Here is a 57671-nt window from a genome sequence, read left to right on the forward strand (position 1 = left end):
TGATTAGTATGAATCATAAGGGTTACCTTTTTACGATTTAGATTTCAGTGATTTCACCCTCTATCTAAATCGGTAACCCTTCCCTTTTTTGAAGAGGGAATTGTCAGATCAGATCTGAACTAATGCACATTAATCAAAGGCAGTAAAATCGCAATTACCGCCTTTTCTTCCGGCGTCCCTGAACCGCTTCACCAACGACTGAACCGTGTCATTCAGTCTTTAAAAGATTCCGGCTTTGAGGTCATTGAAGGAAGCTGCCTGCGCGACAATAGCAAGCATGTCAGTGCCTCACCAGAGCAACGTGCACAGGAACTGATGACCTTCCTGTGCGATGACTCCATTGCCGCCGTTTTTCCTCCATGGGGTGGTGAGTTTGCAATGGATATTCTGCCCCTGCTGGATTATGAACGCTTAAAAACGGCAAAACCAAAATGGATCATCGGGTATTCCGATATCAGTACAGTGTCCACAGCACTGACCATGAAACTTGGCTGGTGTACGGTGCACTCGTCCAATCTGATGGAGCTTCACCCGGAAGAAACCGATCAACTGACGTCCAGCACCCTTCAGTGGCTGACACTGAGAGAAGGAGAACAGTTTACCCAGCACTCATCCAGCCACCACCAGTTGCAGGGACACTCCTATACAGAAAAACCCGATGCAACCCTGAACTGCACTGAGCCAACCCTCTGGAAGGTGGCAGGAGAAAGCCAGAAGATCTGTTTCAGTGGCCGACTGATCGGCGGCTGTTTTGATACCATCACCCACCTGATCAACACGCCCTATTTTGACCTGAACACCTTCTGCCAGCGTTTCCAGACCGATGGCGTTATCCTCTATCTTGAAAACGCTGAAATGTCACCGACTGTTCTGAAACGGGCCCTGCAGAGCCTTAAATATCAGGGTGTCTTTTATAAGATCAACGGATTACTGTTTGGCAGAAATGCCGTGACCGGTAACGGCGGCAAAGACATCAGCTCCCGGGAAGCGTTTATTGCGGTGACCCGGGATCTGGAAATACCCGTGATTTATGATGTGGATATTGGTCATCTGACCCCGAACATGGCCCTTATGAATGGTTCCCATGCTGAAGTCTGCGTTAACAAGGGTGCAGGGACCCTGCTGCAGATTTTGAGTTAAAACAACAGAGACTGGGCTTTCCAGCCTCTGATAATGGAAAGCCTGATCTACTTACCCCCCCCTGCTCTGGCGCACATCTTCTGCAAGCCAGGCTTTAATCAGTGATTGATAGGGGATATCCCGTTTATTAGCTTCCACTTTTATACTCTCTAAAAGTGCTTCAGGAAGTCTCAACGATATCGTTTTGGTAGACGGCTTCAAATTACTGAGGGTAACCTTCTCTGCCTTACTCCAGTCAACGAACTCCGTAGAATCATGCTTCTCCCAGAATTCTCTTTCCTCAGCTTCATTTTTAAATCTTTCAGGCTTGCTCATAAACAGACCTCTCTTTTTTATGCATATCACGGGCCGAAATGACTCGGATCAATGAGTTTTCCGCCCTGAGAGTAAAGGTGATGTGCAGTAATCTGCCTACATCTGTTTTTCCAAGCGCATGAAAACGCAGCTCAGACTGGCTGTGCCTGGAGTCCTCAAGTATCAGAAGCGGTTCATTGAAAAACACCTGCTCAGCCTCAAAAGCGCTAACTTTATGTTTTTCATCGTTTTTTCTTATATTACCCGCATCCCAGTCAAAACCGGTGACTAACTTCCAATCAATCATCCCTGTATATTACCATAATATACAAACACCACAATTTCCTTTCGCTTTCAACTAAAGGCAAATACAGTAGCTGGCTTTCCCTCTCAGCCAGCCCCGTATGGCAAGCATCTCCTAAACCGTCTCAAACCCGCCCGTACCCTGCCAGTCAGGCAGCGCCTTATAGAGCTCCCCAACCGCAGAAGTCATCATCTCCGTCATGGGGAATGAAAAAGCGACAATGGCTGGCTGAATCCCCACAAATTGAACCTCCGGCACAAAGGTCTTCAGTTCGTCGATCACAAAGTTCAACGGCAGCGTATGGGTGGACATGATAAACATGTCCGCAATGGAGTCCGGATCAATGATTCGGATGGAGCCCGCCTCAAGGCCGATCTCCGCCGCATCCACCACCAGCACACGCTCCGGGTTAAGCTCCCGCACCTGATGCACACAGTTTTCCGGGGCTGTTCCAGCATCAATGACCGTCCAGCCGTCCACCGGCTGTTTCATCATCATTTCCGCCAGCAGCGGGCCCGCACCGTCATCACCCATCATGCTGTTGCCCACGGCCAGCACGACATTTCCCGATGCCAGGGCGCTTTTCTGACATTCATCCGAAGGCATACTGTTCAACTCGCTCAATGATCTCTCACTCTTAATGACTTCTTATCATTAAATACATGGTCGGTTCCCGATGGATGGCCGCCAGAATCCGGATGAATTCGGCGGTCAGCCCCTGCTCCCGTAAAGACAGGTGCGATGCGGGGATGGCGTCAAATGCGGCAGCCAGCATCTGAGTGTGTTCCGGAAACACCGTAATCTCACCAAAAGTGAAAAAACCGGCCATTTTTCGTCGGGCCTCACTGCCCTCAGGCAGCTGCCCGATCCATTGCCGGTACTCTTCCCGGCTGCACTGCAGCGACACTTTCAGACAATCGACAATGCCCAGGTGGTGACCAATGGCCAGACTGTAATAGAGCACCTCCCGGGCCTCTTCCGGAACATCGTAATTTTCATCCACGAATTTCCGGTGCAGGGTATAAAACTTGACGTCGTTGGTCAGCGATTCTGTTCTGTCCACGGGTTTGGCTTCAGGGGCCATCACTGATCCCCTCCGGCTGCCAGATCATCAGGCACTGAACGGCCACCCAGTTCCGCCAGGGAGACCCGATATAAATTCTCCACAATCTCACGAAGTCTGGGGTCAGCCCGGTTATCCAGCCAGGCCCTGATTTTCTGATCCACGTCGTCCGGCGTACATTCAACCAGCAGGTTCATAAATTCATCGGCAATGGTCTGCCCCTGACGATAACCGGCCAGACGACGGGCTTCCCGTTCAATGATGACCTTCATCTCCAGAGGGATACCAGTATGCTGAAGGGTGGCCCGCTCCCCTGGCTGCTGATCGTGACTCTTTGCTTTCAGTTTCTGGTCCAGCAGCCCCAGCGCCACCGCCAGGCCATAAATGGTGGCGGCGGGGGTCGGTGGGCAGCCCGGGATATAGACATCCACGGGCACAATTTTATCGGTGCCGCCCCAGACACAGTAGAGGTCGTGAAAAATACCGCCATCACAACCACAGGCCCCGTAAGACACCACAATTTTCGGGTCGGGAGCCGCTTCATAGGCACGCAGTGCCGGCATTCTCATGGCCCGGGTTACCGCCCCCGTAAACAGAAGAATATCCGCATGCCGTGGTGAGGCCACCACCTTGATGCCAAACCGCTCCGCATCAAAGACCGGTGTTGTCGCTGCAAAAATCTCAATTTCGCAGGCGTTGCAGCCCCCACAGTCCACCCGATAGACATAGGCAGAGCGCCTGATGTCCTCAACCAGAATGGACTTCATTTTGATCAGGTGCTCATCCTGCTCCACCGGAACCGCTGCCGTGTGATCTTTACCTGACAGTTCCCGGATACCTTTCATTTCACAATTCTCTTCCATCATGGCATCCCCCGTCATTTGCCCTGCTCCCGGTGCCCGTCCGGCGCCTCAGTCGCCTTCAGGTGCCTGCCGCGGAATGTCATTCCATGAAAAGCCTGATCATTGTCCAGCATGGTCTGCTTTCTCCGGCATTCCGGGCAGCTTTCAAGCTGTTGCCGACTGGCTTCCACCTGAGACTCCGACATTCCGGACTGAACCAGCAGATCCTGGGCATATTGAACCGCCTTGAGCGGCGCAAAAGGTGTTTGACACACACGACAGTTCGCCAAAGAAAAGTGCGCTTCTTCGTACAGGTCTTTTTTATTGGTAACGGCCAGTTCAAACTCTTTTGATAGCTTGATGGCACCGGTGGGGCAGACTTCTTCACAGCGGCCACAGAAGATACACCGGGCCATGGACAGCTCCCAGCGGCGGGCGCCCGCTTCTGTATCCGTTTCCATGATCAGGGCATTGGCCGGACAGGCCCGGGTACAGGCGGCACAGGCAATACACTGGGCGGAGGAATACTCCGGTTTGCCACGAAAATCGTCACACACCTCCAGGGGGGAAAAGGGGTATTTAACCGTGCTTTCACCCGCTCTGGCGATGGTTTTCAGTAACTTGAACATAGTGATCTCTTACTTGCTGGCCTCACTCTTCCCTCATTTAAGAGGCGAGTCCTTCCGTTCGATGCCATAGCGCTCAAACTCTTTGTAAGCAACGGTTTTGCTCTTGCCCCTGCGGGTGTCAACCAGGGTGACCCGGTCGGTACAGGAGTAACAAGGGTCCAGGCTGCCAATAATCAACGGCGCGTCGGAAACCGTATTGCCACGCAGCATATACCGCAGAGGCGGCCAGTTTGCATAAGTGGCCGCCCGGCATCGCCAGCGGAACAATTTCTGGTTATCACCGGTCATGCTCCAGTGCACATTTTCCCCTCGGGGCGCTTCGGTGAAGCCCAGGGCAAACTTATGAGGCTGATAGGTGAAACCTTCCACCAGCAGATCACCGCCGGGCAGGTGATCCAGACCAAATTCCACCATGTTCAGGGAATCCAGCACTTCCTTAACGCGCACCAGTACCCGGGACTGAACATCCCCTCCGTCCAGGGAGTGCAGCTCCATGGGAACACTGCCGTAAGCTTCCAGGGATTCCCCATGAATAACCCGGGCATCACGTTGATGGCCACTGGCACGGATCAGCGGTCCCACCGGACTGAAATCCCTGGCCACTTTATGATCAAGAATCCCCACCCCGGAGATGCGCTGATCCAGATTAGGCGTCGCCATCAGCATATCCACCAGTTCGGTAAACTCCTTGCGCACCTCTTGAACCAGCTTGATGCCCTTGACCCGCTGCTCCTTGAGAATATCCCGACGAACCCCGCCGATGAGGTTGAGGCCATAGGTTTTACGGGCTCCGGTCAGCAGCTCAGCCAGCACCATGGTCTTTTCCCTGAGCCGGAAGAACTGCATAAAGCCGGTATCAAAGCCGACAAAATGGCTGGAGAGACCGATATTCAGTAAATGGCTGTGCAGCCGCTCCACCTCCAGCAGCACGGTCCGGATCATTTTTGCCCTGGGCGGCACGGGAATTCCCAGGGCATTTTCGATGGTGTTGCTATAAGCGACACTGTGCGTAAACCCACAGATACCGCAGACCCGGTCCGCAAGGAAGGCGATCTCGTGGTAACCCATGCGGGTTTCCGCCAGCTTCTCCATGCCCCGGTGCACATAGAACATCCGGTAATCCGCATCCACGATGGTTTCACCATCCACAAACAGACGGAAGTGCCCCGGCTCATCCGAGGTAATGTGCAAAGGCCCTACTGGTACAATGTTATTGCTCTCATCCCCCAACTGGTTATCAAACTGGTAGGTTTCGGTGTCCGTGGTGGGAGCAGGCCGCTGGCGGTAATCCATAGCGTCTTTCTGCAGCGGGTGCAGGTTTTCCGGCCAGTCATCGGGCAGCACCAGACGCCGTTTGTCAGGCAGCCCTTCCGGCCTCAGACCAAACATATCCCGCGCTTCCCGCTCTCCCCAGACCGCTGCCGGAATGGTAGGGGTGATGGAGGGAAATTCCATGGTATTGGGATCGATCAGAATCTTCACAGTCAGCCAGCTTTTGACAATCCCTTCCATGGACAGGGAGTGATAGAGGGCAAAATGGCCATTCAGGCTGCGCTCATCGTTGCCAAAAGAGACCGCCAGCCAGCCTCCCTGGTCGTAATACAGCCACTGCATCACCTCGATCAGCGATGTTTTCTTAACCGTAATGGTTACCTGGTTATCGGTCTGCCACTGCTCATCAATCACCGCGCCGGGAAAACGTTCCCGGACTCCGTTGACGTAACCCTGCCCCAGTTTTCCGCCACTCAGGCCGGAGGTTTCGGTCTTAAATTCACTCATCTTACAAATTCTCTTCTTCGGGCACCGGGTGGTTTACACTGACCAGGGCCGGTTCAGCGTCGCCAGCCTCTGTTGCCGTTTTGGCGGCGGTACTTTCAGTCGGACTGGTAGCCAGGCTATTAAAAGGCAGTGGAAGTTCATTCATGACGGTTGTTTCATTACTGTCGAGCACCACCAGAGCGGCCTGATCGATGCTCCGTGTCACAACATCCGGAACCCGAACCCCCATCACCAGAGCCAGAACCAGGGCAATGGCCACCGGAGCCAGGGTCAGGACCCCCAACCCGCCAGGCTTGATATTTTCCGGGGCTTCCCCGAACACACAGTGGGAAATGACTTTGACAAACCCCGCCAGAACCACGGTCAACAGCAGCATCAGTACCACAAACAACGCAGCATGCCCGGAACCGATGCCTGCGGTGACAATCATGAATTCACTCAAAAAGATGCTGAACGGAGGCACGCCGCTCAGGGCCAGCAGCCCTCCCGCCAGAATCAGGCCCGTCTTGGGCGCCACTTTGATCAGCCCTTTCACCACGCCCATATCCCGGGAACCGTACTTCAGCAATACGTTGCCGGAAGCGCAGAACAGCAGTGCCTTGACCAGACTGTGGTTGATCATATGAAAGAGTCCGGCTACCGCCCCCACGGGCCCAAGTCCTATGGCTAACGTCACCAGCCCCATATTCTCAACACTGCTGTAGGCCAGTTTCCGCTTGATGTCTTTCTGGGTGAGAATGAAAAAGGCAGCAACGGCTACAGACAGAAAACCAAAAGCCAGCATCAGGAACTGGGGAAAGCCGGTGCCCAGCACTTTCACCGTAATGATGTAGTAACGCAGAATCACCAGCAGGGCACAGTTCAGCAGTCCCGCAGACAACAGCGCAGACACCGGGCTGGGTGCTTCAGAGTGAGCATCCGGCAACCAGGCATGCATGGGGAACAGACCGGTCTTGGTTCCAAACCCCACCAGGGCAAAGATAAAGGCCAGCCGCACCAGAGTCGGGTCCAGCAACTGGGCCTGGTCACGGATCACTGTCCATAGAATGGCGTGGGCAGGATCACTGATCACCGCTGCAGCACTGGAATAGGTCAGGATCGAACCGAACAGGCCAAAGGCCACCCCCACCGAACAGATCATGATGTACTTCCAGGCCGCTTCCAGGGAGGAGCGCTTGCCGTAGAACCCCACCAGGAATACCGAGCTGATGGTAGTGGCTTCAATGCCCACCCACATCATAATCACGTTATTAGACGTCACTGACAGAATCATGGTGGCCAGGAAGAGATTAAACAGTCCGTAGTAGGTGGCGACCTTACGGGCGGTCAGCTCCCCTTCCCGGTATTCGTGGCCAATGTAGCCAATGGAGTACAACCCGGTGATCAGCCCCACCAGCCCCAGTATGCCCAGCACCAGGGCAGACAAACCATCCAGATACAGCCAGTGGTCAGCGGCAGTCACCGGCCCCTGCAGTGATACCCGAATTGCCAGCATCAGGGTTAGGGCAAACACCAGCACCGTTCCCAGGGCATGGGCAGTGGTAGAAAACCGATAGGCCGTACTTTCCGAGCGTGCAGAAACAAACGACAGTAGCGCCACAATCAGGGGTAGCGCGATGGCGCCTTCTAGTAAAAAAGGCAGCAAAGCAGATATAGACATGATTGTGTTACCCCTTCAGCTGCATCAGCTGTCTGGCGTCCAGCGTGTGCAGTTTTTTGTAGATATGGCGGGCCAGAACCACCATAAAACCGACAGCGAACACTGCATCGGTGGTTACCCCGATTTCCACCAGGCCTGGCGCTTTGTTGGCCAGCAGCGCCAGGGTCAGGGAGGCACCGTTTTCCATCAGGCAATAACCAAACAGCTGCTTGAGAATATTGCGCTGGGAAATGATGCACAGTACCCCCAACAGGAAGTGCCCCACGGAAACGGCCAGGGCCGGTTTCAGGTGCGCCAGCAGGGGCAGTTCAACGCCTTCCACCGCTTTGAAGCTCACCAGTACCGTGGCAATCCCGGCCAGCAACAGCCAGCCAGCATGTATGCCCGGACCGACATCATCGGCTTCCTGCATTTTGCCAAAAGCCCGGTAAAGCAGCAGTGGCAGAACAATCACTTTGGTCACCAGGGCGGTCATGGCCCATTCATAGAGGGGCTCTGCCTGAACACTGGCGGCAATGGCAATAAACGTCAGTACCAGCACCAGCGACTGCAGTGAATACAGGCAGGCAGCCACTTTCGGCCTGCGGGCGGCAATGATCATCAGCGAGGTGATGATCAACAGCCCGGCCAGATTATTGATAAGAAGTTCTCCAGACATTTTGATTCCTTCAATGTGCTTCTTAAGAGAGCCAGGCTGCCGCCATGGCACTGGAGAACAGCGACATAACGATCAGCACCAACAGCACCGATTTCATGGAACCTGGCAACGGCTGGGCCGACGCACAGGCCTCGGAAGGCTCACCCACCACCGCCTTGCCAAACCAGTAAAGAATCCAGCCAAAACTCAACACCGACTCCACCAGGGCAATCACCAATACCGGCATCAACCAGCTGTGCTCAGTGGTCAGGGCAAACCCGGAGGCAAACAGGGGAAACTTGCTGAAGAAACCGTTAAAAGGAGGAACACCGGTAATAGCCAGCGCCGCCACACAGAAACCAACCCCCAGCAAAGGCTGCGCTTTAATGATGCCCTTCAGCCTGGGCAACATGCGGGTGCCACAGGTGTAACTGAGGGAACCGGCCACCAGGAAAAACAGACTCTTGGCAAACGCGTGGTTAAAGATGTAGGTAATGCCGCTTTCAAACGCCAGGCGTGAGCCCAGGGCCGCCAGAGACAATGCCAGAAAGATATACGACAACTGAGTTATGGTGGAATAGGCCAGCAGCCGTTTCATATCCTTCTGGGGCAGGTACATGACAAAGCCAAAGACCATGGTGATGATGGCGCTGATCACCCCGACAATACCCACAATCTCCGGAATCTGACCTCCGGCCCAGACCGCCCGGGCAAAGATATACACCCCCACTTTCACCATGGAAGCCGCGTGGAGATAAGCACTGACAGGGGTTGGCGCATTCATGGCATCGGGCAGCCAGACATGCAGGGGCCACTGGGCGGATTTACCCCAGGCGGCCAGCAGAATGCCCAGCATGACAATGGTCTTGGTGCTGTCATCCAGCTGAGCCAGAGCACTGACCGCAAAGGAGCCGGTTTCATGGAACAGGAATCCAGCCGCCACAAACAGCCCCAGGGATGCCAGGTGAGTCACCACCAGGGCTTTCAGGGCAGCACGGAAGGATTCCGGCTTCTGGTAGTAGCCGATCAACGACCAGGAGCAGCCACCGGTAATTTCAAAAAACAACAGCTGTCCCAGCACAGTAGACGACAGAACAAGTCCAGCCATGGCACCAATAAACACCAGCAGGAACGCATAGTAACGAGGTGCGCCATCCTGGGGATGTTCACGGTTGCCGGCAGTCATGTAACCCAATGAGTACTGGCAGACGAGAAAACCAAGGGAGACCACCGCCACGGCAATCAGCGTGCTGACTTTATCAATGGTGAAACCAAACAGTTCCACCGGGCCTGCGGACAGCAGCGTGAAATGTACCGGCTCCCCACCATTGCCAAAAAAAGCATAGGCCAGCGCCAGTGTGCCCAGGGTCGCCATCAGCGAACAGAGCTGACTGATCCGCCGGGCCTCCCGGGGCATAAAAATAATCGCTATTGCCCCCACAAACGGGAACAACAGGGTAAACAGGGCAATTAATTCCATAAGGTTGCTTTCCACTCCTTCACAGCCCGGTCAGATAGAAAACAAAACCCAGCACCGCCACACCAAAGCCGGACCAGGTCAGGTGGTGGGTTTTCAGGAACCGTGTTCTGGCCACGCTGTTTTCAATCAGCCCGGCGATCAGAAACACCACAAACAGCTTGAGCAGCATGCTGGCAGTCCCCCCCAGCACCGGCACCAGACTGAAACCGGCCGCCTTCCCGAAAGGCACAAAAATCGACAGGAACAGCATTGCCACCACGATCTGTTTCAGCCCCAGGGCCAGTTTCATCAACGCCAGCCCGGAACCGGCGTATTCCGTCACCGGCCCTTCCTGCAGCTCCTGCTCCGCTTCCGCGCAGTCAAAGGGCAGCTTGCCCATTTCGATGAACACCGCAAAAGCGCAGGCGGCACCGGCCATCAGGGTCGCCATGGGCGCTTCCCAGGACTGGGTGGCCATGGTGGTACTGATCAACCCCAGGTCCGTGGTTCCGGCAATGATGGCCATGACGATAATGGCCAGCATCAGGATGGGTTCCACCAGCACGCCCAGGGTCAGTTCACGACTGGAGCCGATACCCGCAAATATGCTGCCGGAGTCCAGCCCGGACAGGGAGAAAAAGAAACGGAAGATGGCGAACAGGTAAATATCGGTAATGATGTCCCCGGCCACCGGGAAAGGAGAGTGATTGGTCACTGCCGGTAACGCCATTGCCACCAGCAGCATGGAGGCAATCAGCACATAGGGGGTAATCACAAAAATCACCCCGGCATTGGCCGGTGCCACTTCCTGGCGCCGGAGCAGTTTGAAAATATCCCGGTAATCCTGCAGCACCCCCGGCCCTTTACGGGAGTGCATCCTGGCTCGAATCTGTCGGGAAAACCCGGTGGCCAGAGGGGCAAGAGCGAGCATCAGTAACGCCTGGACAACGGCAAGGGCCATCATCCCGGCAGTGGGCATTTCAAGTCCTTGCATCATTTCACTCCCAGGTCATAAGGAACCATCAGCAACACCACCAGTACAATCACCATGTACAGGCAATACACCCGGAAATCACCGTGCTGCAGCCATCGAATGGCTTCACCGGCCCGCTGTATCATTCGTGCTACCGGCAGCAGGACCCGGTTATCCAGAAACGGTTCCGACTGTTCTGCAGCCCGGGTTGTGGTTGCCAGCAGTCGGGACAGGACCGGAGAAGGGTCAAGAAGGCGACGCAGGGTGTACAACGGTTGAAACATACTTCTCAGTGCCTGGGTAAAGCTGCCCGCGGAAATCGCCATCCGCTCTTCATAGGCATACCCACAGGCCCAGGGATCACCCTTATGACGGCGCTGGAGTTTTGGCCCCCGGAACCTGGCAAGCAATGCCACCGGTACCAGCAGCAGAGCCAGCAGGGCAATGGCGATCACCGGAGCCGAAAGGATGGCCTGAGTGGCATCCGCTGGCACCAGAGCCAGTCCCTGGTGGACAGTAACCGGACCGGTCTGGACCAGGCTGGCAGCAATCCCGGAAATAACCGGAGCAATCCAGGGAGAGCCCAGACCCAGCACCACACAGAGAATGGCCAGTACCATGACGCCATAGACCATGGGCTTGGGCACCTCCCGGGCATTGGCGGCCTGATCCGAACGGGGGGCACCACAGAAACAGACACCGTAGACTTTGACAAAACACATGCAGGCCAGGGCACCGGTAATCGCCAGCATGATAATGGCGGCAGGGCCGGCAATGGCCTGGGTCATTGCCGCCCCTTTACTCATCCCCAGCAGGGACTGATAGATAAACCATTCACTGACAAAACCGTTTAAAGGCGGCAGGGCCGAAATGGCCATGGTCCCCACAAGAAAGGCACCTGCCGTATAAGGCATGACTTTGGCCAGCCCACCCATTTTCTCCATGTCCTTGGTATGGAGCCGGTAGATCACTGAGCCCGCCCCCAGGAACAGAAGCCCCTTGAAGACCGCATGGTTGATCAGGTGGTAGAGTCCCCCCAGCAGTCCCAGCACCGCCATCACGGTGTTTCCGGTAGCCATGCCAATCATGCCAACGCCCACCCCCATCAGAATGATGCCGATGTTTTCCACGGTGTGGTAAGCGAGCAGACGTTTGATGTCGTGTTCTGCCAGGGCATACAGCACCCCGAGAACGGAAGAGATCGCCCCTGTGGCCAGCACCAGATACCCCCACCAGAGGACTTTGGCCTGCAGAAACACAATTCCCACCTTGATGATTCCGAACACGCCGATCTTGACCATAACGCCGGACATCAAAGCGGAACCATGGGAAGGAGCCGCAGGGTGAGCCCTGGGCAACCAGCCATGCAGCGCGATGATCCCCGCTTTGGCTCCAAACCCGAGAAAGGCCAGAATAAAGATGACAGAAGCTTCCCAGGCGGGCAGATTCAGGTGGCTGAATTCAGCAAAATTCAAACTGCCAGAGGCCCGGTACAGGAGGTAAAACGCCACCATAATCAGCACTGAACCGGCATGGGCAAACATGAAATACTGCAACCCTGCGGATACGGACTGATCACTCTGCTCAGCCAGCACCAGAAAGTAGGAGGCCAGGGACATCATTTCGAAAAAGACAATGAAATAAAACGCATTGTCCGATACCACCAGGGCCACCATTGAGGCGATAAACAGGTTCATGAAGAACCCCAGAGCCCAGCCCCCCTTGCCTTCATATTCCTTCATATAAGCAAAGGAATAGATAGAAGCGGCAATCACCACAATGGAGATCACCAGCACCATAAACGCCGACAGGGAATCCAGCCGAAGGATAAAATCCGCAAAATAGAAGGGGCTGTACACTGCAGTGGCAAGCGCCTGGGACCCCAGCAATACAGGCACCGACGCAAGCACTCCGAACAGGCCTCCGAGCACCCCAAACGCACCGGAGCAGCGGGAAGCCAGTGAGTCCGAACGATGACACAGAAGTGACGCAGTGGCACCAGCCAGATAGAGCAGAACAGAAACCAGTAAGAAATTGAAAGCCATCATTGTTCTCCCTTTGCCTCCAATCTTTCCTTCACTCGTTCCTCTCCCTGCGAAGAGAGCAGCACCGAAGATACGTCCGTTGCTGTATCCTCAGCACGGCACCGGGCCGCTTCTTTCAGACTCCCCTCTTCCACCAGGACAATGGCTTTAGTCGGACAGACTTCCACACAGGCGGGCCCCTCTTCACGGGTCTGGCAAAGGTCACATTTGACGGCAATGCTTTTCACCCCGGGCTCCCAGGCAAGAATGTCTTTGCCAAACACCACCGGAGATGAGGTAGACGGATTACTTGAGCGAACCGTGGAAGGAATAAAAGTGTCGTAGGAATTGGCATAATCCAGTGGGCGACTGCCATCAAAGGCAATCGCTCCAAACGGGCAGGCAATCGCACACAATGTACAGCCGACACAGACCGTCTCATTCAACTGAACCCGATCGTCTTCCCGGGTGATGGCGTTCACGGGACAGACCCGGGCGCAGGGCGCATCTTCACAGTGGCGGCAGGCTACCGGGGCGGTGGCATTTTCAGACCGCATAACCTTCAGCCTGGGCTGGCTCTGCAACCCGGCCGCCTTATGGGCGGTTGAACAGGCCGACATGCAGGTTCCACACCCAATGCATAACTGTGAATCTGCAATAATAAAGCGGTTCATAGTGCTCCTATTACAGCATTGCAGTTCAAATCGTTCTCTGACGGGAACAGCGCAAAGCAAAAACCAGGCCAAAAAAATAACGCCACTTTATGCGACAGGTATCTTATTGTTTTGAAAGGCTTTTTCGGTAAGAGCCAAAGATTTTAATCAGCACAGAGGGGAGCCACAGAGCCTTATGTCACAAGCGTCGTCACAAAATAGTCACATGTGACGAAGGCCATGACGACAGCAGCGACGTAACTGACGACAGATGTCAATGGAAAAGGGTTGCCTGTCAGAGCGACAGGGTTTCAGAACAGAGCTGCCCGAGAAGGCTGTGGTTATGACTGATGACCAGCACCCCCATTCCCTTCCGGCTCGCAACCGCCTTCAATCCCTGCCAGAGCGCGGCCTGGTTGATGGCATCCAGGCTGGCAGTGATTTCATCGGCAATGAGATAGTCGGGCTCAACCGCCAGGGCCCTGACCAGGGCCAGCCTGGCCAGCTGACCACCGGACAGCTGATGGGGATAGCGGGATAGCCAGTCCGGCTGGATATCAAACAGAGACAGCAGCTCCCCGGAAACCGCAGCGCCTTCATTGATCACCCGGCCTGCCCGCCATAGGGGATTCATGGCCATTTCCGGGTGCTGAAACAACCGCTGTACGGGCGCGGCCTGCCCCGTGGTTATTGATGCTGCCGGTTGACCATGAAGAGTCACAGCCCCCTCTACCGGGCTGGCATAACCGCTCAATAGACTTCCAAGGGTGGTTTTCCCTGAACCGCTGCGCCCCTGAATACCCAGCCACTGCCCTTTTTCCAGGGAGAAACTTAATCCGCGGAACAGCCATTGGCCGGATTGATAAAAATGCCCGATAGAATCCGCGATTAACATAGAGCCTCTGTTTTCAGCCCGTTTTCCGGCAGAGCCTGCCATAAGGCGGAAGTATAAGGGTGTCGTTTACTGTCCAACAGGCCCATTGGCCCGGCATCAAACCGGTCAATGCACTGACCGTGGCGTAACACCGATACCCGGTCGGCCACCTTCAGGGTGGCCGGTAAATCATGACTGATCAGCAACACCCCACAGCCTTCGTCGGCCAGTTGCCGCAACAGGGTCAGGGAGTGCGTGACCGAATCAGGATCCAGTCCGTTAGTGGGTTCATCTGCAATCAGGAAGCGCGGGGAGGCGACAGTGGCCGCAGCCAGTAATACTCTGCGAATCATCCCTCCGGACAGTTGATGGGGGTATTGTCTCCAGGCAGACTCCGGCAGCTGAAACCGTTGCAACGCGGAATGGGCTGCCAGACGGGCTTTACGGCGATGAATTCCTGCCCGCCTGGCCGATCGCTCCACCTGGCTGATAATGGTTCTCAGAGGGTCAAGCCACTCCACTGACTGGGGCACCAGGGACAATTCCCGCCCTGACACCTCAGCAAAGTCGCTCCCCACCAACCCTCGACCGTTCAGTTCAACCCGACCGCTGACCCTGGCCGTTTCAGGAAGGAGCCCCATCACCCCAAGGGCAATCAGACTTTTTCCCCCACCGGACTCACCAATCAACCCGTGGATTTCTCCCGCCTGTACCTGCAGGTTGAGATTATCCAGCACCGTCTGGCCGGTCTCCGGGAAAAAGAGAGAGTACTGCCTTAAGTGGAGCATGGTCAGATATAACCTCCGCCCGGTAACTGACAGCGGGTTTTCAACTGCCTTGCCATACCGTCAATCATCAGCACCAGCCCCACCAACATCACCCCGGGAAACAGCACGCCCCACCAGAAGTCACCGGCCAGATAAGGCATGGCCTCTGCCATCATCGTTCCGATATCCGGCTGTTCCGGTGACAGGCCAAACCCCAGAAAGGTCATGGCAGAGGCGTGAACAATGGCATGGGGAACGATCAGTACCATACCCACCAGAAACTGGGGAACCAGGTGGGGGAAAACATGGTGCCGGCTGATCCACCAGCGACTTCGCCCCATTTTTCTGGATAAATGAATCCAGTCCGCCGTCCGCAGCTGCATCATTTCCGAGCGGAGAAGTCGAAAAAGCCGAGGCCAGTGGGTGAGCGCTACCGCCAGAATAACGCCCTGATGGCCGCCGCCAAACGTCAGTGAAATCATGATCAACAACAGCAGGTGAGGCACTGACACCACCGCGTTCACTAGAGCACTGGCCAATTCATCCACCACCTGGCTGAACTGACAGGACAGCGCCAGTAGCAAAGCCAGTGAGCTGCCCAACACGGCGGAAAGAAACCCCAGCTGAAGGCTGCTGCCAACCCCATACAGGGATCGGCTGAACAGGTCCCGGCCCAGCCAGTCCGTCCCAAACCAGTGCTGACTGGAAGGCGGCTGGAATCTGGCCAGCAGATCCAGCCCTCCTACAGGTTTGACAACCATTCCCATGACCACAAATAACAGACACAAGGCAACCACCCATAGAGTAGGCACCCCGGAAAAATCCCATGCCACCTGCTTTTTCTCACTGCTCTCACTGAAGGCGGCCATTTTAAACTCTGTCCACCCGTTGCAGGAAAGCGTTAATCTCCATACACATATAAACCCATAGCTAAAGAAAGAGCACGAACGCTGTTGCGCTTCGCTGCGCTCAGCGGCAACCTACGGCATTCCAGAACGTCACTTCAAGTAGGTTGCTGCTGAACAACGTAAAACCCAACGTGAAGCGCAACAAAAGGCACTAACCCCCACCCAATAACCTGGAATCAAGAACCCTGTTAAGTACATCAGCCATGCCATTCCCCAAACAAACGACGATAGACGTTGACAGAACAATGGCCATCAACAAGGGAATATCGGAATACAATCCAGCCTGAACCGTTGCCTGCCCCAATCCTGGCCAGGCAAATACCTGCTCAATCAGCACAGCTCCTCCCAGCAGCTCTCCCAGGGCAGCCAGTTGAAACGTCAGAACAGGAATGGCGGCATGGGGCATCCCATGATAGAAGGCAATATCCCAGCACCCTGCTCCCTGGGCCCTGGCATACTGAACAGTTCTGGACAGCATAAGTGATACCACTTTTTCACGGGCATGGAGTATAACGGCAGGCAGAGCCGTCAACGTCAGGGCCGCCACCGGCAAAACCCGATACTTCAAAGCGGTAAGGTTATCCACCGTATATTCCAGTGAGCCGGGAGGTGCCACGCCTCCGGCAGGAAAAAACGACCACCTCAGGGCAAAACAGAGCAGCAGTAACATAGCAACCCAGTAACCGGGCATCGCCGCATGAAACCAGCTTAAAAAACGGATCACCCGGTCCGTCATCCTCCCATGACGCACCCCGGCAGCCACGCCCAGAGCCAACCCCAGCACCGTAGATAAGCACCAGGCGGAAGCGATAAGGGGGAGGGACAGCCTGACCCTTTCAACCACGACTTCAATGACGGGGGAGTTAAACGTCAGAGACCAGCCCCACTTTCCCCGGATAAAACCCGACAACCAGTTAAAAAACCGCAGGTAAAGTGGCTGGTCAAGTTGCCACTGCTGCATAATCAGCAGCTTCTGCTCTTCAGAGACCAGCGTTTTGCCATAACCAAGATAGGCATTGACGGGATCAACCGGGGACAGTGCCAGCAGGCCGAAGCTGATCAACGACACTATCAATAGTGTTACCAGCATCGTTATCAGCAGCCTGATGAAAACGCGATTCATGAATCGCCCTGACAATGGTACCGCCACTCCAGAATATTGGCCGTCAGTGGCCAACCATGTTCATGGGGCTCAATGGGACTCTGGCCAAGATCAAGGCAGGGATTCACACGATACACATGGTCCAGTTTCACCAGCCAGGCCCAGGCAGCATCCCCCTTGAACCCCGGCCCACCATGGCCGTCGTACTGAGCTTTCTGGAACAATGACCAGGCATCGCTTTCTGACCGGGAAGCAATGGCCTTATCCAACCACTGGTCCACCTCCGGGTTCTGATACCAGGCCGCATTATAAAACCCCTTACCGGCATTGCGGCTGTGATACTGCAAATAGAGCTCCATGGGATCATGGCTGCCCCAGCCAAACAGAACCGGCTGGGTCAACATGATCTGTTCAATCCGGTCCCAGCCCGCTGATTTGACCTCTACTTTCATGCCCAGAGGCCGAACGCTATCGGCCACCGCCAGGGCCAGCCCCTGACGAACCGCATCGCCACTGGCATACCAGAGCTCAAATCGGGCAGGCACTCCATCCTTGATTCTGATCTTCTGTTTTTTGTCGTATACCCAACCCGCCTGATCCAACAGCTCTGCAGCCTTAACCGGTTGATTATCCTGAAAGCGGCTGGCTTTCTGGCCCCAGGGCAGGCCATCGGCCAGCCCCCAGGCAGGGTGTCCATAATTGTTCAGAAGCCCGGAAGCCAACAGCTCACGATTGATCACCAGATTGACCGCCTTTCGAATCGCCGGGTCACTGGTCACGGCATTGCCTGCACGTCGATTGTCTTTTGTGATGAATGGAGGGTGGACAGGAAAACTGATACCACGGACATCGACACTGTCGACCACCCGCTCCTCCAGACGGCCAAAAGGGAGTCCCGTCTGGGAAAGCGGCACCGCCACTGCATCGATACCGCCAGCCCGCGCCCTCATTACCAGACTTTCCTGGGGGCCAAACAGAAAGGTAATGCGTTCAAACTCGCTCTGGGGCCCGTAATAATAAGGGTTTGGTTCGACAATCAGCTGCCTCCCACGCTGCCACTCGACCAGCCTGAAAGGTCCAGACCCCACTGGATGCGCCGCATACTGCTCACTGTAAAGGTGCTCCGGAACGATCGCCGCAGTGGCCAGCCGACCCCAGAACAGGCTTGAAGGCTGCTTCAGGGCAAACTCCACCTGGTCTTTACCGATCGCAGACACCGAGGACAGCATGGTCAGGTCATTTCTGCCACCATGGGCCATCATTGTCTGGAAGGTGAACACCACATCCCGGCTGGTAAGGGGCTCACCGTCAGAAAAGCGGACACCTTTTCTCAGGGTGGCACGCCATAACAGTCCATCGTCTGATACAGTGATTTTTTCCGCCAGATCGGGCTGAAGACTCAGCTGGCTATCGCGTTTGAGCAGGGTGCTCTGGAACAGGGGGGCACCATACATTCCCCAGCCGTTCACCGGGTCAAACCCCTGGTCAGGTTCTCCCCCAAGGGCCAGCACCAACGGCCTGGCCATCACCTGGCCGGACAGCATCATGCAAAAGACAATCAACAGATATCGGTAGTTAAACAGCCTCATTATCAAACGGATTCCCTGACCCTGTGTGCCCGGTAATGACAGATGTGAGTCCTCCCCCATTGGCAGTTCAAAAAGGGAGAACGGTTTCTGTCGTCCAGGCAAATCCAGGCAAAATAGAAGAAGAGGAACGGATTTTTCAGGAGAGCTGAGGGAAGATCAATCCTGATTGTCCCTAATATTGATCTCTGTATTTCTTGATGCAGAACAAACCACCACAGGGCTGCTCTCTGGCAGTATATATGTCTTCAAGATCCCTCCGTTTCAGGATGTACCCGTGGCCAATATCAAAGATGTCGCCAGGCTGGCAGGAGTCTCCATTTCCACGGTGTCCCGTGTCGTCAACCACAGTGCCACAGTGGCCGATGACAAGCAGGAAGCCGTCCTCCATGCCATGAAGGAACTGAACTACCAGCCGAACTCCTTCGCCAAGGCGCTGGTTTCGCGCAAGTCGGACACCATCGGCATAGTGGTGGAAAATTTCAGTTCCCCGGCCAATGGCTTGTTGCTGCAAGGCATTGAAACCGTTGCCCACCAGGCGGGCAAACAGATGATTGTCGCCGCTGGCCATGGTGACCCTGAGCGGGAACGGGAAGCCATTCAATCCCTGATCAACCGGCGGTGCGACGCACTGGTGATTCACTCCACAGCACTGACCGACTTTCAGTTGATGGAGTTGCTTAAAGAACATTCTGCGACCACCCTGATTGACCGGACCATTCCCGATATTCCAGAGCAGTGTGTCTCCCTGGACCACCGGGCTCTGGCCAGAGAAGCGGTCAGCTGCCTGCTGGACCACGGTCACCAGACCATTGCCCTGCTGACCTCAAGCCAGGTCTCCTCAAGGAAAGGCTCCAGGGACCAGGGCTACCTTGACGCCCTGGCGGCAAGGGGCATTATTCCGGAACAGACAATCCACAGCGCCAGCACACCCGATATCAGTGGTGGCTACCATGGGACCCTGGAGCTGCTCTCCCGGCCCATTCAGTTTTCAGCCATTTTCGTTGAAAGCAGTGAAATGGCGGTAGGCTGTCTGAAAGCGCTGAGGGAAAAGCGGGTCAAAATCCCCAGTGATCTCTCCATCATCAGCATTGATGATGACGGTACCTGCCCGCTTCTATGCCCTGAACTGGCCCATGTGGTCTACCCTGTTGAAGCCATTGCCCGGCATGCTGCCCTGCTGGCACTAAGCCTGGGTGACGACGATATTGAAAAGCCAGCCCCTTTTCTTCATCAACCGGAGGCAACAGGGGGGTTGTCAATAGCAACGATTCCAGGCCCGAGAAGCACAGGAAATTGACCTGAATCAAACATTCTTCCACGCCCGTCTCTTATTCTCTTAGAGGAATAAACCATAAAAAAACAAAGGAAAGGGATATGTATCTGGATACAGTTGTGATTGCTGGCGTCCTGGTTGTACTGGCCACCCTGGTCGTTATCGGGGGAGTGGCTGGATTTATTATCAGGGATGCCCGCAAAAAGCCCTGATTCTGTTGGGAGGCTATTCATTGGACCTGCATTGTTCAATTGGCTGTTTGTATTAGAATGCAGGCTCATGCACCAGACAGGGTCTCCCATGAGCAAAGCGATTCCCACCAACCTGATCACCGGTTTTCTGGGGACAGGGAAAACCACCGCTATCCTGCATATGCTGGCCAACAAACCCGAGCAGGAAACCTGGGCCGTCCTGGTCAATGAGTTCGGAGAAGTAGGCATTGATGGAGCCCTTCTGGAAGGGGCTGCCGGGAACGGAGTGGTTGTCCGGGAAGTGCCCGGAGGCTGTATGTGCTGTGTGGCCGGGCTGCCCATGCAGATTGGCCTGAACATGCTGATTGCCAGAAGCCAGCCGGACCGCTTATTAATCGAACCCACCGGGCTTGGCCATCCACAGGAAATCATCAACACCCTGACCGGTGAGTATTACTCAGAAGTTCTCGACCTCAAGGCCAGCATCTGTCTGGTCGACCCCAGGCATCTCAGCGATGCGCGCTACCTGGAGAATGATAATTTCAGGGATCAGGTGAACCTGTCAGACGTTCTGGTGGCCAATAAAACCGACCTCTGTTCTGCTGAAGACAAAGCCCAATTTGAACAGTTCTGTCAAAACCTGCCGGACAGGAAAGCTCTGACCGGCTGGGTCCGTCAGGGCCAACTGAAACAGCACTGGCTGGAGCTGCCCCGTACTGAACGATCTGCCGCAAACCCCCATGCCCATTCTCTGCAAAAGAGTCCACACAAAACTCACCACCAGAAGCAACCAGGCATCATGGACCTGGAGTTAAGTGAAGGGGAAACCAGTCTGCGCAAAGAAAACACAGGCCAGGGGCATTTCAGTTGTGGCTGGCTGTTCAGTGAAAACCTTTTGTTTTCCTTTGACCAGCTGTTTTCCCTGATTCATTCAATGGAGGTTCTGCGCCTTAAAGCCGTGATGAAAACGGACCAGGGGGCAAGGGGCTTTAATATGCAGGATGGCGTGGTCAGCATCCTGGAAATGGATGACTGCCCGGACAGCCGACTGGAAGTGATTCATTCAGCGCCTCTGGATTGGGACACCTTTGAAGGCCAGCTGAGGCAAGCTTTGATTGCCACCCCTGATCAAGCGTAAAGCCCTCTCATAACAACCGGGCAGTCACTGTATCAAGGACAGACTGCATCTCTGCCCAGTTTTTCCAGACATCAGGAAACCGTTGTTTTTCACCGGCGAAGTCACCATACAGTTGATCAAGTATCCCCTGCCAGGACTGCAGGTAAGCCCGGCCGTTTTCCTCAATGTTCATACCCCGTGTATGCCGCCTCGACCAGAAGGAAACGCCGTACAGGTTCAACAGCATGGACTCCAGAAGCCCACCCCGGTGAGTCAGTGGACAATGGGCGGTTAAAGGATCTGTCGTAGAAAAATAAACCAGAAACGGTCTGACGGGAGCCATCACCGAAACAAGCGCCCTCTGCTCATCAAGCAGTTGCTGCAACGAAGCATCATGGAAAAAAAAAGGCATAAGGCAGTTCTGCCAGAAAGTGCCCGAAAAAATCATTATCTGTTCCGGAGATGCCACCAACCGGTCAGTCAGCTCAAGCCACTGGCTTGCGGTATACAGGGTTTTGTCATGACGCTGCTTGAGAAATTCTCGGGTTCGGGAATCACAGTCTCCGGATAAATACTGCCTTTGCTCCAGGGGCCCTTTTCGCATCATCTGGATGGACCAGGTGTCTATGGGACACTCATTTTCATACTCATCAAACAGAGAAACCTGCCTGCCCTCTGACTGGAGTCTTTCACACAGCAGCCTGGCAAAGGTTGATTTGCCCGTGCCGTGATTGCCTTCCACCAGAATCAGCTGATAACCCTGTTCTGACGGCCCTTCGGTATGATCAGAAAGTGCCATTGGTATGAAACACATGCCGTGAAGGCAGCATGCTCTTTTCAATAATTTCCGGTGTCACAAAAATCATCAGATCCGCCTTGGTGCTATTACCCGAGTACTTCCCCCCCAGCGCGGTCCCAATCACTTCGTTCTGGGCCAGGCCAGGTAAACCAGCGGTTTTACCCACATGCCGGAGAAAAGACAGTCCACCCAGCATGGCCGTTTCACCATCCTGAATGACCATGGTTGAATTCAACCGGCGTGTCCCCAGCTGAGGGGCAGACGAGCCATTATTGCTCTCCACGGTTTTGGTCATATGGCTGGCTTCCACCTGGATGTTCAGCTGAATGCGGCCATCGTTCTTCATCTGGGCATCAACAACCAGTTTCACTCCGGTATCAATGTAGGACACTCTCTCTGACACAAATCCCGTACTATTGGCAGTACTGGTAATTACAGGGATACGATCCCCCACGTTAATTTCAGCATGACCACCATCCTCTATACGAAGAATGGGTTTCTCAATCAGGTCAACCTCATAGTTCTCCTGCTTGGCAGAAACAGACAACAGCGGATCGGTGCTGACCGCTCTCAAGGTATCAAGAAAGGATTCTGTCCGTAACTGAGTAAGACTGGCGGCATTCAGTCCGCTTTGAGTGTTCCGGGTGAAGTTGGAAAATTCAATATTGATGAAGTCTGGAATTTTAGCCCCCAACTCAGTGACCAGGCTGTGTTGAATCTCAACAATCTCCATGGACAGCTTAATCTGGGTTTTCGGGGAGTCCATGATACTGACGGTGGAAAGTACCCGCAGAATTTCGCCCAGGGACCCCTTAATCCAGACCGTGTTGTTCTTGTTGTCCAGATTATTGATGTTGTTGCCAAAGCCCATGGCCCTCAGGCTGGTAACAATAGAATCCACCGGCTGGTAACTGGATCGAAAACTTAATATTTTTTTCCTTAGGCCCGCCAGGTCAATGGGAATCTCTTCCCCCCTGAAGGCATAAACCCGGTTCTGAAAAAAGACAAAGTTCACCTTTTCCTTCTTTGCCACTTTCGCCAGGGCATCCAGAGGAGTCTCCATCCCCTCAAGGTCTCGGATGATGCCGTTGGACCGGGTCACACTATCAGCAGAAGGGTGAAAGACAATATGCACGCCGGAATCAACAACAGACTCAACCAGGCTGTAAACCGGAATCCGGCTGATTGAACCCGGCTCAATGCCTGCAATCGTCTCTGACTTTAACTTCTGGTACAGCTGATAGCTTTTCTGGGTGGTGCTGGCGGAAAAGTCCAGCATCCCCCGGTTTCCGGAACCGCTGATTCTCGGGTTAAACACTGAAATGGAATTCTGAAAGGAAGAACGGTTGATCACCATACCACTGTGGCTATACGGGGAAAGGCTTGAAGCAATGCTCTGGACCGGGTCTTTTTTATTGGTAATCACCCTCAGAGTGGTTTTTACCCGGCTGTCATCGGGATTGATCGACAGTGCCTCCGTACAAAGGTTGATGGCCAGATCAATTTTATTATTATCAATGGCCTCATCAATCAATTTTTTCAGGGAGATCATTGAAGCACTTTTCCAGTATTGAAGATCAATAAAACTATCAAAATCCCTGGAAGCCTCTGCTTTTTTCTTTTTTTCCTCAACAATGCTCTTGAAATGACCAACGGTTCCGCTTCTGGTCTTTTCAATGGCCTCCATCAGGCTGAAATCCCGGCTCTCCCATTTTTTCTGGGGAGTCGAAGAGCATCCAGCCATCAGCACCACCAGAAAAACAAGCCTGATAACTTGGTTTTTCATTTGAATGTTCATAATGATCCACTCAGTTTATTTTGGTTTCCTTTCCGGAGCCTTATTTTTATGATTCTAAAAACAGGGCATCGTTGTTTTTATTGAATAACTTCCCAGGCAGAGCCCTCAATCACCGATCCCGGTTCTTCATTCAAGGTCCAGAACTTTCGCCGATAGACTTTCCCTTTATGAAAAACTGTCGTCCAGTTATCTGCATCGGAATAGGTGTAATAAGGACTCCAGGGACATAAAGCGTCCTCCGCAAGCAACAACACCCACCCCTGATTAAGACCAGGTTCCTCTCCCGGATTGATTGACCAGCGGCTCTGAAACGTCAGGGTATAGTTTGAGCCATCCAGCAAGTGAGTATGCTTGACCTTGTCATTGAGCACATAATTGCTTTGTGGCTGCCAGAAAGAGAGCCCACCTTCAACCGGGCTATAACAGTTAACGGAAGCACTGCCGGAGGATACACCGCCACTGCTGCCAGAGTCGGAGTCGCCATTTCCTGATGCGACAACCATCTCCCATTTAGCAGACTCACCCGGCAAGTCCCCCCGGGTCCACCCGGTATTCTGGTATATGTTACCCAGGTACGACACCTTCACACCTGCCACCGGGTATGTGTGATTACGAATCCAGGGGTAAATGGTACCGTCATGATCCGAGAGGCTCCAGGAGTCACTCTGCCCGGGCTCTTCATTCCGGTTTTCCCGAACACTTTTATAGTAGCGCTGGTCATGGCGAACCCGTTGATCGATGGTATATTGCTTATCTGAGTTCCAGTCTGCAATGGCGTCAGAAGCGCCTGTCAATGTCCATACAGGAGCGACCCCAGGTTCATCCCCCCGGGTCCAGGATGAATTGACATAGATATTCTCCTTGTGAATTACCCGGTTTCCCGGCACTGGATAGACATGATTCTGCTTCCAATAGTACTGTTTGCCTTCTTCAAAAACGATCACCCAGACATCTGTGCGGCCTGGCACCTGGTTCTGGTTATGCCAGCGACTCCGATAAAGAATGTCTCCATATCGGACCAGGTCACCCGTCCCATAACTCTTGCTGCCATCCCATGGGGTCGCTCCCGCATAATCAGCACTTTCCACCTTATTCCATACCGCCGCTTTCCCTGGCTCATCATTTAATGTCCAGTTGGTGTTTTCATAAAAGTAGCCACTGTGCAACACCTTGAGCCCAGGCACCGGATAGATATGGTCTCTCTGCCATTGATGGTGAATTCCGGGTTCATTGAATATCATCCAGACATCTGTCTTTCCAGGAATCATGGAGCTGTTTGACCACCTGGCCTGGTAAAGCGCCTCCTTGTAGCGGGTTAATTCACCAGCGAGATAAAACACTTTTGCATCCCACTCATCCGCTGCAGAGCGACTTTCCACACCCTCGACTTCTGTCTCCTGGGAGCTTGTATCTGGAATCAAGGGAGAACCCGTATCAATGAGAGCAGGCGACTCCAGCCTGATATCTGGCAGGTCCGGACTCCCGATTTCCTCAGTCACAACCTGCGAGTCTGAAAATACGTCTTCCGAAGGAGGTACAATAACGGCCGGGGGAACCGGAGCACCTGTTTCAATGGCCGTTTCATCTTCAGGGATCTGGTTTTTTCCATTAATTACCGATACTGGCTTCCAGTAATCAGGGTACTGGGCAGGATTCTTGTTTTTGGAAGGCTTGATGGCACGATACTTTATCAGGCTGTCATCGCTGTTATGGGAGACAAGGGAGCCGGCCCGGTAATAGTAGTGGCTTTTCCACAGAGTCACTGCATGAACATCAGGAATCTGGACAAGACAGATAAGGAAAAAACCCACCCACCATGACAAACCGGCTTTATTCATTTTACTGTCGTTCCCATACCGGATTAACTCCAGGTTCATCCCCAGGGTTGGCATACCACTTGTTTTTGTATCGGACTCCCCGGTGAATCACTATGGCGCCTTTCCGGTCGTATGCTTTTCCTGGGGACCAGTTTTGAGGCCCTGAAGATAAGCCACCCTCTTCTACCTCTTCCCAGGTCAAAGAGGTTCCAGGCTCATCCCCCGGGTTCGCATACCATTGATTCCGATATTTGATGCCATTGTGTATGACAACTGTATCGTTCTTATTGTAAGTCTTTGTCGGCGACCAAACCGCTGGCGGACCATTGCCGCTTTCAGGCTCCAGTCCCTCCCAGACAGGGGCACTGCCCGGCTCCTCACCCTGGGTCCACCATTTATTCCTGTACTGTTTTCCCTGGTAGGTAACCACTTCTCCCGGTGTACTGTATATCTTCCCCCGTGACCATACTGAGCCACTGCCCTGGCTGGCACTGTCTTCAGGAACGGAGGGAGCTGCAGGAGAAAGGTCATCCTGAGGCACCGGTTCAGAGGGTGGCAGAACCTCCTGAGGAGGTATTACCTCTTCAGGCTGACCAGTACCTGCACCTGCCGCACGATCATCCTCGGGAAGGCTACCGTCAACATTCCACCCGGCTGAAACCAACTGGCCACTCATGTCCTGCCACTGGGCATTTTCCCACGCAGCCCCCTGACCCGGACATTTGGTGATCCAGCCACTGGCTTTATAGATAGTGCCATTGTCAACGAACAGCATCCCCGGCTTGATGGTTCCACTGAAACCACGACACTCAGGGGCATAAACCATTCTGGGGCTACGGGGTGTTAACTTTGTATCGGAGTGCCCATAGGCACGGTGAGCCGCTTCAAGCAAAACCCCGTTGTCATCATCCACCGTCCAGGAAAAAACCCCTTTCATTTTTTTCGACCTAGCGTAATTCACAAGAGACTCAACCCCTTTGGGAGGGGTATAACTGATCACCTGTTGACGCGACTGGTTCCAGAGCAGCGCTCCTGCATATTCGGGGAAATAAACCACCTGCCAGCCATTGATACCGACCCCCTCTTTACCAATAAAGTTTTTATACAAATCAAAATAGGAATAGGAACCGGGCTCTACTGAGCCTCCCTCCCCTGCACCGCTGGAATTGGCTCCCAGCAGGGAATAAGGGTCATAAGCAGAAACATCACCGTGTGAACGGCCGTAAAACGCCAGCCCGAGACTGATCTTGCTGAAGTCGCTGACCTGGTGCTCTCTTTCAAGCAAGCCCACAATCTCTTTAATCGTCAAAGTCCTGTTATCACCAGAACTCCGGCCCAGAGCTGAATTAAACCCCACATAATTATCCCAGGCACCATGGAAGTCGTAGGTCATCAAGCCAAGACGATCCAGGTGCGGCAACATCTGGGCAATCACCGCACCACTGGCCTTGAAATTTTCCAGTTTGCTGGGACCAACACCAATGGCAGCGCTTAACTCATAGTTTTTGTTATTGGCACTTCCCAGTGTATTCAGCGCAGCCCGAAGTTCTTTCAGGAGGGTAATGTACGCTTTACCGTCGGTCATCGGATTTCCCACACCGGAGTCGGCACCTTCACCACCAGGAAACTCCCAGTCAAGATCGACACCATCCACAAAAAACATGACCGGTTCAGAAAGCCAGTTAATAATGGAATCAATAAACACTTTCCGCCCCTGGGCACTGTTAGCCATGGCATAAAATGGACGACTGTAACTCCAGCCTCCAAGGCTCCATATGACTTTCAGTTTGGGGTTTCTGTTTTTCCACTCAATCATGCCACTGAGCTGCCCTGAGTACTCTCCTTCCGGTGCAGTCATCTTTTTGTCGAAATAAGCCCAGTTGTCATCAATAAAAGAGACTTCGCCATTTTTCAGGCTTTTGATCCGATTCAAATAGTAGCTGCCATTTTCAGAACCACTTAACAGACTCTGGCAGGAGGTCCTGAGTCCACCGCCATTGTTATAGGCGGTCGGATTATCACCACAGATCCCCCCAAACCCCACATACACGTGAGTCAACCTTTCTACGGGCACCTGATGAGGCCCGTAGTCGCGACCACTGTGGACACCCCATGACGCGTAGTAGGAGCCTATTTCACGCCCCTCAGGTATCTCTTTATGGGCGTCCTTATAATAGGTTTCACGCACCTTATTACTGGGGTTGCCATCAGCCACAGGCGTGGTATCAGGTCGGACCAGCTGGCTGCCATCAAGCACCGGTGGCGCACCAAGAGGCGCACTGTAAACAACGGATCCCATTAAACTTGCAGTGAAAAATAAAAAAACGCTGTACTTCCTGTACATTGCTTACACTCCATGTATTCGTTAATCCATCAGGCATTCTGAAAATTGAAATTATTATTTACTGTAGACTTCGCAACTCATCACGTCTAAACCGGCTATTAAATCAACACCTCATTTAATCACCCTAATTAAAAAACCAATAAAACCCACCTTTCAAAATTCAACTAAACTCCTTGAATTAAATACTTCCTTCATAACTGCTTTATTAATAATCATTACTACCACCTCTGAACATCCGAAAACCACAATCCAATAAAAGGGTAGATTTGGCTATTTCAGACTGGTAAATTAAATTCATCCGGGACCCTGTTCCCCGCTGTATCAGGAGGCCTCTTTCAGCCAGGCAAGCACCTTCAGATGCGGCTGATCAAGCCTTATTTCCTCTAACAAAGGATATTGCTGACAATGGACAATAATGACTGGCTATCCAGATGGGAAAACAATGACATAGGCTTTCACCTGGAACAGCCTCACCCCATGCTGCTCAGGCATTGGCCCTCCACAGGCGCTTCTGCCTCAGAGGTAGTGTTTGTTCCCCTGTGTGGAAAAAGCCACGACCTGCGCTGGCTACAGCAGCAGGGACACTTTGTGGTCGGCTCTGAACTCAGTGAAAAGGCCGTCCGTGCCTTTTTCAATGAGCATAAGCTGAAAGCCAGTGCCCAGCCTGCCGGTGAACATGCTTACTGGTCCACTAGAAATGACCTGGCTCTGATTCAGGGGGATTATTTTCAACTGGAGCCGGGCAGCATCCCGGCAAAGTATGTTTATGATCGGGCAGCCCTTGTTGCCCTCCCGGAATCATTACAGTCACACTATGTCCAGCACCTGTTGAAAGTCTCACCTGACATTGAGCAGATTCTACTGATGACGGTTGAGTATGATGAAAGCATTACCCCTCCACCTCCCTACAGTATTTCACCGGAGCGAGTAGAGTCCCTTTATGGCAACGATTTTGCCATCGACCTTCTGGAAACCAGGGACACCAAACCCTCTCCGAAAAAACAGGCGCAGGGGCTGGAGGTTATTACCGAACACATCTTTAAACTGGATCGTCGCTAGAAAACGTCAACTGCCCGACATACTCGGGCAGTTACAGTGTAACTGTTCACCATTGACATAATGCGCCCCACCTCCTGATAGATAATTTTTCCATAACAAAAAATATTTTTTAGTCTACCCTTTATCTTCAGGCAATGACGCCACACCAACAACGCGATGAGTGACCATAGGAGGTTTGTATGAAGCCGTTCCCTGCAAGCCATAACACTCCATTCAGTATTTTGCTGACTTGCCTTTTTCTGATTTTACATCCTAATGCTAAAGGCAATGATGATGAAACCATAAACAACTTGGCCGACCATATTTTACATAACTATCAAGTTAAACTAACCACCGGCTTGCTTAACAAAAAGCCTTTTTTTATTGCTTTAGAAGGCTCGGCATCCACTGGAAAATCCACATTATCAAAGAAATTACAAAACAAGCTACATGAAAGATCAGTGTCTCTAAACATGAGTGTCAGTATACAGGTTTTTGAACAGGATCTTTTCTTGAAATCAAGAGAGGAACGAAGAAAAGAATTCACACAAAAATGTGGCGAATTAGGTATATCTGGAAATTGTTCAGGAGATGAATATCGATGGCCAGAAATGAAAGTTTGTATTTCCGACATTTGCCGAAGGAAACTTCATTTTGCTGCAGGGTATAGCCGAGACGACGGAAACATTCATCCTCGAACATTGATAGATCATACTGAAGCCAATATTTTAATTTTTGAAGGCACTCACAGCCTCGGAAATGAGTTAGTTTCGTATATGGACTACGGCATCTATTTACATGCCTCTCCAGATCTGATTCGTTATTTCAGGGCACTAAGAAGCTATGGCAAACGAAGCCTTGAAGAAGTCCAAGCAATCGCTCGAGTTGCCGAAAAACAAACATTTACATCAATCGCTCCCAACCAACATAGGGCTAATGTCGTTCTCCAATGGAGAGTAGATGATGGTATTCCAACCATTGAACAATACTATGAAACCCAGAAAACGTTGAAAACAGATCCCAGACTTGAAGTCATACAAGCAAACCAGCGGGTAAAGCCCAGACTGACTGAACAGCAGAAGAATATCCTCTCCCGTTTGCAAAGCAGCCAGCTTCTGGCCCAAGACGCTGCAATTGATCTTGAGCATCTGGTCTTTGCAGCTATGCCTCAATTATGGGAAGGCTTGCTCGAAGGCTTGTCGGCTACGAATTACCGACTTCATACACCCGCTGGAGATGGCAACTGCCTTTTTACCTCAATGTCACAGGTTCATCCTGTTTTCAGAAATATCACCAGAAACAAAGCCATCAAATGGCTTGAACACCTAAAGGACAAATTAAAAGGCACGCATTTACCTCCTGTTCTCAGAACCCTTTTAAATCAGTTTCATTTAAACAATGCTGATGATATCGATACTGCAATTAATGCTGAGATTTATCTTTTAACCTCAGGCGGATGGGGAGGGATGGAAACCCTACAAATGTTATGGGCCTATCAAATGTCTGAACTGGAATCTCACGCTGATCCTCTTTATATTATTCACCCGCTTACAGACAGCAATCAGATTCTGGCACTGAATATTAATGGGGAAATAACTGACCAGGACTACATACCTGACAACTCTTCTGTTATGGTTTATAACGGTACTAATCACTGGATGTGGTTGGCCGCGAACTCAGTTTCTGTAGCTGAGCATACCAATAATAAAACATTACCCGCCCCTCCTTCACTTCGTCACCCTATTAAATTACAACTGATTGAACTGAAAATCAGATTAAAATACACTCAAATATATTAGCCCTCGCTATTGTCATCCGGTGACATTACATAAACCTATAGAACTATCCGGAAGCGCCCCAGTTGTATCTCTGACAGACAGGCCTGCCTTGGCCTACAGCTTTTCGTTCAACCTGCAGACTGACTCTCAAGAAGATACCATTCCCAACGCCAGCCTGATATGATCAGCTGGCTGTTTTTGCCTAATAGAAGATAACTGACCATAGCCTGACAACTGTTTCTCATACCACAGCCGTATTTATCCGGTCAGCATCAGATCAAACAGGCAGAAGTGTTCTGAAGCAGGGATGCCACCCAGCCCTCTTTGTATAACCTACATTACCGCCAGTGATTGCCAAAATGATGCGAAGACTGATTTCTGCCACCCTGAAAGCCCTTGGGCTTTATGCATTGATCGGTTTTGCCCTGGTTCCCCCTGTTATCCATGCAGGGCTGACCTTGCTGTCTGACAGATCCCTGACCAGGGAAGTCAAGATTGGAGCGGTTCACTTCAATCCTTTTACCCTTAAACTCTCATTGACGGCCTTGGATGTGGAGGGCCTGTTAAAGCTACCGTCCGCTTCCATCAAGTTATCATGGAAAGGCCTGGTCAGAGGGCTTGCCTCAATAACGGATACTCCCTCTCTGACCCTGGATAGCCTCCAGTTGGAAACACCAGAGATCAATATCGGCCTGAATAAAGAAGGCGCTTTTAATTTTGCATCATTACCCGTCAAGGCCGATACGCCAGAGGCCTCACCAGAATCGGATGACAAAGCGTTTCCAGTCCAAATCTCAATCAACCGTCTGGCAGTCATCGATGGAAAGCTTTCGTTTATAGACGAACATGTCGCTGCATCCTCTGGCAGCCCTGTTTCTTTGAACCTGGATCAGATAAACATCTCATCCCGGGGTCTGGGCTGGCCTGTAGCAGACAGTTCCATGACAGTGGCAACCCAGGTAAACAGGGAAGGCTCAGTCAAGGCCCACCTTCAGCTGAAGCTTCCTGAAAACAGAGTTATGACGTCCATTCAGCTTGAAAAGCTGGACTTGACTGACTTTCAACCATACCTATCCACGACCACGTATGCAGCCCTTCAGCAGGGGGTGCTAAACTCTGACACCAAGCTGGAATGGCATCCTCTAACCGGCCTCAAAGCAAACGGCAATATCACCTTGGACAAGGTTGCACTGAAAGACAGCCGTAACCACAGCCCAATTGCCAGCTGGCAACAATTACAACTGGCCGGTTTCAGCTTTCAACAGAGAGACCAACAGATGGACAACCAGGTAACCGTTGAAAAGCTGGTGCTGGCAGCTCCTGAAGTCACTGTTGCCATTGACGAACATATGCAGATAAACCTGGCCGGCCTGTTAAAGCCATCCATTGAACAGGAAGCTCTGCCATCAACCGACTCCCCCTCTACCCATCTGGCCATCAGGCAGCTGATCGTCGAAAACGGTGTTATGGATTTTTCTGACCAGTCTTTCCAGCCCGGCTTCGCCACGCCAGTGATCAACCTGAATGGTAAAGTGACCGGATTGGACACTTCGGGCAGTGTTCCTGCAATAATCACCCTGAATGGCATGGTTGACCGCTATGCTCCCGTCACCATACAAGGTCAATTCAACCCATCGACTCCTCTCAAAGACACCCGGCTGTCCATGTCTTTTGCGAATGTTGAGCTGACGACACTGACTCCCTACTCAGGGCGCTTTGCCGGTTATACCATTCAAAAAGGAAGGCTCCATCTCTCCCTGGACTACAAAGTCAAGAACAACCAGCTGTCCGCCAGTAATCAAATGTTACTGGATAAATTGATACTGGGCACACCGGTGGACAGCGATGAGGCTGTGGATCTGCCCATCCGGCTCGCCCTGGCACTATTGAAAGACAGAGATGGCCGCATTGATATCTCCCTGCCCGTCTCCGGTGATCTGGAGAACCCTGAGTTTGAACTGGGGCCGGTAATACGAACCGCCCTGTTCAACCTGATCACCAATATCGTTGCCGCACCTTTTGATCTTCTCGCCTCCATCGTAGGGGGCGATGCCGAAGAAATGCAGTTTTTGCATTTTCAACCAGGGGCTTACCGGGTTTCTGATGGCCAGATCGCTTCACTGGACCAACTGGCACAGGCCCTTCGTGAGCGCCCCGAACTTTCCCTGGAAATACTGGGAGCGACTACCAGGGATTCCGACTGGCCCAGCGTTGCCAGACAGCTTCTAAACCAGCACCTCCTGGAGCTATGGCCTACCTACCTCCAGCAACAGGGTAAACCGGTACCGGAAACATTATTTCTGCCCACCATGACGGATCAAACCCGACTGGATCTGTTGAAACAGATCGCCTCAAGCCAGAACCTTAAAGCAACAGCAACCCAACCAGCTCCCCTGGAACAGGAATTGCTCCAGCAGTGGCCCTATAACCCTGAGGCCATGAGACAACTGGCTATCAGACGTGCTAAAGAGATTCGTGGCTATCTGATTGATGAAGGGGGACTGCAACCAGAGCGTATTTACCTGCTGGGAACACGGGATAAGTCTGAAACTTACGAGCAAGCAGTTACCGAGTTGAAACTTAATGCTGGATAGTCCCGAAAAAACAATGAAAACTGAAGAGTGACAATGCTGTATCTTCAGGTGAGAACAAGCTCTAATTTGGCAACAATTACTCACTTCATTCAACTGAGAGACTACTGTCACCTGCATACTGGGACAGTGACAGAAAAATCGGCTTTATATTGATTGTAGAAAAAACCAGCCCTGATTGACGGACCAGCCAGCTCATCAACGTCTTCGTTCTTTAGAAATGTACAAACGACGTTTATTTCAGTCATAGAGTCCCTGCCAACATCTCCCCTCCTATCGGCAGATTGTTCTTTAAAGGGACACTTCAAGGAACTTGTATACACTCCCCACCGACCAGCCTTATGGCCCACATTGGGCATAGCCTTGTCTAAGTCAGAAACTCCAGTCCAGTCATCATAAAAAAACAGGTTATGATGGGCGTAACTAAAAAGAGTATGATCATCACGAATAAACAACAGCTGATATACAGAGGAATATTCATCACTCCATACGATAGAACTGAATTCTGGAGCTATTTTTGTTAAAGGTCCTGGCCTATATCGCAAAGTCATCAAATCACCATAAAAATGCCCATTCAATAATGCAACATCAACCCTATATGAAACAAAATGATCGACGTTATCATACCTGCTTCTTTGAAATACTTTTAAAACAGCTATAGGTTCATGGAAGTTACCTAAGCAATGGTTTCCCTTGCACTCTTCAGTTATCATTCGAAAGTATGAACGACAAAGATCAATATGATATTCATTGATAGATTGAACGCACGATGCTTCATCTTTATGGGGAAAGTTGTAAAATGAAAGTTCATAAGAAAAGAGTACGGTCGAAAAGATCGCAATAAAAGCATAAGCAAGAAAAAAACCAGTCCTGAGAGCTTTTTTATTCCGTCGTGATAACAAGCTGGTTATCAACACCCTATATCTCCAGTATCATCAATGCAGCTCTTATACATTCTTGTATAAGAGCCAGGCTCATTGAGCAGGTGAATCCTACCCCCCACAACACTTCTTAAACTTCTGCCCACTACCACAGGGACAGGGGTCATTCCGACCCACCTTCTGTACCGTTACCGGATCTGGCTTGCTCAGAGCCTGCTGCCAGATCCCTTGAATATCATGGCACATCACCGCCATTTCCCGGGCCACGGCGGGCATAGCCAGCAGCATTTTATTCACATCCGGGCCATCTTTCTTTTTTGCCTTTTCCAGCAGGCTTTCCGCTTTACTCCAGACATTCAGTAACACCATGCAGCTGGACCAGGCATCTTCCATGGGTTTGACTTTGGGGTGCTTAAGCACTTCTGTCCAAACATCCATCAACAGCTGGCTCCCCTGACCATAGCCTGTTGACCACTCCTGCAACCTGGAAAACTCAGCGGAATAGATGTCCTCTGCACGACACTCTTCCGGCAATACTTCCTGGCCACTGCTAATGGTAGTGCGAACCTTTTCCAACAAGTTAAACAGAATATGCCGGATATCCTTGCCCTGCTGCTCTGACTCAAACTCAGGATCCTTTGTCCCAAGCGCCAGAGCTAACCAGCGATCCGGAGGAACAGCCACTGGAGCGTTGGCAACCGCAAACATCAGCCCTTTGATGGCTGAAACACTCATCCCACTGTTATGAACGGATGCCAGGCAGGCAGACAACTTTTTTTCCTGCAGCTCATCAAACTCACTATTCATCAGTGATGTTTTATCGTCATTCAGACTCAACTCAATCTCCACATCATCCAACTCGCTCAGTATAGAGCAACCAGTCACCTTGAAAGGTCACCTCCGGAGGGGCCTATACAACAGATTTACAATAAGAGCCTGTCCCTCCGGCCACAAATGGGGGCAGATCATCTCATCATCATCAGGGTGCATCAATGGCTATGTCAAAGCATCCAGCAACGGTTAACACGACTACAAGCTCTGAGTGCTGCCAGCCATCAGAAGGAACCTCTGTCACCGGAAGCCCCGGAGCAGATCAAACAACAAACAGAAACAGTGTTCACTTCGGAATTTACTTATGCATCAAAATCAAAAAAAAAGCCTCTTCAAAAGCCCCCATAAAATGGACACCTGCACGACAGTAAATCCTGACTTACTTTACACATCAGGTGTCAACTGGTTTTTTTCGCAGGAATTTACGCTTTGTCAATATTGAAGAAAAAGCCACTTTGAGGGATGATACGGCAGTCCTCTAACACTACATGTAGTGCTCACCAAAAACCCTAACCACAACTTGTGCGATTACTTGCTCCAGAGCAAATATCCACCCGGAGATAAAACCCATGACTGAGATCATCAAACGCGATGGATCCCGCCAGCCTTTTGATGCGCCCCGCATTGCAAAAGCCGTTGCCAGCGCACTGAATGATGCTCAGATCAAAGACAACGACTTTGCGGAATATGTGGCCAAAAAAGTCGCCAGCTCAGTTGCCGGCCAGGCTCTGGTGGATATCTATGATATCCAGGATCAGGTTGAGCACCTGATGATGAGCAGCGAATACCACGATGCTGCCAGGAAATACATTGAATATCGCCAGACCCGTGACATCGAACGGGAGTCACGGAACTCCCTCAGTCGCGACATCCTGAGCATTATCAACCAGGACAATGAAGAGCTGCTCAACGAAAACGCCAACAAAGACAGCAAAATCATCCCGACCCAGCGGGACCTTCTGGCAGGAGTGGTGGCCAAACATTACGCCAAGCAGCACATTCTTCCCAAGCACATCACCGCAGCCCATGAACGGGGGGAGATACATTACCACGACCTGGACTACGCGCCCTTTTTCCCCATGTTCAACTGCATGCTGATTGATATTGAGGGCATGATGACCAAAGGGTTCCGCATGGGCAATGCAGAAATTGAAACCCCGAAATCCATCACGACCGCAGCAGCCATCACGGCCCAGATCATTGCCCAGGTATCCAGTCATATATACGGCGGTACCAGTATTAATGAAATCGATCGCATCCACGCCCCGTATGTTCGAAAGACCTTTGAAAAACACCTGAAGCAAGGCATGCAATGGATTGGCGACGAAGCCAAAGCCCGTGATTACGCCATGGAGATGACAGAAAAAGACTGCTACGACGCCTACCAGGCGCTGGAGTACGAAGTCAACACCCTGCACACAGCCAATGGCCAGACACCTTTTGTCACTTTTGGTTTTGGCCTGGGAGCCAGCTGGGAAGAACGCCTGGTTCAGAAATCCATTCTGAAAAACCGTATTCGTGGCCTCGGGCGCAATAATAAAACACCGGTCTTCCCGAAACTGGTCTTTGCCATCCGCAAGGGGGTCAACTTCTCACCAGAAGACCCAAACTACGACATTAAACAACTGGCTCTGGAGTGCGCCAGCAAGCGGATGTATCCGGACATTCTTAACTACGACAAACTGGTGGAAGTCACCGGTAGTTTCAAAACCCCCATGGGCTGCCGCTCATTCCTGGGCGTTTATGAAGAAGACGGTAAATTGGTTCACGATGGCCGGAATAACCTCGGAGTTGTTTCCCTTAACCTGCCCCGGATCGCCATTGAAAGTAAAGGCTCTGAAGCAGACTTTTACCGGATTCTGGATCAGCGTCTAAAACTGGCCAGGGAAGCTCTGATGACCCGAATCCAGCGTCTGGACAAAGTCCGTGCCAAGGTGGCCCCCATCCTCTATGTTGAAGGTGCCTGTGGCGTCCGGCTCAATCCCGATGACAAAATCAGCGATATTTTCAAAAATGGCCGGGCCTCTATCTCTCTGGGTTATATCGGCATCCATGAAACCATCAATGCATTGTATGGCGGAAAAGAGGGTGCCGGTGATATTTACGACAGTGATGAGCTCCGCCAGAAAGGGGTTGCCATTGTTGAATATCTGCGCGGAGCGGTAGAGCAGTGGAAACAGGAAACCGGATACGGATTCAGCCTCTACTCCACACCCAGCGAAAGCCTGTGTGACCGGTTCTGCCGCCTGGACAAAAAGAAATTTGGCGTTATTGAGGGTGTCACAGAGAAAGGCTATTACACTAACTCATTCCATTTGGATGTAGAGAAGAAAGTCACCCCTTACGACAAAGTGGACTTTGAACAGCCCTACCCCAAACAGGCCACCGGAGGTTTCATCTGTTACGGGGAATACCCGAACATGATCAACAACCTCAAAGCCCTGGAAAATGCCTGGGATTATACTTACGACAAGGTTCCTTATTACGGAACCAATACCCCGATTGACACCTGTTATAGCTGTGGCTATGAAGGGGAATTCAATGCCACCAGTCGCGGCTTCGAGTGTCCTCAATGCAAAAACCGGGACTCCAGTAAAATGTCAGTGACTCGCCGGGTCTGTGGTTATCTCGGGCAACCTAACAGTCGCCCCTTTATCAAAGGTAAACAGGAAGAAGTAGTCCGTCGTGTGAAGCACCTGTAACCATTTCAGCGGCCAGACGCAGGGCATCTTCAGAAGGAGACTGCTCTGTGTTTATTGTTCACCTGATCATCCACCCATTTGATAAGCAGCCATGAACTACCTTCAATATTATCCTGTCGACGTCGTCAATGGTGAGGGCACCCGTTGCACCCTGTTTGTCAGTGGCTGTGAGCATTTCTGCAAAGGCTGCCATAACTCCAGCACCTGGGATGCCAGCAAGGGGGAGCCATTTACCCGGGAAATGGAAGACCAGATTCTGGCCGACCTGGGTGATGAGCGCATCAAGCGGGACGGGCTATCTCTCTCCGGGGGAGACCCGCTGTTTCCCGGCAATGTCCCAGCTATCCTGAAACTGGTCAAACGGGTCAAGGCAGAATACCCTGACAAAGACATCTGGCTGTGGACCGGCTATCTGCTGGAGTCATTGACCGAATCACAGCAGGAGGTTATTTCATATATTGATGTTCTGATTGATGGCCCTTTCGAGCTGGACAAACGGGACCTTTCGCTGCCCTGGCGTGGCAGCAGCAATCAGCGGGTGATTCATTTACCAGGCTCAGGGTCTGATGAAACCAGCCCCATTCGCAGCAAATAGGGCTTGATACCGGGTTTTTTACCCACAAAATCCAGATAGGTCTTCATTGGGTTCTGACTGTTCCCTTTTGAAAGAACCGTATTACGAAAATGCTGCCCCTGTTTACGCCCCAGCCCCCCTCTGGATTGAACATAATCGAAAGCCTCTGCAGCCATAATGCCCGACCAGAGATACGAGTAATAAGCGGCAGAGTAACCAAAACTGAATATATGGAAAAAATACCCGGAGTAATAACGGGGGGGAATAGCCTTCACATTAACACCGTATTTTGCCAGAGCCGAAGATTCAAAAGCGCTTACATCAGTGACAGCCTCTGCTTCCTGGGCTCCCAAGGTGTGCCACTCCATATCCAGAATAACCGCGGCAAGGTGTTCAAGCATGTCATATCCCTTGTTAAACCGGTTGGAGGCCAGTAGTTTTTTCTGCAACTGGACCGGCATAGGCTTGCCGGTTTCAACATGCCTGGCGAAACGGCCAAGCACTTCCCGGTTAAGCGGCCAGTCCTCCTGAAAAGTAGAAGGGAACTCAATAAAATCACGGGACACCTGAGTACCGGAAAGCGTAGGATAATTAACATCTGAAAAAAGTGAGTGCATGGCATGCCCGAACTCATGGAACAGGGCAACTATATCCTCCCAGCTTACCAGTTGCGGCTGACCCTCAACGGACTTTCTTATATTCAGCGCATTGATAATGGATGGCTTGTCACCCAGGAGGTGAGACTGCCTGACAAACACACTGGCCCAGGCACCACCCCGCTTACCCTCTCGCGCAAAGTAATCGCCGTAGAACACTCCCAGAGAACGGCCATCATCATCTCTGATCTCATACACTCTGACATCGGGGTGATAGGCAGGAAGGTCTGGCCTGGGCACCATAGTGATACCAAACAGTTGATGCATGGTATAAAAAACGCCAGACTCCAGAACCTGATTCAATTCAAAGTACTGGGCCACTTCGGCATGATCCACACTAAAAGCCTCATTACGTATTTTTTCTGCGTAATAAAGCCAGTCCCAGGGTTTAATCTCGCTCCCGGCTAACTCAGCTGAAGCACGGGAAGTAATACGGGCCAGCTCTTCATTAGCCTTGTCCCGAGCATAGGGTACAACTTCTTCCACCACACTCATAACGGCCTTGGGACCACCCGCCATACTCCACCTGAGCTGATATTCAGCCCAGTTTTTAAAACCCAGTAGCTGTGCCAGCTCAGCCCTCAGCCTAACCATTTCCAGCAGCAGCGGGTGGTTATTATTTCCCCCACTGGAAGCTCGCTGCGCAGAAGCAAGCCATAACGACTTTCGGGTGTCACGGTCCTTCAACGATGAGAGCAACGCCTGGCGAGTCGTATTACTCAAGGTCAGGAGGTATTTGCCAGCCTTACCGGCCCTTACTCCAGCTCCCGCGGCCAACTGGATCTCGCGTTCAGACAAGCCTGCGAGCTTTCGGACATCCTCCACAACCACGGCTGAGTCCCGGGAGGATTCCTGGACGTTTCTGGAAAAGAGGCTGCCCAGTTCAGACAAGCGTTTATTTAACCGGATAGCATCCTGCCTGCGTTCCCTCGGCAGTTGGGCGCCCGCCAGAACAAACCGGTCAAAAGTCAGTTCCAGCAAGCGCTGGTCTTCAGCGGCCAGGTTAAGACCTTCCCGCTGGTTATAGACCTTTGCCACCCGCTGGAACAGTTTTTCATTCTGATAAATCTGACTCCAGTGCTCACTGAGCCTGGGCTCAATCTCCGCTTCCAGCGCCATCAGGTCTTCACCCCCAGAAACCCCGACCAGACAGTGAAAAACCTGATAACTGCGAAACATTAATGTCCCGGATTTTTCCAGGGCAACCAGGGTGTTTTCAAAAGTAGCGGGCTCCAGGTTGTTAGCAATGACGGCTATCTCATCATTATGAATAGCCATACCGGCTTCTATGGCGGGCCTGAAATGGCTGTTGTTAATTCGGCTGAAATCTGGCGTCCCGTGCAGTAAAGTACTTTCGTGCTTAAATGGGTTCGTCTCATCCAGCTGATTCAGTGGAGAACGCTCTTTATCTGTACTTGTATTCGGTGAGTTACAAGACGTTAACAGCCACAGGGCGGGGAGTATCACCAGGAATTTACCACTCATAATAGCCTCTGAATGTTAACAAGTGCGTCAGGATTCAGCCTGCTCAATCATAGCTGAGCTATCTCTTTTGTACGAAAATTTAAACAAGAGATGATTAATCCCGCAGGCTCCTGATCAGCACCGGACACTTTTACTGAATGATACAACGGGCTCCATAAAGTGCCCTTTCAGAGAAAACGGGCTCAGAACTTTTCTCACAACTCACATTTTCTTCCTCTTCCTGTAGATCTTCATTGTAAAGGCAAAGCAATTGAATATTACTCTCTCCAGAGCATAAATATTCACGACTAAAGTGCACTCTCTGTCGATCTTTCTCCCCTATTACCCTGACATCCCGCTGAGCGCTGAAAAACCACAGATTATAATGGGAATAGTATTTTTTGTCCGAAAGCTGAATTCCCCCCGGCTCCGATTCATTAAAATGGTAGGATAACCATGACTCACGGTGTAATTCGTCCCCCCCTCTGCATTGATTAGAAAAACAGGCATCCAAAGAAATATATTGATCTCTCGGAATCACCAAATGAAATTTAGTTAAAAGGCCAAGAGAGGGTAGCAATACTATTCCGTACTGAAATCCGTTGATAAAGCCATGCTCTGTTGATAGCTCCCTGAATGCTTGGCAGGCTTTCAGAGCGTAAAGGCTGAAATTGACAGAACAGTGCTGTTTATTTAGATGAGGCAAGCCATCCTCAGCAACATTAATTTCAATGCGAGGATAGCCGTCGATAGCCAGAAGAGCTGCGGTAAGCATCCCCCCACTAAATGCTCCCCTGAGTGCATTCTTCACGAAGATACCCTCTCCCTGGTGACCGCTCAACATGAGCTGGACTGCCAGAAAGTGTAAGTGTCACCCAACCTTCAAAATGGCTGAAACCGACGTCATCCGCGGTGAATTATAGCCATTTGGAGGTTGGAGGTTACAACAGCCAGGGCCATCAAACCGCCATCTGTAACCCGGCCTCCAGCTCAGCTACCCCCGCAGGCAGGTCCACCGCCACCCCAAGATCCTTCATGGTGGAACCAAAAGCATGCAGCGTCCGGAATAAATGATGTTCACGGCTTTGCTCCCCCATCTGGCCAATCCGGACAATGGGCAGGCCAAAAGAGCCTGATACTTCCACCCGGTATTTCATGGAAATATGGTTGCACAGCTTCTTGCCGGGAATTTCGTCGGGCAGATTAATGCCTACCACTGAGTTCAAACGGGAGGCCTGGGGGGCAAACAGCGTCATACCCATGGCCTCCAGACCTCTCTGTAGAGCCCGGGAGCAACGGAGATGACGGTCAAAACGGGCAGGTAGGGTTTCACTGCAGATAAGGCTCAGCGCTTCATGCAGAGCTAGAATAGAGGGGACCGGTGCCGTATAGTGATAGGAGCCATTATGCCAGAACTGCTCTGCCAGCCGGGCGTCCAGACACCAGTGGGGCATTGCTGCAGTTCGGGAGCTGACACGCTGCCAGGCCTGCTCGGAAAAAGCCAGCAGAGAAAACCCGGGAATGGACGAAAGACCTTTCTGGCCACCGGTAATCACCGCATCAATCCCCCATTCATCCATCTCCAGGGGCATTGTGCTCAAAGTGCAGACCGCATCCACCACCACCAGGCAATCATATTCCCTGGCAATCCGGGCGATGTCCTGCAAGTAAGCGTTACAAACGGTGTTGGAGGTTTCCCCCTGAACAATGGTCAACACTTCAGGCCGGAAACGCTCAATCCATTCACGAACCTGTTCCGGATCTGCCGCCTGTTTTTCCGGCACTTGCAGAGTTTCCACATCAGCCCCTACCCTGGAGGCCATTTCCGACAACCTGTGGCTGAAGTAACCATTACAGATACTCAATACCCGGGTACCTGGCCACACCAGATTGGCCACGGCCATCTCCATTGCCGCAGACCCCGGTCCGGCCACCCCCATCACCCAGCGTGACTCCGTCTGGAACACATACCGGGACATGGTTTTCACCTGGTCAATCACCTGGCTCATGGTGTCTCCAAGGTGATTGATCACAATGGAATTGGCCCTGGCAACCCTGGCTGGAATAGGTACAGGCCCAGCCCCCATCATCAACAAAGGCTCTTCGGGCAAAATCTGGTCCAGAGAAGCAACAACAGGGGGCTGGATATTCATTGTCAGCGATTCAGTCCTGTGAAAATCAAATAAACCGGAAGTCTGCAGGGGGTTCCCTGCCATCAACAGCTAGGCCTGCATCTGTTCAGGGAAAATAACACAGAACGCCACCGGACCTGAAAAAGAAAACCGCCATGACACCTGCCAATTCCGGTAAACCGCATTTTCCAGAATCCATAACCATGACCGATACAATAAACAGTCTTCAAACGGGGATTCAGCATGGAAAGCGGCAAAGGCATCAAAGGCGTGCAGGGACCTTCTGCTGTGCCGGCTCCAAAAAAGAAACAAGACAAGTCTCCTCCCTCTTCCTGTGATAGAGACAATCAACCTTCTCCTGGGGGAACCCCCATTGCGCATCGCAAGTCCACCTCCAGCAAAACACCGCCCGCCTCCCAGGCTCAGGCCCCAGTAGCTCCCCCAAGCAAGCTTTCCACGTCAGTCATTCAGGAAATTGTGACCCTTTTTCTTCAACAGATGTCCTCCCCGCTCCCCCTGGAGAGCCTGCAACGTCTTGAAAAAGAGTTAAACGACCAGATAAAAGACAGTGAATCATTCAAGCGATTGAGCCTGGAAGAAAAAATCGACCTTTACATCATTCTGGTGGTGTTAAGGGAACAGCTGGGCAAGCCAACCGCTCGGGATAAGGTGATTAAGGCGCTTCAGGCCATTAATCCGGAACGGATTCATGAACGTCTTACCCTGTTGGTCTGGATGGGACTGCCGACCCTGCAAGGCCCTTCTCAAGAAGGAGGTGAGCAGGTTAGCAAGTTCATCCAACTGGCACTGAAAACAGGCTTTCCCCCGGCCCTTTGGCAAGCCCTCAGGCTATCGATTCAGCCGGGAGGCTGCGAAGCCATTTCTCCCAGCCTGGCCATCAATATTCTTCAACGGCTTCACCAGACAGCATCCAGCCTGCCACAGATCCTGGCACTGGGGGACAGTCAGGTAGAGCGATACCTGATCACTGGAGAGACCCAGAACAATGTGCCCTTCAGCGAGCATGATCAGTTTTTGTACCTTATGGCCCAGAGCCTTAATACCGGAGAAGCTCAGGAAGATAATGCCAACCTCTGGACCTTGCCAGAAGAGATTCGTTCTGAGCTGGCAAGAATTCTGGCTTTTTCCATACAGCAGCTCAGCCGGTCCCCTTCGGAGCCTGATACCCGACTGGAAAAAGCCATTGAAAGCGGTGAAGGTATTGAACTGTCCTTTGAACACCTGATGCACTTTATCAACAAAAAAGCCCTTGACCTCCCGGAGTACCAGAAAGCAATCACCCTGCTACTGGCCACCGGAGCCAGTGACCTGTGTGATTCACAAACAGCCTCAAAAAACCGGCGTGACGCCATGGTGAACCAGGTAGAACTGCTTCCCTGGCTGGCAGCCGCTGGCCGGGCTGGAAAATTTCCACAGCTGCTGCAGGAAGCGGCAGATCGTTATGAAGCAATAGGATTTATCACCCACAGGGATATCTGTCTTTCCCAATTAAGGGAAATGCGACAGAGCGGCCTCCCCCCGCATGCAAACACCGATATCGGCCAATCATCGTTGATACCAACGGTTGTCCAGGAGCTTGAAACGGTAGCGGATGCACCAGAACACCTGAAGACGGACATGGCAGAAACGCCCCTTCCAGGGAAAAAACAGAAAAAGAAAAAAAATAAAAAAGGGGCGAAAAAAACCACCCAGGCAGCTCAGAGCAATGCAGTCAGCCAAAAATCCCCCTCTGAACATCAACCGCCTGCAAGTACCGTACAAACAGAAAGTAAGCGTCTAATGCCTCTCTCATCAAGTGCAATAGTGGAAGAAGTAGCCACCAATGAACCAATTCAAGACACGCTACAGCCCTCCCCTGCGGAAAGTATTGAGTTCAGTGATGAGTTAACTCAGGACTCCGGTTACCATAGTCAAGGCAGCAGTTCCCCGGAGCCCGGCAGAGTGGATTCTCCCACCGCATCCACTTCAGTAGACAGCGCCGCCAGACCCAAAACCCACTTATCCAGAATGACTTATGCACCAGAGGGGGGGTGGCTGCCGGATTCAAGCCATGAGATACGGTCTTTTCTTCAGTCTATTGAGCATTTCAGGAGTAAAGGCGACATCCAGGGAGAAAAAGAATTCCTTGAACAGCAGCTGGAAAAATACAAAAACACCCCAGCCTATGGACGCATCTGCGTAGAGGCCGCCTGGTTTTATCTCCACCAGTTCGAAGAAAGCCCCCACCTGGAGCCCCTCTATCTAAAGCAGGATCACCCTGAAATTCATAAACAAGATACTCTGCTGCTGGCTGAACAATGGGCAAACAGAGCTCTATGCTGCTACTTCCAACGCGGGATACCCAGTAACATCAGCCCATCACGGCTCAAACGGCTGATCACAGAATATTACGATGAACACCCGGAAATGGCCGCCAACCCTGAGTTTCGAAAAAGCGTCTGCTCGATCTGCTCCACCCTGGGTCACATTTATTCGTACCTGGCCAGTTCCAGTCACGGGAAAGCTAAAAACAGCCTTGGAAAAAAAGCCAGAGACTTTTTCAGCTTGAAACCCCTGGCAGACTTCACCAATACGGGCCATGCCCCAAAAAGTATTGAGCCCAAACTCACCACCATTACCCGGGAGCAGGCTGAACGGACTCGCCGGTCATGAACCGGACAGCCAGATCACGGGAGACCTATTCTCCGACTCAAAATTATTGAGAAAACAACACAGGCCTGTTGGAGGCAATAACTACCAGGGAACACTAATACCACGCTGGTGAAAAGTACCGGCATAGTTGTTTTTAAAGTCTTTTTGAACCCCTTCTGATGCTTGCTGATACAACCCCTTTAAACCCGCCTCTTGTATGCTGATATCCTCCCCCTCGTCCTTGGCCTTAACTATTTTTTGAAGAAGATCCACAAGGTCACTCTTTTTAACTTTTTTCCCTTTGTCTTTATCTCTATCGTCATCCCCACCACCAGCCCCAGCTGCTGCCAGCATCCCCCTTCCTCTGCGCTCACGCATTCCACTATAATCTGCTCGAACACGGTCCTTCGAAGCTGCTGAGTCATCTGCTTTTTGTTTCTGCTGCCCCCTCTTCATAGCATTTCTATATTTATGTTTATCTCCACCCACTTCTTTTGAATACTCTTGCAGACAATATAGATCAGACCCTCCAGGCAAGATATGCGGCCAGAAAACCACATCAGAGCTAGCCCCTTGTCGCTTGAGGTAATAGATAGTGTTTAAGAAGCTGCAACCCGCATTTTGATAACTATCAGGAGGTAAAACAGCAACACCTTGAATGCTTCCTTCATCTAACATCAAAAGTTTTGCTTCTGCCTTCAACGCCAACGCCGTGGTTTTATGAAAAGAATCAGCCCCTGCAGGCTCAATGACAAGCTCAGTTATTACACCCGGTCCGCCAGTTTCTAATGCAGGTTGAACATAAGTTTTGACACTTTCCCTCCCCCAAAAATCAGGCTCACCCAATTCTGAACCAACCAGCCTGTTCTTAATATAAACAGGGTAATTAATGGTATACACCCCACTTAAAACCAGAGTGCACCCCATTAGCTGATTATTTTTTCCTATAAGATCTTCCGGATCATTTGGAAGAACTGAGATACGACACTCAGGGTTGTCTTGGGCATGAGGCAATTCTGATAACAGCTGCGCCCCAGAATTCAAGAGTTCTACTTGCAACGCACCCTGATACAAAGGATCTGCAAAGTTATTGCGATTCAGTAGTAAACTTGTTTCCCATGACAGGCAATAACTGCTGCCCAAAGACAGAAAAGCAGAAAATACATAGAGCCGGGTCAACCTAAAATAGAGAGTAAGCTGAACAACAGGTTTCAGCGATAAAAAAAAGGTATTTGCCATGCACATTCAGTAGCACCCCTAACCAAAAGTAAAACTCAGGTTAGTACAATCGCCTGGAATCACCAGCTGCTATTTAATTTTTGTGTTATTCATTGAATGCTTAGCTCTCACCCCATTGCCAACCAGATTCCAACCCCCATCATCAGGCTTCCGGCAATCCGGTTCATCAGACGAACATTGCCGCTTTTGTTGAGGAAGTGTCCCAGGGTTCTGCCACCACCGGCGTATATCAGAAGGCAGATAAACTCTATCATCAGAACCATGCTGACCAGAACCGCTATCTGGGGAGCCATAGCGTAACGGGCACTGATAAAGGGGGGGAGCAGGGAAATAAAGAAAGCCCAGCCTTTGGGGTTAGCGACAGCGGTCACAAAACCCTGAACAGCCAGCTCCTTTGCTGAGCTGACAGGTGGGTTGTCAGCATCGAGGGAAATCGCCATTTTCCCCCGGGATTTCCACATTTGAACCCCCAGGTAGAACAGATAGGCTCCCCCAATCAGCTTGAAAATGGCAAAGGCCGAAGGGTAGTTCAGCATAACGGTGGCTACGCCAACCACTGAAGAAATCGCAACCAGCCCAACTCCGATCAACTCACCCAGCATCATCCACAGCGTTCTGCGCACCCCAATGGTCATTCCCAGTGTCATGGACAGGGTCATGCACATGCCCGGGGTGGCTGATACAAAAAAGAACGTGGGAATAAAAAGGGCTAACAGAGAAAAACTGACCATTCGCTCACTCGGATACTGTCTAGGAGACTGTCGGGCTTATGCTTTCGAGCATAAAATTCAGTAGAACGAGTCAAATCTTTCGATGGATTCGTGCGAATAGCCGGTCTATTTAATCGGATTCATCGAAAGATTAGGCCGTTCTTTCTGGATTTTAGGCCGAAATAGTCATGAGTCCGGCAGGCTCCTGGAGTCTTTATGGCTGGTGATAATAACCCGGCATTGTTCACGGCTAAACCCCTCGATCAGCGGGTAGCAGCAAAAGAAAACTGTTTACCCTCACCCAAACCCTCTCCCCAAGGGAAAGGACTTTAAAAGTCGGTACCGTCAGACTCCCTCTTCTGGGAGAGGGCTGGGGTGAGGGGAGTTACCGAATGATTAATTAAAGCCAGGCATTAACGCCGAAGAATGACAAACCATCGCCCAATATTAAGCAGCCCCATAAGAGCCGCTGCCACATAAGACAGAGCCGCCGCTTTCAGAACTTTCCGGGCTCCCGGAAGATCTTCTGAACTCAGATAGCCTTCCTCCAGAATCGGAAGCGCCTTATTAAAGCTGGCATCAAATTCCACCGGAAGGTTCAGAACCTGTATCCACAGGGTCGCCAGCAGACCGGAAAGCCCAAGAATAAAGGTCAACAGCATGCTCTGGGGAACGCGGATCAACAGAAAAAGAAAAGGCGTGACCATCAGGGCCAGCACGCTGAACCGTTCAATCTTCATGGCCCGCAATACACGTCGTTGCCGTAACATAAAGCCAGGATGCTGTTCCTGGTGCTGCAGGGCATGACCTACTTCATGGGCAGCCACAGCCACCGCGGCAATAGAACGCCCCTGAAAGTGCTCCGGAGACAGCGAAACCACTTTTTCATCCGGGTGGTAATAGTCCTCCCCGGACAGCCCCTGTCGGACACTGACACCTTCCAACCCGTAACGCTTAACCAAGTGTTCGGCCAGCTCACCACCGGTTCCCTGAAGATCCGGCCGATCAGTGCCGTAATGCTTGAGGGTACGCCGGACCCAGAGGCCTGGACCAAACACCAGAGCCAATACCACCAGAACAAGAGCAATCAGGGGCATAAAAATCAGCGATCCCGGTCTTCCGTCTCCAGGCGATCAATCTCTTCCCGGAATTCATTGAGATCCTTGAAATGTCGATAGACAGAGGCAAAGCGAATGTAGGCCACTTCATCCAGCAGCTTCAGCTCACGCATCACTTCCTCCCCCAGAATACGGGAGCTCACTTCGCGCTCGCCGGTGGCACGAAGCCGGTGAATAATCCGGCTGATGGCTTCCTCAAGTTGTTCAACCCCCACCGGGCGCTTCTCCAGGGCCCGGGTCATCCCGGCACGCAGCTTTTCTTCATGGAAAGGCTCACGGGAACCATCACGCTTGACCAACCGGGGCATCAACAGCTCCGCCGTTTCATAGCTGGTAAAACGTTCAATGCAGCTAAGGCATTCCCGGCGCCTGCGCACCTGACTGCCTTCGGCCACCAGCCGCGAATCAATCACTTTGGTTTCGGCTGCACCACAGAATGGACAATGCATTGAGCCAATCAATCCTTATTAAAAAAGAGGGGTTCTGCAATAATAACCAGCTGCACTTTTATTACAAGACGGAAACTTTCACCCTTACGCCCCTTTTTCAAACTAAACTCTATTGAACGATTAACAGGGAATGCAAAGCCATGGCCATCAAAAATAAAAACAATTGCATCAGACTTATCCTGTCACTGACTCTGGTTGCTGCTGTGCTACAGGCAGGAGCCTTGACAGGGAATAGTAAACCCCATGAAGTCTCAGCTGAACCCGATAAGGGGTCCCATGTGCCTTTGCCTTCTGAACCGCCCCCCAAAAAAACACAAAAGCCACTCCCGACTCACGAGCTCACCTCATCCCTGGTGGTCAACAAACGCACATACGGTCCCAAGACCTTTTTAGTCTGGGACAACAAGCTGCATACCGTCATTTTCAAAACAGAAACACCGGGAAAACAGTATCAGGTCACCTACCGCACAACGGTGGATAATGAGAACGACCGGCTGAAGGTTGCCACCAGTGTCAATACCACTCTCTTTCAGGCCAACTTTGAATTAATGAACAACCAGCGTTCATCGGTGCTTGCCCACACGGACCCGGCGGAAGTTCAAGTGGTTGTTTCCATCAGGAAGCTGGTACCTTCAGTGCCCGCTGGAGCGGTTCACTGAGAGAACCGGTGATTCGCCGGGAGATTCCTCCATCTGTTTTGGAGCTTTAGCGTTTCAGACACTACACTGTCATTACTCTTTCAACCAGTGGATCTGCCCATGCAGTTCCTCCATCCTCTCTCTTCGCTCTGCCTGTTGTTTCAGCTCCTTTTATTGTGGATTGCTGCCAATATTTCTTATGCTGCAACTGTGTCACCTGAAGTAAGGCTTTACCGGGAGCCGGCTCCCAAAATCGTCAAGGGAAAGTGGAAAAGCTATATCCAGGATAACGGTGCCAGGCGTGCTGCCGTCAAAGACAGCAACGGCAACTTTTTATTTTCCGATATCGGGATGGGCATTTATCCTCTGGTGATCATTGGCAGGCCCGATCAAATCGTAAACTACTTCCGGTATAACGAAAGCAGCATACATAACGTCAATACCACTTTGCCTACGGTTTACATGGGGGTTAGCGTTTATGAGGAGCAGCAGCGCTTTCAAGGCCTTGATCCCTTCGGTCAGGCACTCAAAGACCTCACCAGAGGCGCCATTAACTACCTGCCTACCGGCATGTTGACCGATGCGCTTGGGGCGATGGGGGACCTGTTCAGTACAGGAAAGGATCTCTCCAGACGCAAAAGCAAAAACAAAAAAAAGCCCAGAAAACAACTCTGGTACGTCAAATTGAGTTATCTTCCCGAGGACGGTATGTTTGCCATTGGCTTTGCCAGCATCCCCTTCGATAACATCGCCTCAATCCTTCACCATGGTTTTATCAAAACCGGAGCCTGCCGTTCAAAAACCTATATTGATTTTTTTATGGAAGCAACGGTGTGCCAAAAGCTCCAATAACGGCAATACAAAAAAGGGGAAAGCTCACTCCCATGCCAGAACATGAGAGCGAGGGTTTTGTATTAAAGATGCATTAAAGGACAGTCACGTCAATTAACTATAAACCGGCAGGCGCCCACAGATATCCAGCACCTTCGCTTTTACCGCTTCTTCAACCTGGGCATCTCCCTGACCATCATCGCCCAGACCTTCCAGAACATCACAGATCCACCCAGCCAGCGCAGCTGAGTCTTCTTCATTGAATCCGCGACGGGTGATGGCCGGGGTGCCGATCCGCAGGCCACTGGTGACAAAAGGAGAACGGGGGTCATTGGGAACCGCATTCTTATTGACGGTAATATTGGCACGGCCAAGAGCAGCCTCAGCGTCTTTACCGGTGTATTCCTTGCCAATCAGGTCCATCAGGAACAGGTGATCATCAGTACCACCGGAAACGATATTGATGCCCCGCTCCATCATTACCCCGGTCATGGCCTGGGCATTTTTTACCACCTGGGCCTGGTACTGCTTGAACTCATCGGACATCGCTTCTTTGAAGCAGACCGCCTTGGCAGCAATCACGTGGCAAAGAGGACCGCCCTGAGATTCAGGGAATACGGCAAAGTTCAGCTTCTTGTTCAGCTCTTCATTTTCATCCGCCAGAATCAAACCACCCCGTGGGCCACCCAGCGTCTTGTGGGTAGTGGTAGTCACCACGTCGGCAATGCCCACTGGCGAAGGATAAACGCCTGCAGCCACCAGGCCGGCAATATGAGCCATGTCCACCAGCAGGTAGGCACCGATTTTGTCCGCAATATCACGGAAGCGCTGCCAGTCCACCACCCGGGAATAAGCAGAAAAGCCTGCCACAATCATTTTTGGCTTGTGTTCCAGGGCCAGGGATTCCACTTCTTCGTAGTCGATTTCACCGGTTTCCGGGTTCAGGCCGTACTGCACCGCCTCATAAATCCGGCCAGAGAAACTCACCTTGGCTCCATGGGTCAGATGGCCTCCATGGGCCAGGCTCATGCCCAGAACCAGATCGCCGGGCTTCAGCAAGGCCATGTATACCGCCGCATTGGCCTGGGAACCGGAGTGAGGCTGAACGTTGGCGTAACCGGCACCAAACAGCGCTTTGGCACGGTCAATGGCCAGCTGTTCGGCCACGTCCACATGCTCGCAGCCACCGTAGTAGCGCTTGCGGGGATAACCTTCAGCGTATTTGTTGGTCAGTGCGCTGCCCTGGGCTTCCATCACCCTGGGGCTGGCATAATTCTCGGATGCGATCAGTTCAATGTGCTCTTCCTGACGCAGGGTCTCAGCATCAATTGCAGCTTTCAGCTCGGGATCAAACTCGGCGATGGTCATGTCCTTGGTGAACATTCATTACCTCGATAGCGTTGCCTGTAAAAATGCCTGAAGCAGGTGGTGAGGCGCTATTCTAATACACCCGGACAAAAATCGGCAGTGAAAATCCCTCATGGTGATCATGAAGAACACAGACAAGACTCTACAGGGCGGGGCAAGCCCCTTTTTCAAGGGGCCTGCCAGACAATCACCTGTCCAGCAAGACCCGCTCCAGGGCCTGTTCAAACAGTGATACCGTACGATCCACATTCTGGAGTTTATCCAGCCCGAACAACCCCAGACGGAACGTCTGGAAATCCTCAGGTTCGTCACAGAACAGCGGTACACCGGCAGCAATCTGCACTCCGGCCTGGGCAAAATGCCGCCCATTGTGGATGGCCGGATCATCGGTATAGCAGACCACTACCCCCGGGGCCTGGAACCCTTCCGCCGCAACCGACATCATTCCTCTTTCCGCCAGGGTTGCCCGTATCCGCCGGCCCAGTTCCCTTTGTTGCTCCCGGAGCCGCTCCAACCCAAAGGCTTCCGCTTCCTGAACATTTCTGTAAAACGTCGCCAGGGCATCCGTCGGCATGGTGGCATGGTAAGCGTGCCCTCCGTTTTCATAAGCCTGCATAATCTGCCACCACTTTTTCAGGTCACAGGCAAAGCTGGTGCTGACCGTGTTTTCCATGCGCTCCAGGGCCAGAGGACTGAACATAACCAGGCCTGCGCAGGGAGAACTGCTCCAGCCTTTCTGGGGTGCACTGACCAGGATATCGACTCCGTTCTTTTCCATATCCACCCACATGGCACCGGAGGCAATGCAGTCAAGAACCATCAGGCCACCCACCGAGTGAACTGCTTCAGCAACCGATTGAATATACTCATCCGGCAGAATCATGCCCGCCGAGGTCTCCACATGGGGAGCAAAGACCAGATCGGGCTTTTCAGACTGGATTCTGGCCACAACTTCATCCACGGGAGGGGGAGCAAAAGGCGCCTGTTGTTGAGAAGACAGCGGACGTGCTTTTACCACCGAATGTTCAGAGGGAATCCCCCCCGCCTCAAAAATCTGGCTCCAGCGATAGCTGAACAGCCCATTGCGCACCACCAGGCATTTGCGACCCGTGGCAAACTGCCGTGCCACAGCCTCCATGCCGAATGTGCCACTGCCTGGAACAACCGCCACCCCATGAGCGTTGTAAACCCTTTTCATGGACGATGAGATCTCTCTCATGACATGCTGAAAAGCCTTCGACATATGATTCAGGGAACGGTCGGTATAAACAACGGAGTATTCAAGCAGTCCATCAGGGTCAACCGTACTGAGCAGAGCAGGCATAATGCTTCCTTAATGACAAACCAGAAAGAGTCAGGCGTCTTTTTTTAAATGCACCTCAATCCATTCTGGTCCGAATGCCTTTCACCTGAATAGACAGAAATCAAAAAAGCGATGAAAAAAAACAGAAAATAAAAGCCATAAATCCACTGAGTAATTCTTTTGTAAAACCCCTGACTTTCGACAAATACCTACTTGCCCAAACCCTCAGAAACCGATGAAGATAGCTGCTTCTAACAGGCTGTTCTGGCCTGCATTGCTGTACAAAAAACCAACATCAAAACCAGTTTTTTTTCAGGGTTCTCTCAATGATCAACAAGCCGCTTTGGGGGTCTTTGCTGGCACTGTTTTCAGCTTCAACCTATGCACTGTTACCTGTATTGACCACACAGGCATTTAATGCCGGACTTGAAATCGGCACTCTCTTATTTATGCGCTTTCTTATTGCGGCGAGTTGCCTATGGGCCATTGTATTTTTAACCCGGGCTCATTGGCGATTAAATCTTGAGCAATTCAAGGTGCTGATCCCTGCCGCTCTGATTGGGTTTTGTCTGAACTGCGTTATGTTTTTTAACGCCTATAAACTGATGTCCCCTTCCCTGGCGACCATTTTGTTCTTTATGTATCCGTTTTTTGTTTTACTGTATGACATTGCGGTTCAAAAAAAACCTGTACTGCTTTACCAGATATTGGCTCTGCTGATGGCTTTTTCCGGACTGATCGCCATTATCTGGGACGGCAATATGGACACCAGCTGGCTCGGCATTGCTCTGAGCCTTGGGGCGGGCATCTGTTATGCCGGTTTCTGCAGCAGCCTGACCGCAAAATCACTGCAGAATATTAACAGCTATGTACTGTCCGCCTGGGTAATGACCGTCTCCACCCTGACGTTTATGCTGATGTGTCTGAGCCAGGGACAACCACTGGTCACTCCGAAACTGGATGCCTGGGCCTATACCGGACTGATTGCTGTTTTCTGTACCGTTATGGCGACCGTCACCATTTATACAGCCATTCGCTGGATCGGTGCCACCAATGCCTCGATTATTGCCACGGCAGAACCGGTGATTGTCTTTATTTTCGGGTTCATCTTTCTGAATGAACAACTCACTGCCCCCATTGCCCTGGGTATTATGCTGGTAGTCTCCGGGCTGCTGACCATGCAATGGCCGGATGTACGGAAAAGCATTCTTCGAAAATACAGTGCTCGAAAATACAGCAAGAAGGCTTTTTGAATAATGCGGGTTAATCAACCTCAGGCACGGATGCCTTTTTTCTCCATTCAGCTCTCTCACGAACTTCAAGCCGCTGGTATCGAAGAGCGAGGTAGTCTGCTGCCCTGATGGGTTCATCCAGAGAAGCTTCCAAGGGCAGCAGATCCCGGCTGTTTATGCTCACCTCAGAGTCCGGACTCACAAAAAAAGCCGCGCTGTAACGATTAAATAACGTTCCTTTTTCAGGAGAAAAACACACCCGGTGGGGTAATGCCCGGCACTGACGGTTACTCCACCGCTCCAGCACCCCTCCACAGAGCAACAACACAGAAGGTTCAGGGGGGGGTGACTGAAAACCAGTGCCCGTCCGCTGTCCTGGCCTGCAACCCCGGCACTTCATCAAGCAGAAACAGTAAAGTAAAAGTGCCAAAGTCAGTGTGTTCTGGCAGGCGGGCAGTGTCCTTTATCCCAGTCAGTGTTGGATAAAAGAGTAACTTCAGGGACTTGGTCAGGGGGCTGGCGTGACGGCTGGAAAAAAAGCCTGGAGACTGCCCAAAAGCCTGATCCAGCCGCTGGTAAACCTTTTGGCAGGAGGCCTCACAGAGCTCAGCAAACCGGTATAACCCCTGTTTCAGGCGATTCGCCTCCGGCGTGGTGGGCCAGACAATAGAAGAGACCGAAGGGTCAGGCTTTATGGCCAGCTGCTCGGCATAATCACGACCACCGTCGTAAACAATATCCTGTTCCGTCAGATAGCCTTCAGTGAACCCATACCCCCCCAGCTCTGCTTTCAGGGAATCGCCCCCCTGAAAGAAACACTGCGAATGAGCTTTCAGAGCTCTCAGGGCCTGAGGTTCCGCCACAGGAACCCCCTTCACCCAGGCGGCACCTGCAGTATGAAAATGCTGCAACAGATGATGCCCCGCCCAGGGGCCTGAAAGGTCAAGACAGGGAAGATTATCACTCATCACGATCGGCAATCAGAAGATCCGGCAGTCACTGAATCTCCCGGCCCTCCCAGATGGAAATCAGCCTGCCATCAGCATAGCAGGCCAGAACCTCACTGCTTCAGGCAGAGTAAACGGGCAATATTACGCCCGGTTCGCCTCAGGTTTTCCGCTCCTTTCTCCAGGGCCTCCTGCAATGGAACCGCGCCATGCACCACCGGGAACACCGCATCAATACCATGGTCATACACTTTTTCTGCCCCTTCCCCCACACCACCGGCCAGAGCAATAACCGGTATATTCTGGAGCACTGCGCGACGAGCGACGCCCACAGGGGTCTTTCCATGGACAGTCTGTCCATCCAGCCGCCCCTCTCCGGTAATCACCAGATCAGCTCCTTCAAGGGCTTTATCAAGCTGAACCGCCTCCAGCACAATATCAATACCAGGCTGAAGCCGTGCATTGAGAAAGGCCAGTAATGCCGCTCCCATTCCTCCGGCGGCACCGGAGCCAGGGACATTTTCCACATCCCGATCCAGAGAGTGACGAATAATCCGGGCATAGCAGGACAGCGCCTTATCCAGCTGCTCTACCATTTCAGGGGTTGCCCCCTTCTGGGGGCCAAAGACGGCAGACGCCCCTTTGGGGCCGGTCAAGGGATTATCCACATCGCACGCCGCAGTGAACTCAACGTTCGATAACCGGTTATCCATGTCCGAACAATCGATGCGGTGCAATCGCGATAAAGCCCCCCCTCCCGGTGGCAGCTCACGACCGTCCTCATCCAGAAACCCCACCCCCAGAGCGGCCATCATCCCTGCCCCACCATCATTGGTGGCACTACCTCCGATCGCAACAATCACTCTGGTCACCCTCAGGTCCAGAGCTTCCCTAATCAACTCTCCAGTGCCGAAAGTGGTTGCCTTCAGAGGATCTCTTTGCCCCTCTGGAATCAATTCCAGACCGGAGGCCTGAGCCATTTCAATCACTGCAGTCTGCCCATCCCCCAGTATGCCGAACCGGGCATCCACAGAATCTCCCAGTGGCCCTGTCACCGTCCTCTGGTAAAGCTGACCGCCAGTGCCGTCTACCAGTGACTGCAGGGTGCCTTCTCCCCCGTCCGCCACGGGAATACAACAACATCGGGATTCCGGCATCACCTCCTTCACCCCCGCAGCAATGGACTGGGCAACTTCCGCCGCAGTAAGGCACTCTTTAAATGAATCCGGGGCAATAATAATTTTCATGATAAATCCCTGTGGATAATGGCCCTTTGCCAACGGCTCCCTTTATAAAGAAGAAGCTCCCGGAAAACGTTGGCAAAACACCACCAGTGAATCAACCCAGCCATCAAAACCGGCTTCCCTGAATGGGAAGCCGGGGCGCTATACCCAAAGGATTTCAAGTTTCTACGCGGCGGCAAGAGAACGAAGTCCCAGGAGCTTAGATTGACTAAGTGACTGGGGTGAGTGATTGCAGCCAACAAAGTAGCAACTTGAAAGGCGATGGGTATAAAGGTCGATTACTCGTCACGAATACAGTGGTTGCTCAGATGCTCCAGGGCCTTGATCATGGCGGAATGATCCCAGCCGGAGCCACCCAGGGCCGCACAGGTATTAAACAGTTCCTGGGCAGTGGCGGTATTGGGCAGGTTCAGCTGAAGTTCCCGGGCACCGGTCAACGCCAGGTTCAGATCCTTCTGGTGCAACTGGACCCGGAAGCCAGGCTCAAAGGTACCTTTCACCATCCGCTCACCGTGAACTTCAAGAATTTTTGAAGAAGCAAAGCCCCCCATCAGGGCCTGACGGATTTTGGCGGGGTCAGCACCGGCCTTTGAGGCAAACAGTAACGCCTCAGAAACCGCCTCAAGATTCAAGGCAACAATAATCTGGTTGGCCACCTTGCAGGTCTGGCCGTCTCCGTTCGCCCCCACCAGGGTGATGTTCTGCCCCATCACTTCAAACAATGGTTTGACCACATCAAAGGTGTCCTGGTGTCCCCCCACCATGATTGAGAGTGAACCGGCAATAGCACCCACCTCACCTCCAGATACTGGAGCATCCAGGTAACGACCGCCTTTTTCCTCAACCAGGGCGGCAAATTTCTTGGTTTCGATGGGAGAGATTGAACTCATATCCACCACAATCTTGCCTTCCTTGACCCCATCCAGAATCCCTTTTTCCCTTTTCAGCACATCGCCCACATGAGGAGTATCCGGCACCATGATAATGGTGATATCACAGACCTCGGTCACATCCATGGGAGAGGGCAAAGCGTGTCCATTGTCCCCTAGCAGTTCAGCAGGAGCGGGCTCAAAATGTTCAGAAAAATACAGGTCATAACCGGCGGCCTGAAGGTTTTTAGCCATGGGCTTGCCCATGATCCCGGTTCCGATAAATCCAATTTTTTTCATAATGATTGCGTCCTGAACAGGTCAATGTCGTTTTTGGTTTTACTGGTTACACCAGATTGTATTCTTTCAGCCAACCCAGGCCTTCTGC

Annotated in this window: 51 protein-coding genes (1 of these 51 running past the window's edge); 13 read left to right on the forward strand and 38 right to left on the reverse strand. The window is 52.0% G+C overall.

The genetic code is table 11. From position 1 onward, the window contains the following. Nucleotides 1-153: 153 nt before the first annotated feature. A complete protein-coding gene (locus ACNRUY_RS07680; RefSeq protein WP_488111124.1) occupies nt 154-1140 on the forward strand; it encodes a S66 family peptidase in 987 nt (328 codons plus the stop codon). 51 nt (nt 1141-1191) lie between these two features. Here the strand turns inward: ACNRUY_RS07680 and ACNRUY_RS07685 are convergent, their stop codons facing one another. From ACNRUY_RS07685 to ACNRUY_RS07770, 18 genes are all read right to left on the reverse strand, one after another. Continuing rightward, nucleotides 1192-1455 (reverse strand): BrnA antitoxin family protein, encoded by a 264-nt coding sequence (locus ACNRUY_RS07685; protein WP_488111065.1) that lies wholly within the window; start codon nt 1453-1455, stop codon nt 1192-1194. Further along, the gene (locus ACNRUY_RS07690) at nt 1442-1741 is read right to left on the reverse strand and encodes a BrnT family toxin (protein ID WP_488111066.1); all 300 of its coding nucleotides are present in this window, start codon (nt 1739-1741) and stop codon (nt 1442-1444) included. The genes ACNRUY_RS07685 and ACNRUY_RS07690 overlap by 14 nt, the downstream gene beginning before the upstream one ends. A gap of 111 nt (nt 1742-1852) precedes the next feature. Beyond that, on the reverse strand, nt 1853-2344 hold the full coding sequence (gene hycI / locus ACNRUY_RS07695) for a hydrogenase maturation peptidase HycI (protein ID WP_488111067.1): 492 nt from the start codon (nt 2342-2344) through the stop codon (nt 1853-1855). Nucleotides 2345-2375: 31 nt separating this feature from the next. Continuing rightward, on the reverse strand, nt 2376-2822 hold the full coding sequence (locus ACNRUY_RS07700) for a formate hydrogenlyase maturation HycH family protein (protein WP_488111068.1): 447 nt from the start codon (nt 2820-2822) through the stop codon (nt 2376-2378). Continuing rightward, complete coding sequence (locus ACNRUY_RS07705) at nt 2822-3682, reverse strand: NADH-quinone oxidoreductase subunit B family protein (RefSeq protein WP_488111069.1); 861 nt, start codon at nt 3680-3682, stop codon at nt 2822-2824. Before ACNRUY_RS07705 ends, ACNRUY_RS07700 begins: the two co-directional genes overlap by 1 nt. After that, nucleotides 3679-4272: a hydrogenase 4 subunit H gene (hyfH, locus tag ACNRUY_RS07710; protein ID WP_488111070.1), complete on the reverse strand. Its 594-nt coding sequence runs from the start codon at nt 4270-4272 to the stop codon at nt 3679-3681. Before hyfH ends, ACNRUY_RS07705 begins: the two co-directional genes overlap by 4 nt. 33 nt (nt 4273-4305) lie before the next feature. After that, nucleotides 4306-6051 (reverse strand): hydrogenase large subunit, encoded by a 1746-nt coding sequence (locus ACNRUY_RS07715; RefSeq protein ID WP_488111071.1) that lies wholly within the window; start codon nt 6049-6051, stop codon nt 4306-4308. Nucleotide 6052: 1 nt separating this feature from the next. Continuing rightward, entirely contained in the window at nt 6053-7711 is a 1659-nt protein-coding gene (locus ACNRUY_RS07720; protein ID WP_488111072.1) for a hydrogenase 4 subunit F, read from the reverse strand. Nucleotides 7712-7718: 7 nt separating this feature from the next. Beyond that, nucleotides 7719-8369 carry a hydrogenase 4 membrane subunit gene (hyfE, locus tag ACNRUY_RS07725; protein ID WP_488111073.1) on the reverse strand — a complete coding sequence of 217 codons (651 nt, stop codon included), beginning with the start codon at nt 8367-8369 and terminating at the stop codon, nt 7719-7721. A 22-nt stretch (nt 8370-8391) separates the two neighbouring features. Continuing rightward, nucleotides 8392-9828: a hydrogenase 4 subunit D gene (locus ACNRUY_RS07730; protein ID WP_488111074.1), complete on the reverse strand. Its 1437-nt coding sequence runs from the start codon at nt 9826-9828 to the stop codon at nt 8392-8394. A gap of 19 nt (nt 9829-9847) precedes the next feature. Then, nucleotides 9848-10804 carry a respiratory chain complex I subunit 1 family protein gene (locus ACNRUY_RS07735; protein WP_488111075.1) on the reverse strand — a complete coding sequence of 319 codons (957 nt, stop codon included), beginning with the start codon at nt 10802-10804 and terminating at the stop codon, nt 9848-9850. Continuing rightward, nucleotides 10801-12828, reverse strand: a complete 2028-nt coding sequence (gene hyfB / locus ACNRUY_RS07740; RefSeq protein WP_488111076.1) for a hydrogenase 4 subunit B — start codon at nt 12826-12828, stop codon at nt 10801-10803. The genes ACNRUY_RS07735 and hyfB overlap by 4 nt, the downstream gene beginning before the upstream one ends. Next, nucleotides 12825-13424: a 4Fe-4S dicluster domain-containing protein gene (locus ACNRUY_RS07745; protein ID WP_488111077.1), complete on the reverse strand. Its 600-nt coding sequence runs from the start codon at nt 13422-13424 to the stop codon at nt 12825-12827. Before ACNRUY_RS07745 ends, hyfB begins: the two co-directional genes overlap by 4 nt. Before the next feature lie 328 nt (nt 13425-13752). Beyond that, entirely contained in the window at nt 13753-14352 is a 600-nt protein-coding gene (locus ACNRUY_RS07750; RefSeq protein ID WP_488111078.1) for an ABC transporter ATP-binding protein, read from the reverse strand. Beyond that, nucleotides 14346-15119 carry an ATP-binding cassette domain-containing protein gene (locus ACNRUY_RS07755; protein WP_488111079.1) on the reverse strand — a complete coding sequence of 258 codons (774 nt, stop codon included), beginning with the start codon at nt 15117-15119 and terminating at the stop codon, nt 14346-14348. The genes ACNRUY_RS07750 and ACNRUY_RS07755 overlap by 7 nt, the downstream gene beginning before the upstream one ends. A 2-nt stretch (nt 15120-15121) precedes the next feature. Continuing rightward, nucleotides 15122-15967 carry an ABC transporter permease gene (locus ACNRUY_RS07760; protein ID WP_488111080.1) on the reverse strand — a complete coding sequence of 282 codons (846 nt, stop codon included), beginning with the start codon at nt 15965-15967 and terminating at the stop codon, nt 15122-15124. A gap of 190 nt (nt 15968-16157) precedes the next feature. Next, the gene (locus ACNRUY_RS07765; RefSeq protein WP_488111081.1) at nt 16158-17129 is read right to left on the reverse strand and encodes an ABC transporter permease; all 972 of its coding nucleotides are present in this window, start codon (nt 17127-17129) and stop codon (nt 16158-16160) included. Further along, on the reverse strand, nt 17126-18697 hold the full coding sequence (locus tag ACNRUY_RS07770) for an ABC transporter substrate-binding protein (RefSeq protein WP_488111082.1): 1572 nt from the start codon (nt 18695-18697) through the stop codon (nt 17126-17128). Before ACNRUY_RS07770 ends, ACNRUY_RS07765 begins: the two co-directional genes overlap by 4 nt. Before the next feature lie 274 nt (nt 18698-18971). Between ACNRUY_RS07770 and ACNRUY_RS07775 the strand changes: the two genes are divergently transcribed. From ACNRUY_RS07775 to ACNRUY_RS07785, 3 genes are all read left to right on the forward strand, one after another. Next, complete coding sequence (locus ACNRUY_RS07775) at nt 18972-19994, forward strand: LacI family DNA-binding transcriptional regulator (RefSeq protein ID WP_488111083.1); 1023 nt, start codon at nt 18972-18974, stop codon at nt 19992-19994. 77 nt (nt 19995-20071) lie between these two features. Further along, complete coding sequence (ccoM, locus tag ACNRUY_RS07780) at nt 20072-20182, forward strand: cytochrome c oxidase subunit CcoM (RefSeq protein ID WP_488111084.1); 111 nt, start codon at nt 20072-20074, stop codon at nt 20180-20182. Nucleotides 20183-20270: 88 nt separating this feature from the next. Beyond that, nucleotides 20271-21299: a CobW family GTP-binding protein gene (locus tag ACNRUY_RS07785; RefSeq protein ID WP_488111085.1), complete on the forward strand. Its 1029-nt coding sequence runs from the start codon at nt 20271-20273 to the stop codon at nt 21297-21299. 7 nt (nt 21300-21306) lie between these two features. Here the strand turns inward: ACNRUY_RS07785 and ACNRUY_RS07790 are convergent, their stop codons facing one another. The 4 genes from ACNRUY_RS07790 to ACNRUY_RS07805 form a co-directional block, all read right to left on the reverse strand. Continuing rightward, a complete protein-coding gene (locus ACNRUY_RS07790; RefSeq protein WP_488111086.1) occupies nt 21307-22077 on the reverse strand; it encodes a P-loop NTPase family protein in 771 nt (256 codons plus the stop codon). Continuing rightward, nucleotides 22064-23863 (reverse strand): type II secretion system protein GspD, encoded by a 1800-nt coding sequence (locus ACNRUY_RS07795; RefSeq protein ID WP_488111087.1) that lies wholly within the window; start codon nt 23861-23863, stop codon nt 22064-22066. The genes ACNRUY_RS07790 and ACNRUY_RS07795 overlap by 14 nt, the downstream gene beginning before the upstream one ends. Before the next feature lie 89 nt (nt 23864-23952). After that, nucleotides 23953-25767, reverse strand: coding sequence for a hypothetical protein (locus ACNRUY_RS07800; RefSeq protein ID WP_488111125.1), 1815 nt, complete (start codon nt 25765-25767; stop codon nt 23953-23955). Beyond that, complete coding sequence (locus tag ACNRUY_RS07805) at nt 25715-27991, reverse strand: glycosyl hydrolase family 18 protein (protein WP_488111088.1); 2277 nt, start codon at nt 27989-27991, stop codon at nt 25715-25717. The genes ACNRUY_RS07800 and ACNRUY_RS07805 overlap by 53 nt, the downstream gene beginning before the upstream one ends. 450 nt (nt 27992-28441) lie before the next feature. Here ACNRUY_RS07805 and ACNRUY_RS07810 point away from each other — a divergent pair, with 450 nt between their 5' ends. The 3 genes from ACNRUY_RS07810 (at nt 28442) to ACNRUY_RS07820 (ending at nt 33446) form a co-directional block, all read left to right on the forward strand. Then, nucleotides 28442-29095 (forward strand): thiopurine S-methyltransferase, encoded by a 654-nt coding sequence (locus tag ACNRUY_RS07810; RefSeq protein WP_488111089.1) that lies wholly within the window; start codon nt 28442-28444, stop codon nt 29093-29095. A gap of 179 nt (nt 29096-29274) precedes the next feature. After that, entirely contained in the window at nt 29275-30873 is a 1599-nt protein-coding gene (locus ACNRUY_RS07815) for a hypothetical protein (protein ID WP_488111090.1), read from the forward strand. Between the two features lie 338 nt (nt 30874-31211). Beyond that, complete coding sequence (locus ACNRUY_RS07820; RefSeq protein ID WP_488111091.1) at nt 31212-33446, forward strand: DUF748 domain-containing protein; 2235 nt, start codon at nt 31212-31214, stop codon at nt 33444-33446. Nucleotides 33447-33553: 107 nt separating this feature from the next. On the opposite strand, the gene ACNRUY_RS07825 is transcribed toward ACNRUY_RS07820, so the two are convergent. Both ACNRUY_RS07825 and ACNRUY_RS07830 read right to left on the reverse strand, forming a co-directional pair. Further along, a complete protein-coding gene (locus tag ACNRUY_RS07825) occupies nt 33554-34360 on the reverse strand; it encodes a hypothetical protein (RefSeq protein ID WP_488111092.1) in 807 nt (268 codons plus the stop codon). A 75-nt stretch (nt 34361-34435) separates the two neighbouring features. Then, nucleotides 34436-35209, reverse strand: a complete 774-nt coding sequence (locus tag ACNRUY_RS07830) for a UPF0149 family protein (protein WP_488111093.1) — start codon at nt 35207-35209, stop codon at nt 34436-34438. A gap of 515 nt (nt 35210-35724) precedes the next feature. Here ACNRUY_RS07830 and nrdD point away from each other — a divergent pair. Beyond that, entirely contained in the window at nt 35725-37857 is a 2133-nt protein-coding gene (gene nrdD, locus ACNRUY_RS07835) for an anaerobic ribonucleoside-triphosphate reductase (protein WP_488111094.1), read from the forward strand. 91 nt (nt 37858-37948) lie between these two features. Beyond that, on the forward strand, nt 37949-38452 hold the full coding sequence (gene nrdG, locus ACNRUY_RS07840; protein WP_488111095.1) for an anaerobic ribonucleoside-triphosphate reductase-activating protein: 504 nt from the start codon (nt 37949-37951) through the stop codon (nt 38450-38452). Here the strand turns inward: nrdG and ACNRUY_RS07845 are convergent. The 3 genes from ACNRUY_RS07845 to ACNRUY_RS07855 all read right to left on the reverse strand — a co-directional run bounded on the left by ACNRUY_RS07845 (nt 38401) and on the right by ACNRUY_RS07855 (nt 42704). Next, nucleotides 38401-40572 carry a M3 family metallopeptidase gene (locus ACNRUY_RS07845; protein WP_488111096.1) on the reverse strand — a complete coding sequence of 724 codons (2172 nt, stop codon included), beginning with the start codon at nt 40570-40572 and terminating at the stop codon, nt 38401-38403. The two genes, nrdG and ACNRUY_RS07845, sit on opposite strands and share 52 nt — an antisense overlap. 130 nt (nt 40573-40702) lie before the next feature. Further along, nucleotides 40703-41362, reverse strand: a complete 660-nt coding sequence (locus tag ACNRUY_RS07850) for a hypothetical protein (protein WP_488111097.1) — start codon at nt 41360-41362, stop codon at nt 40703-40705. A gap of 148 nt (nt 41363-41510) precedes the next feature. Further along, nucleotides 41511-42704 carry a pyridoxal-phosphate-dependent aminotransferase family protein gene (locus ACNRUY_RS07855; protein WP_488111098.1) on the reverse strand — a complete coding sequence of 398 codons (1194 nt, stop codon included), beginning with the start codon at nt 42702-42704 and terminating at the stop codon, nt 41511-41513. A gap of 222 nt (nt 42705-42926) precedes the next feature. On the opposite strand from ACNRUY_RS07855, the gene ACNRUY_RS07860 reads away from it, so the two are divergent. Then, nucleotides 42927-45356 carry a hypothetical protein gene (locus ACNRUY_RS07860; protein ID WP_488111099.1) on the forward strand — a complete coding sequence of 810 codons (2430 nt, stop codon included), beginning with the start codon at nt 42927-42929 and terminating at the stop codon, nt 45354-45356. Nucleotides 45357-45437: 81 nt separating this feature from the next. On the opposite strand, the gene ACNRUY_RS07865 is transcribed toward ACNRUY_RS07860, so the two are convergent. From ACNRUY_RS07865 to nrdR, 4 genes are all read right to left on the reverse strand, one after another. Beyond that, nucleotides 45438-46574, reverse strand: coding sequence for a hypothetical protein (locus ACNRUY_RS07865; RefSeq protein WP_488111100.1), 1137 nt, complete (start codon nt 46572-46574; stop codon nt 45438-45440). A gap of 107 nt (nt 46575-46681) precedes the next feature. Continuing rightward, a complete protein-coding gene (locus tag ACNRUY_RS07870) occupies nt 46682-47305 on the reverse strand; it encodes a LysE family translocator (RefSeq protein WP_488111101.1) in 624 nt (207 codons plus the stop codon). 392 nt (nt 47306-47697) lie between these two features. Then, the gene (locus ACNRUY_RS07875; protein ID WP_488111102.1) at nt 47698-48381 is read right to left on the reverse strand and encodes a zinc metallopeptidase; all 684 of its coding nucleotides are present in this window, start codon (nt 48379-48381) and stop codon (nt 47698-47700) included. A gap of 5 nt (nt 48382-48386) precedes the next feature. Then, the gene (gene nrdR / locus ACNRUY_RS07880) at nt 48387-48851 is read right to left on the reverse strand and encodes a transcriptional regulator NrdR (protein ID WP_488111103.1); all 465 of its coding nucleotides are present in this window, start codon (nt 48849-48851) and stop codon (nt 48387-48389) included. A gap of 140 nt (nt 48852-48991) precedes the next feature. Here nrdR and ACNRUY_RS07885 point away from each other — a divergent pair, with 140 nt between their 5' ends. Together ACNRUY_RS07885 and ACNRUY_RS07890 are read left to right on the forward strand one after the other, a co-directional pair. Continuing rightward, the gene (locus ACNRUY_RS07885; protein WP_488111104.1) at nt 48992-49510 is read left to right on the forward strand and encodes a hypothetical protein; all 519 of its coding nucleotides are present in this window, start codon (nt 48992-48994) and stop codon (nt 49508-49510) included. A 99-nt stretch (nt 49511-49609) separates the two neighbouring features. Beyond that, the gene (locus ACNRUY_RS07890) at nt 49610-50341 is read left to right on the forward strand and encodes a hypothetical protein (protein ID WP_488111105.1); all 732 of its coding nucleotides are present in this window, start codon (nt 49610-49612) and stop codon (nt 50339-50341) included. A 93-nt stretch (nt 50342-50434) separates the two neighbouring features. Here the strand turns inward: ACNRUY_RS07890 and glyA are convergent, their stop codons facing one another. Together glyA and ACNRUY_RS07900 are read right to left on the reverse strand one after the other, a co-directional pair. Beyond that, nucleotides 50435-51703 (reverse strand): serine hydroxymethyltransferase, encoded by a 1269-nt coding sequence (gene glyA, locus ACNRUY_RS07895; RefSeq protein WP_488111106.1) that lies wholly within the window; start codon nt 51701-51703, stop codon nt 50435-50437. Nucleotides 51704-51875: 172 nt separating this feature from the next. Further along, nucleotides 51876-53012, reverse strand: coding sequence for an aminotransferase class V-fold PLP-dependent enzyme (locus ACNRUY_RS07900; RefSeq protein ID WP_488111107.1), 1137 nt, complete (start codon nt 53010-53012; stop codon nt 51876-51878). 305 nt (nt 53013-53317) lie between these two features. Here ACNRUY_RS07900 and ACNRUY_RS07905 point away from each other — a divergent pair, with 305 nt between their 5' ends. Next, nucleotides 53318-54244 carry a DMT family transporter gene (locus tag ACNRUY_RS07905; RefSeq protein ID WP_488111108.1) on the forward strand — a complete coding sequence of 309 codons (927 nt, stop codon included), beginning with the start codon at nt 53318-53320 and terminating at the stop codon, nt 54242-54244. A gap of 10 nt (nt 54245-54254) precedes the next feature. Here ACNRUY_RS07905 and ACNRUY_RS07910 read toward each other — a convergent pair whose 3' ends face one another. From ACNRUY_RS07910 to hyi, 5 genes are all read right to left on the reverse strand, one after another. Beyond that, nucleotides 54255-54551: a hypothetical protein gene (locus ACNRUY_RS07910; RefSeq protein ID WP_488111109.1), complete on the reverse strand. Its 297-nt coding sequence runs from the start codon at nt 54549-54551 to the stop codon at nt 54255-54257. 7 nt (nt 54552-54558) lie between these two features. Further along, on the reverse strand, nt 54559-55191 hold the full coding sequence (locus tag ACNRUY_RS07915) for an isopenicillin N synthase family oxygenase (RefSeq protein WP_488111110.1): 633 nt from the start codon (nt 55189-55191) through the stop codon (nt 54559-54561). Nucleotides 55192-55283: 92 nt separating this feature from the next. Next, nucleotides 55284-56417 carry a glycerate kinase gene (locus ACNRUY_RS07920; RefSeq protein ID WP_488111111.1) on the reverse strand — a complete coding sequence of 378 codons (1134 nt, stop codon included), beginning with the start codon at nt 56415-56417 and terminating at the stop codon, nt 55284-55286. A 275-nt stretch (nt 56418-56692) separates the two neighbouring features. After that, on the reverse strand, nt 56693-57583 hold the full coding sequence (locus ACNRUY_RS07925; protein ID WP_488111112.1) for a 2-hydroxy-3-oxopropionate reductase: 891 nt from the start codon (nt 57581-57583) through the stop codon (nt 56693-56695). A 46-nt stretch (nt 57584-57629) separates the two neighbouring features. After that, nucleotides 57630-57671, reverse strand: partial view of a hydroxypyruvate isomerase gene (gene hyi / locus ACNRUY_RS07930; RefSeq protein WP_488111113.1) — the final stretch only. Its footprint extends 741 nt past the window's final position; 42 of the gene's 783 nt are visible here — the last part of the coding sequence; its start codon lies beyond the right edge, outside the window; its stop codon occupies nt 57630-57632.

The organism is Endozoicomonas sp. Z74 (genome assembly GCF_057680865.1).

What these genes read in the sequence shown, in the direction of transcription:
- ACNRUY_RS07855 (WP_488111098.1), bottom strand. Translation starts at nt 42,704, where the DNA reads ATGAATATCCAGCCCCCTGTTGTTGCTTCTCTGGACCAGATTTTGCCC.
- nrdR (WP_488111103.1), bottom strand. Translation starts at nt 48,851, where the DNA reads ATGCATTGTCCATTCTGTGGTGCAGCCGAAACCAAAGTGATTGATTCG.
- hycI (WP_488111067.1), bottom strand. Translation starts at nt 2,344, where the DNA reads ATGCCTTCGGATGAATGTCAGAAAAGCGCCCTGGCATCGGGAAATGTC.
- ACNRUY_RS07760 (WP_488111080.1), bottom strand. Translation starts at nt 15,967, where the DNA reads ATGGCCGCCTTCAGTGAGAGCAGTGAGAAAAAGCAGGTGGCATGGGAT.
- ACNRUY_RS07875 (WP_488111102.1), bottom strand. Translation starts at nt 48,381, where the DNA reads ATGCCCCTGATTGCTCTTGTTCTGGTGGTATTGGCTCTGGTGTTTGGT.
- ACNRUY_RS07700 (WP_488111068.1), bottom strand. Translation starts at nt 2,822, where the DNA reads ATGGCCCCTGAAGCCAAACCCGTGGACAGAACAGAATCGCTGACCAAC.
- nrdD (WP_488111094.1), top strand. Translation starts at nt 35,725, where the DNA reads ATGACTGAGATCATCAAACGCGATGGATCCCGCCAGCCTTTTGATGCG.
- ACNRUY_RS07920 (WP_488111111.1), bottom strand. Translation starts at nt 56,417, where the DNA reads ATGAAAATTATTATTGCCCCGGATTCATTTAAAGAGTGCCTTACTGCG.
- ACNRUY_RS07690 (WP_488111066.1), bottom strand. Translation starts at nt 1,741, where the DNA reads ATGATTGATTGGAAGTTAGTCACCGGTTTTGACTGGGATGCGGGTAAT.
- ACNRUY_RS07715 (WP_488111071.1), bottom strand. Translation starts at nt 6,051, where the DNA reads ATGAGTGAATTTAAGACCGAAACCTCCGGCCTGAGTGGCGGAAAACTG.
- ACNRUY_RS07720 (WP_488111072.1), bottom strand. Translation starts at nt 7,711, where the DNA reads ATGTCTATATCTGCTTTGCTGCCTTTTTTACTAGAAGGCGCCATCGCG.
- ACNRUY_RS07800 (WP_488111125.1), bottom strand. Translation starts at nt 25,767, where the DNA reads ATGCCAACCCTGGGGATGAACCTGGAGTTAATCCGGTATGGGAACGAC.
- ACNRUY_RS07860 (WP_488111099.1), top strand. Translation starts at nt 42,927, where the DNA reads ATGGAAAGCGGCAAAGGCATCAAAGGCGTGCAGGGACCTTCTGCTGTG.
- ACNRUY_RS07705 (WP_488111069.1), bottom strand. Translation starts at nt 3,682, where the DNA reads ATGACGGGGGATGCCATGATGGAAGAGAATTGTGAAATGAAAGGTATC.
- hyfB (WP_488111076.1), bottom strand. Translation starts at nt 12,828, where the DNA reads ATGATGGCTTTCAATTTCTTACTGGTTTCTGTTCTGCTCTATCTGGCT.
- ACNRUY_RS07685 (WP_488111065.1), bottom strand. Translation starts at nt 1,455, where the DNA reads ATGAGCAAGCCTGAAAGATTTAAAAATGAAGCTGAGGAAAGAGAATTC.
- ACNRUY_RS07865 (WP_488111100.1), bottom strand. Translation starts at nt 46,574, where the DNA reads ATGGCAAATACCTTTTTTTTATCGCTGAAACCTGTTGTTCAGCTTACT.
- ACNRUY_RS07790 (WP_488111086.1), bottom strand. Translation starts at nt 22,077, where the DNA reads ATGGCACTTTCTGATCATACCGAAGGGCCGTCAGAACAGGGTTATCAG.
- glyA (WP_488111106.1), bottom strand. Translation starts at nt 51,703, where the DNA reads ATGTTCACCAAGGACATGACCATCGCCGAGTTTGATCCCGAGCTGAAA.
- ACNRUY_RS07890 (WP_488111105.1), top strand. Translation starts at nt 49,610, where the DNA reads ATGCAGTTCCTCCATCCTCTCTCTTCGCTCTGCCTGTTGTTTCAGCTC.
- ACNRUY_RS07765 (WP_488111081.1), bottom strand. Translation starts at nt 17,129, where the DNA reads ATGAATCGCGTTTTCATCAGGCTGCTGATAACGATGCTGGTAACACTA.
- ACNRUY_RS07755 (WP_488111079.1), bottom strand. Translation starts at nt 15,119, where the DNA reads ATGCTCCACTTAAGGCAGTACTCTCTCTTTTTCCCGGAGACCGGCCAG.
- ACNRUY_RS07820 (WP_488111091.1), top strand. Translation starts at nt 31,212, where the DNA reads ATGATGCGAAGACTGATTTCTGCCACCCTGAAAGCCCTTGGGCTTTAT.
- ACNRUY_RS07735 (WP_488111075.1), bottom strand. Translation starts at nt 10,804, where the DNA reads ATGATGCAAGGACTTGAAATGCCCACTGCCGGGATGATGGCCCTTGCC.
- nrdG (WP_488111095.1), top strand. Translation starts at nt 37,949, where the DNA reads ATGAACTACCTTCAATATTATCCTGTCGACGTCGTCAATGGTGAGGGC.
- ACNRUY_RS07915 (WP_488111110.1), bottom strand. Translation starts at nt 55,191, where the DNA reads ATGAGTGATAATCTTCCCTGTCTTGACCTTTCAGGCCCCTGGGCGGGG.
- ACNRUY_RS07900 (WP_488111107.1), bottom strand. Translation starts at nt 53,012, where the DNA reads ATGCCTGCTCTGCTCAGTACGGTTGACCCTGATGGACTGCTTGAATAC.
- ACNRUY_RS07925 (WP_488111112.1), bottom strand. Translation starts at nt 57,583, where the DNA reads ATGAAAAAAATTGGATTTATCGGAACCGGGATCATGGGCAAGCCCATG.
- ACNRUY_RS07845 (WP_488111096.1), bottom strand. Translation starts at nt 40,572, where the DNA reads ATGAGTGGTAAATTCCTGGTGATACTCCCCGCCCTGTGGCTGTTAACG.
- ACNRUY_RS07730 (WP_488111074.1), bottom strand. Translation starts at nt 9,828, where the DNA reads ATGGAATTAATTGCCCTGTTTACCCTGTTGTTCCCGTTTGTGGGGGCA.
- hyfE (WP_488111073.1), bottom strand. Translation starts at nt 8,369, where the DNA reads ATGTCTGGAGAACTTCTTATCAATAATCTGGCCGGGCTGTTGATCATC.
- ACNRUY_RS07810 (WP_488111089.1), top strand. Translation starts at nt 28,442, where the DNA reads ATGGACAATAATGACTGGCTATCCAGATGGGAAAACAATGACATAGGC.
- ACNRUY_RS07795 (WP_488111087.1), bottom strand. Translation starts at nt 23,863, where the DNA reads ATGAAAAACCAAGTTATCAGGCTTGTTTTTCTGGTGGTGCTGATGGCT.
- ACNRUY_RS07745 (WP_488111077.1), bottom strand. Translation starts at nt 13,424, where the DNA reads ATGTCGGCCTGTTCAACCGCCCATAAGGCGGCCGGGTTGCAGAGCCAG.
- ACNRUY_RS07770 (WP_488111082.1), bottom strand. Translation starts at nt 18,697, where the DNA reads ATGAGGCTGTTTAACTACCGATATCTGTTGATTGTCTTTTGCATGATG.
- ACNRUY_RS07805 (WP_488111088.1), bottom strand. Translation starts at nt 27,991, where the DNA reads ATGGGATCCGTTGTTTACAGTGCGCCTCTTGGTGCGCCACCGGTGCTT.
- hyfH (WP_488111070.1), bottom strand. Translation starts at nt 4,272, where the DNA reads ATGTTCAAGTTACTGAAAACCATCGCCAGAGCGGGTGAAAGCACGGTT.
- ACNRUY_RS07905 (WP_488111108.1), top strand. Translation starts at nt 53,318, where the DNA reads ATGATCAACAAGCCGCTTTGGGGGTCTTTGCTGGCACTGTTTTCAGCT.
- ACNRUY_RS07815 (WP_488111090.1), top strand. Translation starts at nt 29,275, where the DNA reads ATGAAGCCGTTCCCTGCAAGCCATAACACTCCATTCAGTATTTTGCTG.
- ACNRUY_RS07885 (WP_488111104.1), top strand. Translation starts at nt 48,992, where the DNA reads ATGGCCATCAAAAATAAAAACAATTGCATCAGACTTATCCTGTCACTG.
- ACNRUY_RS07750 (WP_488111078.1), bottom strand. Translation starts at nt 14,352, where the DNA reads ATGTTAATCGCGGATTCTATCGGGCATTTTTATCAATCCGGCCAATGG.
- ccoM (WP_488111084.1), top strand. Translation starts at nt 20,072, where the DNA reads ATGTATCTGGATACAGTTGTGATTGCTGGCGTCCTGGTTGTACTGGCC.
- ACNRUY_RS07785 (WP_488111085.1), top strand. Translation starts at nt 20,271, where the DNA reads ATGAGCAAAGCGATTCCCACCAACCTGATCACCGGTTTTCTGGGGACA.
- ACNRUY_RS07870 (WP_488111101.1), bottom strand. Translation starts at nt 47,305, where the DNA reads ATGGTCAGTTTTTCTCTGTTAGCCCTTTTTATTCCCACGTTCTTTTTT.